This is a genomic window from Mycoplana sp. BE70 (assembly GCF_031455855.1).
In the GTDB taxonomy this organism is placed as follows: Bacteria; Pseudomonadota; Alphaproteobacteria; order Rhizobiales; family Rhizobiaceae; genus Mycoplana.
Window position 1 is genome coordinate 1 of sequence record NZ_JAVDTM010000009.1, and the last position, 57,014, is coordinate 57,014.

50 protein-coding genes, 1 tRNA gene and 2 pseudogenes (1 of these 53 running past the window's edge) are annotated in these 57,014 nt (G+C 62.1%); 23 read left to right on the top strand and 30 right to left on the bottom strand.

What is annotated here, in order from left to right:
• Positions 1-160 precede the first annotated feature (160 nt).
• Positions 161-463, top strand: coding sequence for a hypothetical protein (locus J2Y48_RS17045; RefSeq protein WP_310420368.1), 303 nt, complete (start codon positions 161-163; stop codon positions 461-463).
• Positions 464-523: 60 nt separating this feature from the next.
• Here J2Y48_RS17045 and minE read toward each other — a convergent pair whose 3' ends face one another.
• From minE to minC, 3 genes are read right to left on the bottom strand one after another with little or no spacing between them, the layout of a single operon-like run.
• Positions 524-787 carry a cell division topological specificity factor MinE gene (minE, locus tag J2Y48_RS17050; protein ID WP_310420370.1) on the bottom strand — a complete coding sequence of 88 codons (264 nt, stop codon included), beginning with the start codon at positions 785-787 and terminating at the stop codon, positions 524-526.
• A complete protein-coding gene (minD, locus tag J2Y48_RS17055; RefSeq protein ID WP_310420372.1) occupies positions 784-1,599 on the bottom strand; it encodes a septum site-determining protein MinD in 816 nt (271 codons plus the stop codon). The genes minE and minD overlap by 4 nt, the downstream gene beginning before the upstream one ends.
• 31 nt (positions 1,600-1,630) lie before the next feature.
• Positions 1,631-2,404, bottom strand: a complete 774-nt coding sequence (gene minC, locus J2Y48_RS17060) for a septum site-determining protein MinC (RefSeq protein WP_405030245.1) — start codon at positions 2,402-2,404, stop codon at positions 1,631-1,633.
• A 363-nt stretch (positions 2,405-2,767) separates the two neighbouring features.
• On the opposite strand from minC, the gene J2Y48_RS17065 reads away from it, so the two are divergent.
• Positions 2,768-4,720 (top strand): elongation factor G, encoded by a 1,953-nt coding sequence (locus J2Y48_RS17065; RefSeq protein WP_310420374.1) that lies wholly within the window; start codon positions 2,768-2,770, stop codon positions 4,718-4,720.
• A 257-nt stretch (positions 4,721-4,977) separates the two neighbouring features.
• Positions 4,978-5,400, top strand: coding sequence for a DUF4864 domain-containing protein (locus tag J2Y48_RS17070; RefSeq protein ID WP_310420376.1), 423 nt, complete (start codon positions 4,978-4,980; stop codon positions 5,398-5,400).
• 28 nt (positions 5,401-5,428) lie between these two features.
• Here J2Y48_RS17070 and tgt read toward each other — a convergent pair whose 3' ends face one another.
• The 5 genes from tgt to coaD all read right to left on the bottom strand — a co-directional run bounded on the left by tgt (position 5,429) and on the right by coaD (position 9,481).
• Entirely contained in the window at positions 5,429-6,568 is a 1,140-nt protein-coding gene (gene tgt, locus J2Y48_RS17075; protein ID WP_310420378.1) for a tRNA guanosine(34) transglycosylase Tgt, read from the bottom strand.
• On the bottom strand, positions 6,565-7,650 hold the full coding sequence (gene queA, locus J2Y48_RS17080) for a tRNA preQ1(34) S-adenosylmethionine ribosyltransferase-isomerase QueA (RefSeq protein WP_310420380.1): 1,086 nt from the start codon (positions 7,648-7,650) through the stop codon (positions 6,565-6,567). Before queA ends, tgt begins: the two co-directional genes overlap by 4 nt.
• A gap of 110 nt (positions 7,651-7,760) precedes the next feature.
• Complete coding sequence (locus J2Y48_RS17085) at positions 7,761-8,270, bottom strand: peptidylprolyl isomerase (RefSeq protein WP_310420382.1); 510 nt, start codon at positions 8,268-8,270, stop codon at positions 7,761-7,763.
• 122 nt (positions 8,271-8,392) lie between these two features.
• Entirely contained in the window at positions 8,393-8,962 is a 570-nt protein-coding gene (locus tag J2Y48_RS17090) for a peptidylprolyl isomerase (RefSeq protein ID WP_310420384.1), read from the bottom strand.
• Between the two features lie 24 nt (positions 8,963-8,986).
• Positions 8,987-9,481 (bottom strand): pantetheine-phosphate adenylyltransferase, encoded by a 495-nt coding sequence (gene coaD, locus J2Y48_RS17095; RefSeq protein ID WP_310420386.1) that lies wholly within the window; start codon positions 9,479-9,481, stop codon positions 8,987-8,989.
• A gap of 201 nt (positions 9,482-9,682) precedes the next feature.
• On the opposite strand from coaD, the gene J2Y48_RS17100 reads away from it, so the two are divergent.
• The gene (locus J2Y48_RS17100; RefSeq protein ID WP_310420388.1) at positions 9,683-9,838 is read left to right on the top strand and encodes a hypothetical protein; all 156 of its coding nucleotides are present in this window, start codon (positions 9,683-9,685) and stop codon (positions 9,836-9,838) included.
• Between the two features lie 121 nt (positions 9,839-9,959).
• Here J2Y48_RS17100 and gyrA read toward each other — a convergent pair whose 3' ends face one another.
• Positions 9,960-12,731, bottom strand: coding sequence for a DNA gyrase subunit A (gene gyrA, locus J2Y48_RS17105; protein WP_310420390.1), 2,772 nt, complete (start codon positions 12,729-12,731; stop codon positions 9,960-9,962).
• Between the two features lie 238 nt (positions 12,732-12,969).
• On the opposite strand from gyrA, the gene J2Y48_RS17110 reads away from it, so the two are divergent.
• Complete coding sequence (locus J2Y48_RS17110) at positions 12,970-13,599, top strand: MarC family protein (RefSeq protein ID WP_310420392.1); 630 nt, start codon at positions 12,970-12,972, stop codon at positions 13,597-13,599.
• 147 nt (positions 13,600-13,746) lie between these two features.
• On the opposite strand, the gene J2Y48_RS17115 is transcribed toward J2Y48_RS17110, so the two are convergent.
• The 3 genes from J2Y48_RS17115 to J2Y48_RS17125 all read right to left on the bottom strand — a co-directional run bounded on the left by J2Y48_RS17115 (position 13,747) and on the right by J2Y48_RS17125 (position 17,013).
• Entirely contained in the window at positions 13,747-14,283 is a 537-nt protein-coding gene (locus J2Y48_RS17115) for an OmpA family protein (RefSeq protein ID WP_310420394.1), read from the bottom strand.
• A 13-nt stretch (positions 14,284-14,296) separates the two neighbouring features.
• Entirely contained in the window at positions 14,297-14,971 is a 675-nt protein-coding gene (locus J2Y48_RS17120; protein ID WP_310420396.1) for a L,D-transpeptidase, read from the bottom strand.
• A gap of 140 nt (positions 14,972-15,111) precedes the next feature.
• The gene (locus J2Y48_RS17125; RefSeq protein ID WP_310420862.1) at positions 15,112-17,013 is read right to left on the bottom strand and encodes a TPR end-of-group domain-containing protein; all 1,902 of its coding nucleotides are present in this window, start codon (positions 17,011-17,013) and stop codon (positions 15,112-15,114) included.
• Between the two features lie 395 nt (positions 17,014-17,408).
• On the opposite strand from J2Y48_RS17125, the pseudogene J2Y48_RS17135 reads away from it, so the two are divergent.
• The 8 genes and pseudogenes from J2Y48_RS17135 to J2Y48_RS17170 all read left to right on the top strand — a co-directional run bounded on the left by J2Y48_RS17135 (position 17,409) and on the right by J2Y48_RS17170 (position 26,792).
• A pseudogene (locus J2Y48_RS17135) lies at positions 17,409-18,802 on the top strand (ABC transporter substrate-binding protein).
• Between the two features lie 63 nt (positions 18,803-18,865).
• Complete coding sequence (locus tag J2Y48_RS17140; RefSeq protein ID WP_310420402.1) at positions 18,866-19,804, top strand: ABC transporter permease; 939 nt, start codon at positions 18,866-18,868, stop codon at positions 19,802-19,804.
• Positions 19,805-19,856: 52 nt separating this feature from the next.
• A complete protein-coding gene (locus J2Y48_RS17145) occupies positions 19,857-20,666 on the top strand; it encodes an ABC transporter permease (RefSeq protein WP_405030255.1) in 810 nt (269 codons plus the stop codon).
• Entirely contained in the window at positions 20,663-22,315 is a 1,653-nt protein-coding gene (locus tag J2Y48_RS17150; protein ID WP_310420406.1) for an ABC transporter ATP-binding protein, read from the top strand. The genes J2Y48_RS17145 and J2Y48_RS17150 overlap by 4 nt, the downstream gene beginning before the upstream one ends.
• Entirely contained in the window at positions 22,302-23,765 is a 1,464-nt protein-coding gene (locus tag J2Y48_RS17155) for an amidase (protein ID WP_310420408.1), read from the top strand. Before J2Y48_RS17150 ends, J2Y48_RS17155 begins: the two co-directional genes overlap by 14 nt.
• A 2-nt stretch (positions 23,766-23,767) precedes the next feature.
• The gene (locus tag J2Y48_RS17160) at positions 23,768-24,691 is read left to right on the top strand and encodes a MurR/RpiR family transcriptional regulator (RefSeq protein WP_310420410.1); all 924 of its coding nucleotides are present in this window, start codon (positions 23,768-23,770) and stop codon (positions 24,689-24,691) included.
• Positions 24,692-24,722: 31 nt separating this feature from the next.
• Complete coding sequence (locus J2Y48_RS17165) at positions 24,723-25,913, top strand: serine hydrolase (RefSeq protein WP_310420412.1); 1,191 nt, start codon at positions 24,723-24,725, stop codon at positions 25,911-25,913.
• 174 nt (positions 25,914-26,087) lie between these two features.
• On the top strand, positions 26,088-26,792 hold the full coding sequence (locus J2Y48_RS17170) for a DUF2161 domain-containing phosphodiesterase (protein WP_310420414.1): 705 nt from the start codon (positions 26,088-26,090) through the stop codon (positions 26,790-26,792).
• Positions 26,793-26,967: 175 nt separating this feature from the next.
• On the opposite strand, the pseudogene J2Y48_RS17175 reads toward J2Y48_RS17170, so the two are convergent.
• Together J2Y48_RS17175 and J2Y48_RS17180 are read right to left on the bottom strand one after the other, a co-directional pair.
• A pseudogene (locus tag J2Y48_RS17175) lies at positions 26,968-27,237 on the bottom strand (aldo/keto reductase); the annotation flags it as partial.
• Between the two features lie 207 nt (positions 27,238-27,444).
• Positions 27,445-27,975 (bottom strand): single-stranded DNA-binding protein, encoded by a 531-nt coding sequence (locus J2Y48_RS17180; RefSeq protein WP_310420416.1) that lies wholly within the window; start codon positions 27,973-27,975, stop codon positions 27,445-27,447.
• A gap of 305 nt (positions 27,976-28,280) precedes the next feature.
• On the opposite strand from J2Y48_RS17180, the gene uvrA reads away from it, so the two are divergent.
• From uvrA to J2Y48_RS17195, 3 genes are read left to right on the top strand one after another with little or no spacing between them, the layout of a single operon-like run.
• Positions 28,281-31,199 carry an excinuclease ABC subunit UvrA gene (uvrA, locus tag J2Y48_RS17185; RefSeq protein ID WP_310420418.1) on the top strand — a complete coding sequence of 973 codons (2,919 nt, stop codon included), beginning with the start codon at positions 28,281-28,283 and terminating at the stop codon, positions 31,197-31,199.
• A 5-nt stretch (positions 31,200-31,204) separates the two neighbouring features.
• On the top strand, positions 31,205-31,828 hold the full coding sequence (locus J2Y48_RS17190) for a glutathione S-transferase family protein (protein WP_310420420.1): 624 nt from the start codon (positions 31,205-31,207) through the stop codon (positions 31,826-31,828).
• A 37-nt stretch (positions 31,829-31,865) separates the two neighbouring features.
• Complete coding sequence (locus tag J2Y48_RS17195; protein ID WP_310420422.1) at positions 31,866-32,678, top strand: DUF72 domain-containing protein; 813 nt, start codon at positions 31,866-31,868, stop codon at positions 32,676-32,678.
• A gap of 15 nt (positions 32,679-32,693) precedes the next feature.
• Here J2Y48_RS17195 and J2Y48_RS17200 read toward each other — a convergent pair whose 3' ends face one another.
• Positions 32,694-33,587, bottom strand: coding sequence for an EamA family transporter (locus J2Y48_RS17200; RefSeq protein WP_310420424.1), 894 nt, complete (start codon positions 33,585-33,587; stop codon positions 32,694-32,696).
• Between the two features lie 62 nt (positions 33,588-33,649).
• Positions 33,650-35,131, bottom strand: coding sequence for an NAD(P)H-hydrate dehydratase (locus tag J2Y48_RS17205; RefSeq protein WP_310420426.1), 1,482 nt, complete (start codon positions 35,129-35,131; stop codon positions 33,650-33,652).
• A gap of 364 nt (positions 35,132-35,495) precedes the next feature.
• Here J2Y48_RS17205 and J2Y48_RS17210 point away from each other — a divergent pair, with 364 nt between their 5' ends.
• Both J2Y48_RS17210 and glnA read left to right on the top strand, forming a co-directional pair.
• Positions 35,496-35,834 (top strand): P-II family nitrogen regulator, encoded by a 339-nt coding sequence (locus tag J2Y48_RS17210; RefSeq protein ID WP_310420428.1) that lies wholly within the window; start codon positions 35,496-35,498, stop codon positions 35,832-35,834.
• Between the two features lie 68 nt (positions 35,835-35,902).
• A complete protein-coding gene (glnA, locus tag J2Y48_RS17215; protein ID WP_310420429.1) occupies positions 35,903-37,312 on the top strand; it encodes a type I glutamate--ammonia ligase in 1,410 nt (469 codons plus the stop codon).
• Between the two features lie 226 nt (positions 37,313-37,538).
• On the opposite strand, the gene J2Y48_RS17220 is transcribed toward glnA, so the two are convergent.
• From J2Y48_RS17220 to metG, 3 genes are read right to left on the bottom strand one after another with little or no spacing between them, the layout of a single operon-like run.
• Entirely contained in the window at positions 37,539-38,387 is an 849-nt protein-coding gene (locus tag J2Y48_RS17220; RefSeq protein ID WP_310420431.1) for an MBL fold metallo-hydrolase, read from the bottom strand.
• Between the two features lie 4 nt (positions 38,388-38,391).
• On the bottom strand, positions 38,392-39,171 hold the full coding sequence (locus J2Y48_RS17225) for a TatD family hydrolase (protein ID WP_310420433.1): 780 nt from the start codon (positions 39,169-39,171) through the stop codon (positions 38,392-38,394).
• 24 nt (positions 39,172-39,195) lie between these two features.
• Positions 39,196-40,746 carry a methionine--tRNA ligase gene (metG, locus tag J2Y48_RS17230; RefSeq protein WP_310420435.1) on the bottom strand — a complete coding sequence of 517 codons (1,551 nt, stop codon included), beginning with the start codon at positions 40,744-40,746 and terminating at the stop codon, positions 39,196-39,198.
• Between the two features lie 222 nt (positions 40,747-40,968).
• On the opposite strand from metG, the gene J2Y48_RS17235 reads away from it, so the two are divergent.
• Positions 40,969-41,769, top strand: a complete 801-nt coding sequence (locus J2Y48_RS17235) for a sulfite exporter TauE/SafE family protein (RefSeq protein ID WP_310420437.1) — start codon at positions 40,969-40,971, stop codon at positions 41,767-41,769.
• 11 nt (positions 41,770-41,780) lie between these two features.
• On the opposite strand, the gene J2Y48_RS17240 is transcribed toward J2Y48_RS17235, so the two are convergent.
• From J2Y48_RS17240 to J2Y48_RS17255, 4 genes are all read right to left on the bottom strand, one after another.
• Positions 41,781-42,815, bottom strand: a complete 1,035-nt coding sequence (locus J2Y48_RS17240; protein WP_310420439.1) for a DNA polymerase III subunit delta' — start codon at positions 42,813-42,815, stop codon at positions 41,781-41,783.
• A complete protein-coding gene (tmk, locus tag J2Y48_RS17245; RefSeq protein ID WP_310420440.1) occupies positions 42,812-43,504 on the bottom strand; it encodes a dTMP kinase in 693 nt (230 codons plus the stop codon). The genes J2Y48_RS17240 and tmk overlap by 4 nt, the downstream gene beginning before the upstream one ends.
• Positions 43,505-43,668: 164 nt before the next feature.
• Positions 43,669-44,832, bottom strand: coding sequence for a D-alanyl-D-alanine carboxypeptidase family protein (locus J2Y48_RS17250; RefSeq protein ID WP_310420442.1), 1,164 nt, complete (start codon positions 44,830-44,832; stop codon positions 43,669-43,671).
• A 63-nt stretch (positions 44,833-44,895) separates the two neighbouring features.
• Positions 44,896-45,912 (bottom strand): septal ring lytic transglycosylase RlpA family protein, encoded by a 1,017-nt coding sequence (locus tag J2Y48_RS17255; RefSeq protein WP_405030246.1) that lies wholly within the window; start codon positions 45,910-45,912, stop codon positions 44,896-44,898.
• 503 nt (positions 45,913-46,415) lie between these two features.
• On the opposite strand from J2Y48_RS17255, the gene J2Y48_RS17260 reads away from it, so the two are divergent.
• Positions 46,416-46,505: transfer RNA gene (locus J2Y48_RS17260), tRNA-Ser, on the top strand.
• A gap of 98 nt (positions 46,506-46,603) precedes the next feature.
• Here J2Y48_RS17260 and J2Y48_RS17265 read toward each other — a convergent pair.
• A complete protein-coding gene (locus J2Y48_RS17265; protein WP_405030247.1) occupies positions 46,604-46,873 on the bottom strand; it encodes a DUF2934 domain-containing protein in 270 nt (89 codons plus the stop codon).
• Positions 46,874-46,953: 80 nt separating this feature from the next.
• Positions 46,954-47,256, bottom strand: a complete 303-nt coding sequence (locus J2Y48_RS17270) for a PRC-barrel domain-containing protein (protein WP_310420443.1) — start codon at positions 47,254-47,256, stop codon at positions 46,954-46,956.
• 303 nt (positions 47,257-47,559) lie between these two features.
• On the opposite strand from J2Y48_RS17270, the gene J2Y48_RS17275 reads away from it, so the two are divergent.
• Both J2Y48_RS17275 and J2Y48_RS17280 read left to right on the top strand, forming a co-directional pair.
• Positions 47,560-47,895, top strand: a complete 336-nt coding sequence (locus J2Y48_RS17275; RefSeq protein WP_310420445.1) for a hypothetical protein — start codon at positions 47,560-47,562, stop codon at positions 47,893-47,895.
• A 69-nt stretch (positions 47,896-47,964) separates the two neighbouring features.
• On the top strand, positions 47,965-48,150 hold the full coding sequence (locus tag J2Y48_RS17280; protein ID WP_310420447.1) for a hypothetical protein: 186 nt from the start codon (positions 47,965-47,967) through the stop codon (positions 48,148-48,150).
• A 66-nt stretch (positions 48,151-48,216) separates the two neighbouring features.
• Here J2Y48_RS17280 and mfd read toward each other — a convergent pair whose 3' ends face one another.
• Entirely contained in the window at positions 48,217-51,726 is a 3,510-nt protein-coding gene (mfd, locus tag J2Y48_RS17285) for a transcription-repair coupling factor (protein ID WP_310420449.1), read from the bottom strand.
• The gene (locus J2Y48_RS17290) at positions 51,723-52,040 is read right to left on the bottom strand and encodes a succinate dehydrogenase assembly factor 2 (protein ID WP_310420452.1); all 318 of its coding nucleotides are present in this window, start codon (positions 52,038-52,040) and stop codon (positions 51,723-51,725) included. The genes mfd and J2Y48_RS17290 overlap by 4 nt, the downstream gene beginning before the upstream one ends.
• Positions 52,041-52,205: 165 nt before the next feature.
• Here J2Y48_RS17290 and recG point away from each other — a divergent pair, with 165 nt between their 5' ends.
• Positions 52,206-54,311 (top strand): ATP-dependent DNA helicase RecG, encoded by a 2,106-nt coding sequence (gene recG / locus J2Y48_RS17295; RefSeq protein ID WP_310420454.1) that lies wholly within the window; start codon positions 52,206-52,208, stop codon positions 54,309-54,311.
• Positions 54,312-54,321: 10 nt separating this feature from the next.
• Here the strand turns inward: recG and J2Y48_RS17300 are convergent, their stop codons facing one another.
• The 3 genes in view from J2Y48_RS17300 to glmS are tightly spaced (at most 22 nt apart) and all read right to left on the bottom strand, a layout consistent with a single transcriptional unit that may run on beyond the window.
• Complete coding sequence (locus J2Y48_RS17300; protein ID WP_310420456.1) at positions 54,322-55,020, bottom strand: DUF502 domain-containing protein; 699 nt, start codon at positions 55,018-55,020, stop codon at positions 54,322-54,324.
• A 22-nt stretch (positions 55,021-55,042) separates the two neighbouring features.
• Positions 55,043-55,537, bottom strand: a complete 495-nt coding sequence (locus J2Y48_RS17305) for an N-acetyltransferase (protein ID WP_310420458.1) — start codon at positions 55,535-55,537, stop codon at positions 55,043-55,045.
• Positions 55,534-57,014, bottom strand: partial view of a glutamine--fructose-6-phosphate transaminase (isomerizing) gene (gene glmS / locus J2Y48_RS17310; protein ID WP_310420460.1) — the 3' portion only. It continues 346 nt past the right edge of the window; only the last 1,481 of its 1,827 coding nucleotides appear in the window; its start codon lies off the right edge, out of view; its stop codon occupies positions 55,534-55,536. Before glmS ends, J2Y48_RS17305 begins: the two co-directional genes overlap by 4 nt.

Below are 57,014 nucleotides of genomic sequence, written 5' to 3' on the forward strand. Positions count from 1 at the left end.
GCCGCTCAGATCGGGGCTGATCGTCGTGCCGCGCGGCCGCTTGAAGTGACATTTCTACTTTGCGCGCCGGCGGACAATTCAACCTGGCTGCCACAAGGTCTGTAGCCCGGTGGGTTCAAGTTTGAACTGCGATCTTCCGGAGATAACAACGGCTTGTCTCATGCGAGCAACAACGCATGAAACGCACCTACCCCAGATCGATATGGGCGAGCACCGTAAGATCGCCCGCTGGCGGATGGCCGGCATCGGTATCGACCGTACTGCCACGACGGCTGGTCGCTGCAAGATCGACCGCCGGATTCGGTTGGAGCTGCATCCGCTCTCGGTCCGCCGCGAAATGATCTACAGGTCCGTCTATTCACCGGATGGCCGTGCGATCAAGCTGTGGCGGCATCTGCCGGAACGCTGCGCCCGGCGCCAGCCGTCGGGCGCACTCAACATCAAGGCGCCCTCGTGCCTATAACGAGGGCGCTTGTCTGACGATGCGGTTTCCCACCAACCCGAATCTGCCGGGTGGCGGCCTTCACGCCGCGCGGACAGTCACGGTGATCGGAATTTCGATGTCGACTTCGAGCGTGGTGACGTGCTCGCCGCGATCCATCTTGACGCTCACCCGTTCGTCGTCGATCTCGACATGCTTGGCGATGACCGCGAGGATCTCTTCCCTGAGAACGGCGATCAGATCCGTTTGACCGACCGATGCCCGCTCATGCGCCAGAAGCACCTGCAGACGATCGCGTGCCGTCGGTGCAGAGCTTTGCTTGCTGAAGAAACGGAAAATGCTCATGCCGCCCTCCGCCCGAATATTTTGCCCAAAAGACTGCGCTTCTCGCCCGGAAGGCTCATCGGCACGGTCTCGCCGGCAAGCCGGCGGGCCGCATCGAGATAAGCGATCGCCGGGGCGCTGCGGCTGTCAGCCAGCGTGACCGGTGCGCCGATGTTGGACGCTTTCAAGACGTCCATGCTTTCCGGAATGATGCCGAGCAGCGGGATCGACAGGATTTCAAGGACATCGTCGACCTTCAACATGTCGCCGCGATCGGCGCGGGCGGCGTCGTAGCGGGTTAGCAGCAGATGCTTCTCCATCCGCTCCCCGCGTTCGGCCTTCTCGGTCTTGGCGTCGAGCAGGCCGATGATGCGGTCGGAATCGCGGACCGACGAAACTTCCGGGTTGGTCACCACGACGGCCACATCCGCATGGCGCATGGCGAGTGTCGCGCCCCGCTCGATGCCGGCCGGGCTATCGCAGATGATCCAGTCGAAGTGCCGCTTCAGGTCGTTGATGACCCGCTCGACGCCCTCCGCGGTCAGGCTGTCCTTGTCGCGGGTCTGCGACGCCGCCAACATGAACAGCGTGTCGAGACGCTTGTCACGGATCAGGGCCTGCGGCAGCTTTGCCTCGCCCTGGATCACATTCACCAGGTCATAGACCACGCGGCGCTCGGCCCCCATCACGAGGTCCAGATTGCGCAGGCCGACGTCGAAATCCACAACGACGGTCTTCTCGTTGCGCTGGGCCAGCGCTGCTCCGAGAGCGGCACTTGAAGTCGTCTTGCCGACTCCCCCCTTACCGGACGTAACCACGATTACTTTCGCCATCTTCCGCTCCTGTTGCTGGCCGGCAGCCGGCTCAGTTTAGTCTCTCTGCCATAATCGAATCGCCCTCGAGCCAGAGCTGCACCGCCTGTCCCCGAAGGTTTGGCGCCATGTCGTCCGCGGTCTTGTAGACGCCGTCGATCGCCAGCAGTTCCGCCTCAAGCTTGCGGCAGAAAATGCGCGCTCCCGCGTTGCCCACCGAGCCCGCCAGCGCCCTACCCCTGAGGGTGCCGTAGATGTGGACGGATCCGCCCGCAATGACTTCCGCACCGGATGCGACCGATCCAACGATCGTGACGTCGCCCTCCGGAAAGATCACCGATTGTCCGGAACGCACCGGCTCCCGGATGATCATCGACGCGGGCGCCTTGACGATCTGTGCAGCCTCCTGGGGTGCAATCGGCACCTTGGCCGTGTCCGCGACCGGCTCGACGACGGGAACCTCGATTTCGGGCGCTGGACGCCCTCCCCGCATGGCTGGTGGCATCCCCGGCTCGAACAGCGACGGCCGTCCGCCCTCAATTCCCATGACCCGGACATTGCGGTCTGCAAGCGCGGCAAGCAGTTCCTTCAACTGCGACCGGTCGATATCGAGCTCGGCGACGTCGAGCACGATCGGCCTTTCCAGGAAGAAGCCTGCCGAGCGTGCGGCAAGATCGTCAAGCCGGGTAAGCCAATCACCGAGCGGCAGTTCCGGTGAAAGCATAAGCGCCAGGAAGGATCGGCCCTTGATGCGGATCGAGCGAGGTTCTGTTAACACTTTGGGGATCTTTGTTAATTTTTGGTTCCCAATAACTAGGCGATTCATGGTTAACAAAAGGTTAATTTTGCATCCATCGAGTGGAAAATGCGCCTCGCCGGCAGCGCCTTACCGTTCTCATTACGGCGTGGTTCGCACCGCGGTGGCGAGGCCCGCAACCGTTTCGCGCATTGCACGGATTGCGCAGCCGCGACCATGAAATCGACCTTCGCGCAGATAGATTTTTGACCTTCGCCTGGAAGCTTGGCGGTGCCGTCGTCATCGGCGCAGACGCCGAGGCGATCGCATCGTGTGTCTGGTCCTCGCCCGCCGGCGATCAAGAAATATCAATATCTCTCTGGCGCTTCGCGCGGCTTCGCGTCATCCTGCAAAAAGGAGAGTGTTGGGATCCTGGCAATGGGAGGAATGCCGATGCGCTGCTTTGCCGTAATGGGACCTTCGCAGACGGGGAAATCAACGCTCGTCGACAAGTTGGCGGCGTTGGAAGGAACAGCGCGAAAAGCCACCTCCCCTTACGGCCTGAACCTCTGCCAGTTCGAGTTCGCCGGTGAATTCTGGTGCGCACTCGACGCGCCGGGCTCGATCGAATCGCTGGCGCACGCCCAGCAGACGCTTCTGGCAAGCGACGCCTGCATCCTGTGCGTCTCGCCGACCCCGGAGGAGGCCGTGCTTGCCGCACCTTATCTCCGGTTCATCGAAGCCTCCGGCACGCCCTGCATCATCTTCATCAATCGCATAGACGAGCCGCGCGGGCGAATTCGCGACGTGATCGCCGCGCTGCAGGACTATGCAAGCCACACCCTGGTTCTGCGGCAGATTCCCATTCGCGAGGGCGAAACGATCGTTGGCGCCGTCGACCTGATCTCGGAGCGAGCCTGGCGGTACCGCGAGGGCCAGACATCGTCTCTGGTTGCGATCCCGCAGGACTTGGCGGAACAGGAGCACGACGCGCGTACGGGACTGCTCGAGCAACTGTCTGAGTTCGACGACTGGTTGCTGGAAGAGTTGATTGAAGACCGGCAGCCGGACAGCGCCGCGATCTACTCCATTGCCTCGCGCATCTTGAGGCAGAACCAGATCACCCCGGTCTTTATCGGCGCGGCCAGCCACAGCAACGGAATCATGCGCCTCATGAAGGCGTTGCGTCATGAAGCGCCGCCCGTCGAGGCGCTTCGCGGCCGATTGGCGAGCGCGGCGGACATCTCGGACGGAGCTCTTGCCGCGGTGACCTTTCATGCCTTCCACCGACAGAACATCGGCAAGACGGTGCTGGCGCGCGCCTTGAACGAAATGAAGCAAACGTCCCAGGGAGAGTTCGCCCTGGGCAGCCTGCAGGACCCGATCACCGGCCGGCCGCTCGCCAACGGCATGCCAGCCCCGAGCGAGGTATTCGCGACGGTTAAATCGGACCGTCTGCCGGTTCCTGCCCTCATCACTGCCAATTCGGCGCTTGCAGCCCCCGACTGGACCGCGCCGCCGTCGCCGATGCTCGACCGCATCCTGGTGCCCGAAAGCGAACGCGACGAAACCAAGCTGTCCGGCACGCTGGCGAAGCTCGCGGAAGCCGATCGCGGTCTTCTGGTGACCCAGGAAGAGGGATCTGGCGCCTATCTCGTCAGCGTGCAGGGACCATTGCACCTGCGCGAAGTCAGCAAGGCATTGAACGACGTTTTCCACATCGCGGTCACCGAGCAGCCACCGCACCCGGTCTACCGGGAGACAGTATCCAAGGCGTCCGACGTGCACTATCGCCACCGCAAGCAGACGGGCGGCGCTGGGCAGTTTGCCGATGTCAAGCTGAGCATCCACCCGAACGAGCGCGGCTACGGCTTTTCCTTTGCGGAGGTCGTCAAGGGCGGCGCCGTGCCACGGAATTTCATTCCGGCGGTCGAATCCGGCGCCCGCGAAGCGATGGAGAAAGGCCCGCTGGGCTTCGGCGTCATCGATGTCGGGGTGACCCTCACCGACGGACAACATCACACGGTCGACAGCTCGGAATACGCCTTCCGGACCGCCGGCAAGATGGGCGTGCGCCAGGCATTGTCGCAGGCGTCACCGGTCCTGATGCAGCCGATCCTCCGTGTCGAGATCCACATACCCTCCATCTACACAGGCGGCCTGGTTCAGATCGTCTCGGCGCTAAAGGGGCAGGTCCTCGGATTTGACCGCGACGAGGCCGCCAAGGGTTGGGATACGTTTCGCGCGCTGGTTCCGGGCAACGTGCTCGACGAGTTGGCACGGTCGCTGCGATCGGCGACGCAGGGTATCGGTTATTTCGCCAAGTCCTTCGATCACTACGAGGAAATGTACGGCAAGGAGGCCGATGCAATCGTGACCGCCCTCGGGACACACGCGTCGTCTTGAGGACCGACGCCTCGCCCCACGACACAGTGAGCCAGGTTGCAGAGATCCGACTAATCCCGCCTCGTCCACTATGCAAACGAACGTCAGATCGGGATTTCACGAACAATTGAAAGGCTGTCAACTAGTTTAGAATGACAAAATAAACGCTTGTTCTCATTCACTTTTATCGATTCCTCTGCGCGAACTTCCAAGCGGCCACCCACTTTTAAGTGCAGGCAATTGGTCTACTCTGAAGAAAGAGCAACGGAGCGTTTGCCATGAGGTTCGTTCCAGCAGCCGTCGCGATCTCTTTGTTGGCCATGCCCGCGTCGCCTGTTGTTTTGGCGGGCGAACCCGTCGATTCGGCGCAGATCGTCATCGAGCGCCAGATCGACGCCTTCCTGCACGACGACGCCACGGCGGCCTACTCGTTCGCCTCCCCGACCATCCGTGAGAAGTTTCCCGACGAAACTTTATTCTTCGACATGGTCAAGCGCGGCTACGGGCCGGTGTACCGCCCCGGAAACTTCGCCTTTGGCCGCAGCAAGGTGTCGGACGGCACGGTGTTGCAGGAAGTGCTGATCACCGGCAGCGACGGCAAGGACTGGACGGTGATCTACCAGGTGATCCGGCAGCCGGATGGCAGCTACAAGATCAACGGGGTCTACATGCAGCCGTCGGGTCCGGGCTCCGACATCTGACAGCTTGGAACAGCGACGTGCACGCGTCTCAGGCCGCTTTCTTGGCCTCGGCTTCGCCGCGCGCCCAGGTGTCCTGCGTTTCCGCCATGAAGTCGGCGTAGCGCCCCTGCTCGATCGCCGCACGAATGCCAGCCATCAGGTCCTGGTAGTAAGCTAGGTTGCTCCAGGTGAGCAGCATTCCGCCGAGCGATTCGTTCGCCCGCACGAGATGATGCAGGTACGCACGCGAGTAGTCCCGCGACGCCGGGCAGTTCGATTGCTCGTCGAGCGGTCGCAAGTCTTCCGCATGGCGGGCATTGCGAATGTTGATGCGGCCGTTGCGGGTAAAGGCAAGGCCGTGGCGGCCCGAGCGGGTCGGCATCACGCAGTCGAACATATCGATGCCGTGCGCGACCGATTTGAGGATGTCGTCTGGCGTCCCCACCCCCATCAGATAGCGCGGCTTTTCGGTTGGCAGATGCGGGCAGGTCGTGTCGATCATGTCGAGCATGACCGCCTGCGGCTCGCCGACGGCCAGGCCGCCGATCGCATAGCCCTTGAGGTCGAGGCCGGCGAGCCCCTGCGCCGAGCGGACACGCAGTTCGGGAATGTCACCGCCCTGGACGATGCCGAACATCGCCTTGCCCGGCTGGTCGCCGAAGGCCACCTTGCAGCGCTCCGCCCAGCGATAGGACATCTCCATTGCCCGCTCGATTTCCTTCGGTTCTGCCGGAAGGCGGACGCACTCGTCGAGCTGCATCTGGATGTCGCTGTCGAGCAGCCCCTGGATTTCGATCGATCGCTCCGGCGACATGTGGTGCAGCGAGCCGTCCACATGGCTCTTGAAGGTGACACCCTTCTCGTCGAGCTTGCGCAGACCCGACAGCGACATGACCTGGAACCCGCCGGAATCCGTCAGGATCGGCCACGGCCAGCGGATCAGGTTGTGCAGGCCGCCCAGTCGCGCGACGCGCTCGGGACCGGGGCGCAGCATCAGATGGTAGGTATTGCCGAGGATAATGTCGGCGCCGAGTTCGCGCACCTGGTCGAGGTACATCGCCTTGACGGTGCCGACGGTACCAACCGGCATGAAGGCGGGCGTGCGGATCGTGCCGCGCGGCATGCTGACTTCGCCGCGCCGTGCCTTGCCATCGGTCGCAAGCAGCTTGAATTCAAAACGTTCGGTCATGGATCTTTCCGGAAGAGCAGGCTGGCGTCGCCGTACGAATAGAAGCGGTAGCCGGTGTCGATGGCATGCCCATAGGCGGCGCGCATCGTGTCGAGGCCGGAGAAAGCCGAGACGAGCATGAACAGCGTCGACTTCGGCAGGTGGAAGTTGGTGATCAGCATGTCGGCCGTGCGGAAGCGGTAGCCGGGGGTGATGAAGATCCCCGTCGCGCCGGACCAGGGCTCGATCGTGCCGTCCTCGGAGGCTGCGCTTTCGAGCAGCCGCAACGATGTCGTGCCGACGCAGACGATGCGCCCGCCCCTCGCCTTGACCGCATTCAGCGCATCGGCGGTGCGTTTCGACACGTAGCCGAGTTCCTGGTGCATGACGTGGTCGTCGGTATCGTCCGCCTTGACCGGCAGGAACGTTCCCGCCCCGACATGCAGCGTGACGAAATGGCGCTCAACACCCTTGCGGTCCAGCTTTTCGAACAGCGCCTCGGTGAAGTGCAGGCCGGCGGTGGGGGCTGCAACGGCACCCTCCTCGCGGGCATAGATGGTCTGATAGTCGCTCCGGTCGGCCTCGTCGTCCTCGCGCTTGGAGGCGATATAGGGCGGCAGCGGAATGTGGCCGACGGTCGCGATCGCCTCATCCAGAACGGGGCCGTGGAAGTCGAAGCGCAGCGTCACCTCGCCGCCCTCACCCTTTTCCTCGACGGTCGCGTCGAGCGAGCCGAGCAGGCACACCCTGCCCTCGTGGCCGAACGAGATGCGGTCGCCGACCTTGATGCGCTTGCCGGGCTTGGCGAAGGCCTTCCAGCGGTCAGTGGCGATGCGCATGTGCAGGGTCGCCGATACCTGCTGGGAACCGGCACCGTCCCGGTGCCGAATGCCCTCGAGCTGCGCGGGAATGACCCGTGTGTCGTTGAAGACAAGCGCATCGCCCGCCTCGAGAAGATCCGGCAGGTCGCCGACATGACGATCGGCGAAGGCCGACGGATGCTCCGGTTGCACGACGAGCAGGCGCGCGTCTTCGCGCGGCGTTATCGGGCGCAGCGCGATGCGCTCCTCGGGGAGCTCGAAATCGAACAGGTCTATGCGCATTGTCGTTCTTGTACCGGGTTTGGTCCTGCCGATAACCTATTTTCGCAAAAAAGGGAAACCCGCCCCGGCGCCGGATGGGCCAAGGCGGGTTCGTTTGTTCGACGACGACATCAGGCGTCGGCTGCGACCTTCATCGAAATGATGGTGTCCGGATCGCGCACGGGCTCGCCGCGCTTGATCTTGTCGATGTTCTCCATGCCTTCGATCACCTGACCCCAGACCGAATACTGCTTGTTCAGCCAGGGCGAGTCGGTGAAGCAGATAAAGAACTGCGAGTTGGCCGAGTTCGGCATCTGGCTGCGGGCCATCGAGCACGTGCCGCGCACGTGGCTCATGTTGGAGAATTCGGCCTTCAGGTCCGGCTTGTCGGAGCCGCCCATGCCGGCGCGGGCCGGATTGAAGTCCTTGCCGCCGGTCTTGCCGTACTGCACGTCGCCCGTTTGCGCCATGAAGTCCTCGATGACGCGGTGGAATACCACGCCGTCATAGGCGCCCTCGCGCGTCAGTTCCTTGATTCGGGCAACGTGACCGGGTGCGAGGTCCGGCAGAAGCTGGATCACGACCTTGCCCTTCGAGGTTTCCATGATGATGGTATTTTCCGGATCCTTGATCTCGGCCATGGTCTTTCTCCTTGCTCTAGAGCAATTCCGGCAAGCGACGCAGCGGTCTTGCTCCGGAATTGCGTGAATACGAAAGGTTAGAGGCGTTCCGCGATCCGAAGAGGGCGGAATGCCTCTGGAGCTTATTTTCCAACCGTGACCTTGATCATCCGGTCGGGATCGGTGACGGAACCATTGTTGGCCTGGTCCCCGCGCTTGATCTTGTCGACGTTCTCCATGCCTTCCACCACCTTGCCAACAACGGTGTACTGGCCGTTGAGGAAGTCGCCCGGCGCAAACATGATGAAGAACTGCGAGTTGGCGGAGTTGGGATCCTGCGCGCGCGCCATGCCGACGGTGCCGCGCTCGAACGGCACGTCGGAGAACTCGGCCGGAAGATCCGGCTGCGAGGAGCCGCCGGTACCGGCTGCGGCCGGGTTGAAGCCGCTCTCCATGTCGCCGTACTGCACGTCGCCGGTCTGGGCCATGAAGCCGTCGATCACGCGGTGGAACGCGACGTTGTCATATTCGCCGGCCGCCGCAAGCGCCTTCATGCGCTCCACGTGCTTCGGCGCAATATCGGGGCGCAGTTCGATGACGACCGGACCGTCCTTCAGCTGGATCGTCAGGTATTCCTTCGCCTGCGCCCAGACGCTGCCGGTGGCGGTCGCAAGAAGCAAGGCACCCGCAAACGCGATCTTCAAGAGTTTCATGATCACTCCATTTCGTTGTGACTATCAGGGTCGCTTGCGCGCTATCAGTGCCGCATTGACAACCTTGGGAACAAAGGCGCTGACATCTCCGCCCATACCGGCGATCTGGCGAACCAATGTGGCGGTTATGGGCCGCGATGCCGTGCCGGCGGGCAGGAATACGGTCTGAACGTCCGGGGCCATCTGTTGGTTCATGCCGGCCATCTGCATTTCGTAGTCGAGGTCGGTGCCGTCGCGCAGGCCGCGGATCAGCAAATGCGCCTTGTGCTCGCGTGCAGCGTCAACGACGAGCTTGTCGAAGGCCACGACGGAAACGTCACCCGAGCGCGCAGGCAGCGTCTCGGCGATCGCCCGCCGGATCATGTCGGCGCGCTCATCGAAAGAAAACAGCGGTACCTTGCCCGGATGGATGCCGATCGCGACGATGACCTTCGGCGCAATGTTGAGCGCCTGGACCAGCACGTCGAGATGTCCGTTGGTGATCGGGTCGAAGGAACCCGGATAGAAGGCAACAGCCATGGCGTTTTCCCGTTTGCCGCGTTGTGTCACGCGGCGGCGCCAGAAGCAATAGATTGTTGGGCCTCTGTCCCCGGCGTTGCGTTCGCAGGGAGGCGGCTGGAGCTAGGCGGATCTCGGACCGTAACGATACGGAACAAAAGGTGGTGCGACGCCATTGCCGTGTCATCACAGGTCGTTTCAGCAACTGGAAGGAACACGACGATGGCACTCGCTCTGCTCAGCATGACGATGTTCGTTCTTCTGATCGCCGCCACCATGTCCGCCTTGCGCGATGAGCTGTACCAGGCGCCCACCGCCCCGCGCCGTCTGCGTCGAGTGGGTCGAGCGAGAAGCAATGACACAGATACCGAAAGCTAGCTCGGGCGAGCCGCTTCCTTGGTCGCCCCTGAGCGCCACGATTCTAGGAACCGAAATAACAAAAGGCCGGGTTTCCCCCGGCCTTTTGTTATTTGTCCGTGCATCCGCAGGTGCGGAGCAGTCATTCCACGGCGCTGGTCGCGCCGTTGTCGCCATCCAAAGCGGCCTCGCCGTTCGCCTCGTCGTCGCCATCGGGCTCGTTGATGCGCTCCACGGAAACGACCTTCTCATCCTTGGCGGTGGAGAAGATCGTCACGCCCTTCGTCGCGCGGCTGGCAACACGGATTCCGTCGACCGGCACCCGGATCAACTGGCCGCCGTCCGAGACGAGCATCAGCTGGTCCGCCTCGCCGACCGGGAAGGCCGCGACCAGTTCGCCGATCTCGTTGGTCTTCGACGTGTCGGTGGCGCGGATACCCTTGCCGCCGCGGCCCGAGGTGCGGAAGTCGTAGGACGACGACCGCTTGCCGAAGCCCCGCTCTGATACGGTCAGAACGAACTGTTCGCGTGCCTTCAGTTCCTCGTAGCGTTCATCGGAGAGTTGGCCTTCTTCCGTGACCTCCTCGCCAACCAATGCGATGTCTTCCACTTCGGCACCGGCGGCCCGCCGGTCAGCGGCCGAGCGCTTGAGATAGGCGGCACGTTCCCACGGCTCTGCATCGACGTGACCGACGATCGTCATGGATATGATCCGATCCCCTGCCCCCATCGAAATGCCACGCACGCCGACCGAGTTGCGGCCGGCGAAGACGCGCACGTCGTCGACCGGGAAGCGGATGCACTGGCCGAGCGCGGTCGTCAGAAGCACGTCGTCCTGATCGGTGCAGGTTTCAACGGAGAGGATCTCGTCGCCCTCCTCCTCGAGCTTCATTGCGATCTTGCCGTTGCGGTTGACCTGCACGAAGTCCGACAGCTTGTTGCGCCGCACGGTGCCGCGCGTCGTCGAAAACATGACGTCCAGGTTTTCCCAGGTGCTTTCGTCCTCGGGCAACGGCATGATCGTGGTGATGCGCTCACCCGGTTCGATCGGCAGCATGTTGATCAGCGCCTTGCCCTTCGACTGCGGCGTTCCGATCGGCAACCGCCAGACTTTCTCCTTGTAGACGATGCCACGCGAGGAGAAGAACAGCACCGGCGTATGCGTATTGGCGACGAAGAGACGCGTGACGAAATCCTCGTCGCGCGTTGCCATGCCGGAGCGACCCTTGCCGCCGCGGCGCTGCGCCCGATAGGTCGTCAACGGCACACGCTTGACGTAGCCGAGGTGCGACACCGTCACCACCATGTCTTCCTGGGCGATCAGGTCTTCATCGTCCATGTCGGGACCGAAATCGGCGATCTCCGTCCGGCGCGGCGTACCGAACTCGTCACGGATCGCGATCATCTCGTCCTTGACGATCGCCTGGATGCGCAGGCGCGAAGCCAGGATGTCCAGATAGTCGCGAATTTCCTCGCCGATCTTGTTCAGTTCATCGGCGATTTCATCGCGACCGAGTGCGGTCAAGCGCGCCAGTCGCAATTCAAGGATGGCGCGGGCCTGCTCCTCGGAAAGATTGTAGGTCAGGTCGTCGTTGATGCGGTGGCGGGGATCGTCGATCAGGCGGATCAGCGGTTCGACATCCATCGCCGGCCAGCGGCGTACCATCAACTGCTCGCGGGCCGTCTGCGGATCGGGCGCGTGGCGGATCAGGTTGATGATCTCATCGATGTTGGCAACGGCAATGGCGAGGCCGACCAACACGTGGGCCCGGTCCCGCGCCTTGCGCAGCAAATACTTCGTCCGGCGGCTGACGACCTCCTCGCGGAAGGACACGAAGGCGCGCAGCATGTCGAGCAGCGTCATCTGCTCCGGCTTGCCGCCGTTCAGCGCCACCATGTTGCAGCCGAAGGAGGTCTGCAGCGGGGTATAGCGATAAAGCTGGTTGAGGATGACCTCGGCGTTCGCATCGCGCTTCAGCTCGATGACGACGCGGTATCCTTCGCGGTCGGATTCGTCGCGCAGGTCCGAGATGCCTTCGATGCGCTTTTCACGCACCAGTTCGGCCATCTTCTCGATCATCGTCGCCTTGTTCACCTGATAGGGAACCTCGGTGATGATGATCTGCTCGCGGTCGCCGCGCATCGGCTCGATGTGGGCGCGTCCACGCATGATGACCGAGCCACGGCCGGTCTCGTAGGCCTGGCGGATGCCGGCACGGCCAAGGATCAACGCGCCGGTCGGGAAATCCGGGCCAGGGATGATCTGCATCAGATCGAGCAAGTCGATCGCCGGATTGTCGATCAGCGCGACGCAGCCGCTGATGACTTCCGAAAGGTTGTGTGGCGGGATGTTCGTCGCCATGCCGACGGCGATACCGCCGGCGCCGTTGACGAGCAGGTTCGGAAATCTCGCCGGCAGCACCGACGGTTCCTGCAGGGTGCCGTCGTAGTTTTCGCGAAAATTGACCGTTTCCTTGTCGAGATCGTCGAGGAGGCTGTGCGCGGCCTTCTCGAGGCGGCACTCGGTGTAACGCTGTGCGGCCGGTGGATCGCCATCCACGGAACCGAAATTGCCCTGGCCGTCGATCAGCGGCAGCCGAAGCGACCAGTCCTGTGCCAGACGAGCCAGTGCATCGTAGATCGCCGCATCCCCGTGCGGATGGTATTTACCCATCACGTCACCGGTGACGCGCGCGCACTTCACATATTTCTTGTTCCAGTCGATCCCCATCTCGCTCATGCTGAAGAGGATGCGCCGGTGCACCGGCTTCAAGCCGTCCCGGACATCGGGCAGCGCGCGGCTCACGATGACGCTCATGGCGTAGTCGAGATAGGAGCGCTGCATTTCCGCGGTGATGGAAATGGGCTCAATGCCGGAAGGGGACTTGCCGCCGGGGGTCGTTTGCTCTGTCAATTTCGATCACGATCTTTGTTCAGAATCAGTCGGGATTTTATAGCCTAACGGCTTGAACCACGCCAATTTTGCAGAAGGTTTTGAACAGTCTTTTGCCAGAAATCCGCCAAATGCCGCAATTTGATGGCACCGCCCGACAGCGACAACGCCGCCCCCTTCACTTGGGTGCGTCTCTCCCCTAACAATGACGTCAAAAGCGCATCGAAGAATGCGTCGGATCGGCAAGGGGGATGGCCGGATGTACGATTATGAATTGGTCGTCAATGCGCTCACGACCATGCTCGTGACGCTCGACCCGCCAGGGCTCGCGCCGATCTTTCTCGGCCTGACGGTCGGGATGAACCGTGCCGAACGCAAGCAGGTCGCGCTGCGCGGATCGATCATCGCCTTCGCCATCCTCGCCACGTTTGCGGTTTTCGGCGCCGGGATCCTCGGCCTGCTCGGCATATCCATCGCGGCCTTTCGCATCGCCGGCGGCCTTCTGCTCTTCACCATCGCCTTCGAGATGGTCTTCGAGCGCCGCCAGGAACGGAAAGAGAAGACCTCGGAGGTGGCGATCACCAAGGATCACATCCGCAACATCGCGGTGTTTCCGCTCGCCCTACCGCTGATCGCCGGGCCCGGCGCCATTTCCGCGACGATCCTCCTGTCCGGATCGCTGTCTTCACCGGTGGGCCGCGGCGCGCTGATCGGCGTTATCGCGCTGTGCGTGGCCGTCGTCTACCTCACGCTGGTGATCGCCGAGCGCGTCGACCGCTATCTTGGCGTGACTGGCCGGGCGATCCTGACGCGGCTCCTGGGCGTCATCCTCGCAGCGCTTGCGGTGCAGTTCGTCGTAGACGGCACCCGGGCAGCGTTCGTGATCTAGGCAGAACCTACGTCGCCTAGTCTGCGCAGCGCCTGTACGACGCGGAGAGCACATCGGCAGATGGAGGATCCACGCTGTCCGCTTTCGGCCAAGCGGTCATATCCTCAGTTCATCTCACTTGTCCGAAGGGCACTGGCGACCTGCCGATCAGAGTGTGTCCCGTTCTGTGCGCAGATTGGAGACCACGCGCCGGTTCTGCACCTTGCAAGAGCGATCCGTGCAATCCCGGACCTCGCGATCGTTGCCGTAACCCTTGGCCCACATACGGTTGGGGTCTACGCCCTTCGACACAAGATAGGCCATCACCGCATCGGCGCGCTTCTGAGATAGCGTCACCATCTTTGACGCAGCGCCGGAATCATCGGCAAATCCTTGGACCTTGACCAGCCAACGCGGGTTGCTGTTGAGCCAGATCGCCTGCTTGTCCAGAGTTGCCATGGCGACGGCGTCGAGCGCCGCTGAATCCTGAGTAAAGTACGTTCGACGGCCGACATTCAGGATAAAATCCTCTTTGCTGCCGGCCGAGACATTCTCGAACCCCGGCGCTGGATCGTTGGTTTGTCCGGTCATCGGCGCAACAGCAGGCTCCTCCACAGCGGCGATTTCGGTGGTGTTGCAGGCGGCGAGGAATAGAAGCATGGCCGCAGAGGAAAGGAGCCTCGTGTATCCGGTCAACATAGACATCAAGGGGTGTTCCTCATTCGACCGAGGTTGCTTGGCTGACCTGAGCGGCGCTTTCGGCCTGGTCGGCAATGTGTGGCAAAACCTGTACCGCAGTGCCGATGGGGCAGCGCTGATAGAGATCGATGGCATCTTCGTTGAACATGCGGATGCAGCCACTGGAAGCGTCCTTGCCGATACTGCCCGGCTCCAGCGTGCCGTGGAAGCGATAGCCAGTGTCGACACCATCGCGGAGCAGATACATGGCACGCGGGCCAAGCGGATTCTTCGGTGACCCTCCTGCCACGAATTCAGGCAGCTCAGGGTGGCGCTCACGCATCTCCGGCGGCGGCGTCCAGCGCGGCCAAAGCGCTTTCTGGTCAATCGTGGCGCGGCCATACCATTTGAAGCCGTCGCGGCCGACACCAACGCCATAGCGGATGGCGGTCTTGTTCTCCATGATCAGATAGAGAAAATGGTGTTTGGTATCGACGACGACAGTACCGATAGGCTCGCTGCTGAAATACTTGACAACCTGGCGGTGCCACTTCCTGTCGATCTTTGCATAGTTGGTGCTTCGGAACGCTACGCCATTGTCGATGGTGGTGCCGGAAAAATAGGAAGCTGCCGCAGCGGACGCTGGATTTTGGACGGCCCCGGTGCCGAGCAACGCTAAACCACCAAGCAAAGTATCCCTGCGGGTAAACACCATCGGCAATATCCCCCGAAAGCCAAGTAGCACCGCGTCAGTAAATCAGATTTTTCATTTGCCACAACATAAATTTACTCGGATTTCCGAGGTAACGTTCCGATTAGACCGCCCCCGCTCTTGGCGGCGCGGTCGCTCATCCCTCACGCCGGCATCTTCGCCTGAGCGGCAAGCTCAAGCAGTGTCTGATATCGAGGATGCCCCCGAATCGGGTCGAGATCGGAATCGTTCTTGAACCATCGTTTCAGGTCGGGCCCTACCTGTCTCAGATAGACCTCCAGTAGGTCTATCGCCCTGTCGATCTCACCGAGCAGGGAATAGACGCAGGCGGCATTGTAGCGAGCGCTGTTGTCATCGGGATCAATCGCCAAGGCCCGGTTGAGCCATTCCAACGCCCGCTCCCGCTCGCCCAGTGTTGCCAGTGCTGCCGCTCCCAATTGGGCCGGTTTTGAATCTTCTGGATGCAGCCTCAGAGCCTCCTCGGCTCGCCTTATACCGAGACGCGCGTATTCGTCCGCCTCATGCTCTCGCCCAAGCGTACGCAGCACGTTCAGCAGCAGAGCGGGTGAAATGTAGTCATCCGGCTTGAGCTCCAGGCACCGGATGTAGTGTCGCGCTGCTCCCGCGAAATCGCTCCCTGTGACGCAGTAGTCGGCATAGTGATAGTGCGCCTCATGGCAGGTGTCATCGAGCGAGAGCGCAGTCTCGAAACTCGCCAGGGCCTCGGCGCGCCGATCGGCGACCATCAAGGCAAAGCCGCGCGCGGCATGGGCTTCCGCCAAGTTCGGATTGATTGACAATGCCTTGTCCAGGGTGGCGAGAATCTGCTCGACCGGTACCGTACCACCGTGCTTTGACCTGAGGCGTGAATCACAATCCGCCAGACCGGCATAGGCCCGCGCGTAGAGAGGATCGAGCTCGGTCGCTCTGGCAAACATTGTTCGCGCCAAGGTCAGCGATGTCTTCGTTCCGACATGGAACAATTGCCGGCCCCGCAGATAGTCGGTGTAAGCCTCGACATTGCGGGTAGGCGCTTCGTCGATCGCCTCCTTCTCCACCGGCAGAAGCTTGACTTTGAGCTGGTCTACGATCGCGTGCGTGATTTCGTCCTGCACGGCGAAAATGTTAGAGAGGTCGCGGTCGTAACGGTCGGCCCACAGATGGCCGCCGTCGCGACCGTCGATGAGTTGCGCCGTGACCCTCACCCGCTGGCCCGCCTTGCGCACACTGCCTTCAAGCAGGAATCTCACACCGAGCTCTCGTGCAGCTTCCCGCAGATCCACCGCTTTTCCCTTGTAGGTGAACACCGAATTGCGGCCGACCACGAAGAGCGCGGAAATCTTCGACAGGTCGGTAATGACATCCTCGGTGATGCCGTCGGCGAAAAACTCCTGCTCGGGATCGTTGCTCATGTTGAGAAAGGGCAGGACCGCGATCGATGGCTTCCCGGATGCCACACCTGCAGATGCTGGTTCTTGTCCGGCCGCGCGCGCCGTTGCGTCCGGCGAGGACGGAACACTGAAATAGACGTTGAACACGCGCACCGGACGATCGATGTTCTTCAGCTTCTGCTCGCCGGTATCCTCGAACTGCAGGTCGGGTTGTCCATGCACGCTGTCGCGCACGATGGCGGACACCGACACCCCTCCGGGCCTGGCAATGCTTTCGATGCGCGCGGCGACATTGACGCCGTCGCCGTATATGTCGTCCTGGTCAAGGATGACGTCCCCGAGGTTGATGCCTATGCGAAACTCGATACGTCGGTCTTCCGGCACCTGGGAATTGCGCACGAGCATATCGCGCTGGATGTTCGCCGCGCATTCGACTGCCTTCACCACACTGGGGAACTCGACGAGGATACCATCGCCGATCAACTTGACGATGCGCCCGCCATGCTCCGCGACCTGGACGTCGATCAGTTCCTTGCGGTGCGTCTTCAACGCCAGCAGTGTTCCCACCTCGTTTGTGCTCATGAGGCGGCTGTAGCCGACGACATCGGCCGCCAAGATGGCTGCCAATCGTCGTTCGATGCGTTCCTCTTCCATGTCCATGTCCATGTCCATGCTCGTTGCCTCGGCGCTTGCGCGAACTGTAAACGCTCTACGGATGAAGACAATTCCTGTCGAGCAAGGTCTCTTGTTTGCATGCGAGGTTTCGGATCACGAATTTAGTAGCGCACCTATGAGCCGCTGAGCGAGTTCAAGTGGATGATATATTTCCACCCTAAATGTTGACACGTGTTTTTTTTATAACATAATCTCCATCTCAGACCACGGACAACAAAATTGCGTTGGGAGGCGCGACCATGGGCACATCGACAAAACTCTCGCTGATTGCGGCAACCCTTTCTCTGAGCGTTGCAGTTCTCGCTAACCAGCCTGTTTTGGCTTCAGAGCTGATCCGCATCGTTTCCCCCTACCAGACGACGGCTCTCGACCCGATGCGCTCTGCCGCGGCGGGCAACATCGAGACCTATGGTCAGCTCTATGCGCGCCTGCTGCAGCGCAATCCAACCACCGGTGAGCTGGAACCGGGGCTGGCGGAAAGCTGGGATGTTTCGGAGAATGGCGAGACTTACACGTTCCATCTGCGTGACGCCCAGTTCTCGAACGGGACTCCGATCACGGCAGACGACGTTGTCTTCAGCCTCTCACGCAACAGAGCGACAAGCAGTCAGCCTACCCGGCCCCGCTGGGTGCAATGGAAACCATCACGGCCAAAGATCCGAAGACCGTGGAGATCAAACTGAAGTCGGCGTTCGCCCCATTCCTGGGCAACCTTGAAATCTGGAATATGGGAATCGTCTCCAAAGTCGATGTTGAGGCGCGGGGTGCAGAAAAAGCCTTCACCAGCGCACAAGTCACGTCAGGCCCATATGCCGTCAAGGAATGGAAGCCAAACGAGAAACTCGTACTGCAACCGAACGAGCACTACTGGCGCAGCGGCTATCCAAAGTCGGACGCGACTGTCGAGCTGAGAGAAGTCGCCTCTCCTGAGACGCGAGCAGCCATGCTGAAGGCCGGAGAAGCTGAAGTGATGCGCGCGGTGCCGTGGTCCCAGATCGACGATCTGAAGGCGACAGACAACATCGATATGCGGCTCGAGCCTTCGACCACCATCTACATGACCTTGCTCAACCATAAGCGAGAACCGTTTTCGAACATGAAGGCAAGGCAGGCTGCGGCCTACGCGATCGACAACAAAGCCATGGCAACGGCGATCACTCGTGGTTACGCAGAACCGGCCAACACCACCCTGCCCGGCAGCATCGATTTCCATGACAAGGATCACCCCGGCATCCCCTTTGATCCCGCCAAGGCAAAGGAGTTGCTAGCGGAGTCCGGGATGGCTGGGCACGAGGTGAAGATCCTCGCAACATCAGGCGCGACAGAGCAGCAGATGGCATTGTTGTTGCAGGCGCAGTGGCAAGCGATCGGCCTGAAGCCAGTCATCGTGAACGTAGACTCAGGCGCTTGGTGGGACGCCACCGGCAAGGGCGAATACGATGCGGCCGCGAACTGGTGGTACAACGAGACGCCCGATCCCGATCTGGCCGTACGGTGGGCAGTCTGCGGCACCTGCGGTTCCAACTCCTACAACACCTTCTATTCCAATCCTAAGGTTGACGAGCTCGTCGAAAAGGGAACCAAGGAAGCAGACCCGCAGAAACGAAGAGAGATCTACAAGGAGATCCAGCGGATCACGACCGAAGAAGTGTCTCAGATCCCCCTCTTCTATGCTCCGAACGCGGTTGCCTATTCGAGGGATCTCGATGGGATCAAGCTTACTCCTTCCCTCCAGTGGACCCTCGAAGACACGACGGTCGCCAAGTAACTGAGGCCGGATGGCGGCGTGTTTACACCATGCGCCGCCATCCTCTCTCGCCGGAGAACCAGCTTGAGCATTCTATCCCTCGTTTCGCGGCGCATGCTGCAGCTCCTTGCCGTGATGTTGGGTATCAGCGTCGTCACGTTTGTGTTGCTGCACCTGGCACCTGGCGATCCTGCCCGCCTCTTGGCAGGCGATCGCGCCAGTCCCGAGACCATTGCGGCAATTCGTTCACACTACGGCTTGGACCAGCCGCTCTGGCACCAGTACCTTACCTACATCACCAATCTGCTCGGTGGTGATATCGGACAATCGCTGCGGTTTCAGCGCCCGGTGAGCGAGCTGATTTTGCAGTTCATGTGGCCGACTTTATTCCTCACAGGATACGTCATCGTCCTTGCTGTTCCGCCGACGATCGCATTGGCTATCACGAGCGCCCGCAAGCCTGGTGGCGCGGCCGACCAGACGATCCGGATCATCGGTATTGTTGGCTTGACGATTCCAGTGTTCTGGCTGGGAATAATGATGTCGCGCTTCTTCGGCGTTTCGTTGGGGTGGTTCCCGGTCTCTGGCTACGGTGAGACCTTCACCGAGCATCTGCACCATATGTTTCTGCCTGCGATGTCGACGGCGATCTGGCTCGTTCCGGTGTTGACCCAGAGCCTGCGCGCTGCGTTGATCGAAAAGACCACGGCCGATTTCGTAACGGCGGTGCGTGCTCAAGGCGCAAGCGAGCGCGAGATCTTCTGGAAGACCATCCTGCCCAACGCCGTTCTCCCGACACTCAACCTGCTTGGCGTCATGGTCGCCTTCATGATCGGCGGAGCCATCATCGTGGAAACGGTCTACGCCATTCCTGGCCTTGGATCGCTTATGGTGGGAGCGCTTCTTGGTCGAGATTACTACGTTGTGCAGGGACTGACGCTCGTCTTTGCCTTTTCCACCGTGGTCGTAACGCTCGCGGTCGACCTTGTGTCGGTTTCGATCGATCCACGCATCCAGCTTTGAGGGAGCCAGAATGTCGAATACTCCCGCTTCAATTGGGGGCGACGCATTTGCAATGCGATTGCCGCCGATGATGATCGTGGCAATAGCCATTCTGGGCGGCTGGCTGCTCGTCGCTCTGGCCGCTCCCGTGATCGCGCCATATGACCCGGACACGATCGACATCACCAGCATGTTGGCTGCCCCCAGCGCAGATCATTGGTTCGGCACCGACCAGGTCGGTCGTGACGTTTTTTCTCGCGTCATTCATGCCGCCCGCGTCGACCTGTTTCTTTGCGTTGTTGGCGTCCTGCCTCCGCTTGTGATCGGGACCATCATCGGCCTCCTCAGCGGCTATTTCGGAGGGAAGGTCGATAGCGTCTTTATGAGGATCTATGACCTCACCGTTGCCTTTCCATTCTTCGTTCTTGTTCTGGCAATTGTCGGCGTGCTTGGGCCCGGCCTGCTCAACTTCATCATCGCGCTGACGATCGTCGGCTGGGTAAGCTACGCGCGGCTGGTCCGAGCGGAAGTGCTCACGGTTCGCGAAAGCGAATACGTCCGCGCTGCCGAGTGCCTCGGCTATCCGAAGCGGTCGATTCTTTTTCAGCACGTTCTGCCGAATGCGATCGGGCCAGTCATTGCCTACGCCGTGAGTGACGCCGTGCTTGTGATGCTGGCCGGTGCGAGCTTTGGCTATCTGGGGATGGGTGCGCAGCCGCCGCTCGCAGAGTGGGGTGTCATCATCGCCGATGGACAGGCATTCATCCAGCAAGCGTGGTGGATCTGCCTCTTCCCAGGTCTCGCTGCCATATCGCTTGGCCTTGGTTTCGCCTTCCTCGGCGACGGTCTCGGTCAATTGCAGCGTCGAAAGGTGGCGGCATGAACATGGCAAGCAAATCTCCGCCCTTGCTGGAGGTCGAAGGTCTTTCCATCGCCTTTGGATCCCTGGAGGCTGTAAAAGGCGTGTCGTTCAGTGTCCATGCCGGCGACATCCTCGGTATCGTTGGGGAAAGCGGATCCGGTAAATCCCTCACGTGCCGTGCTTTGATGGGGATCCTTCCGAGTGCTGCGGCAGCAATGGGCTCAGTACGGCTGGAGGGACGAAGCCTCCTCGACCTCAATGGCGTTGACTGGTGTTCAATTCGCGGTCGCGAACTCGGAATGATCTTCCAGAACCCGGCCTCACACCTCGACCCGCTTCGCCGCATTGGCCAGCAGGTCGCGGCCCCGATGGTGCGCCATCTGGGCCTCACAAAGCGCGAGGCCGAGCAACGGGCCATCCAACTGCTCGAGGACGTGGGCATTCACGACGCACCAGCAAAGTCCCGTTCTTATCCGCACGAGTTTTCCGGCGGCATGAAACAGCGAGCCATGATAGCTGCGGCTATCGGTTGCGGACCGAAGCTGCTCATTGCCGACGAGCCGACAACGGCACTGGATGTTACCGTCCAAGCACGCATTCTCAAGCTGCTGCGCGATCTGAACGCCAACCTCGGCCTCTCGATCATCTTGATATCCCACGATCTGGCCGCTGTCGCCAACACATGCACGCGCGTGATCGTCATGCGCAATGGTGAAATCGTCGAGCAGGGATCGACCGCCGAAATTATCAACCGCCCCCAACATCCCTACACTCAGCTTCTAATCGCATCACAGCCAGACGGCTGGAGCAAGTCCGACCAAGTCGCCACAGGATTGGCGACTGCCCCATTGATCAGCGTCGACAAGCTCTCCGTCTCGTTTATTGCAAGAGGCACTTTTCTAGGTTCCACCGCATCACGAACACCCTTCCTTGCGCTCAACGAAGTCGATCTGCAAATTGCAGCCGGAGAGACCGTTGGCATTGTGGGCGAGAGCGGCTCGGGGAAAAGTACTCTTGCGCGGACAATTGTGAGGCAGAACAAGCCGAGCGTTGGCGCGATCCGCTTTGAAGGAAGCGATGTGCATCAATTGCGCGGCGCGGAGCTCCTGCGGTTCCAACAACGCGTTCAGATGGTCTTTCAAAATCCATACGACTCGCTAAATCCACGAATGCCCGTCCGGGATGCTGTCGCCGAGCCTATTTGGCGGCACGGACTTTCGGACCGACGCACAGCACTGGCACGCGCCGACGAACTGCTGGATATGGTCGAACTGCCGAAAGCTTTGCGAGAGCGTCGCCCCCGGCAACTTTCCGGCGGCCAATGCCAGCGTGTCGGCTTGGCGAGGGCCCTCTCCCTGGAACCGGAATTGTTGATCGCCGACGAAATCACATCCGCGCTTGACGTGACCACACAGGCGCAAATCCTCGAACTTCTGGACAGACTTCAACGTGAGCGACGGCTCGCCCTTCTTTATATTTCCCACGATCTCGGCGTCGTGAACAGCATTTGTCAGCGTGTCTACGTGTTCAAGGGCGGCAGGATCGTCGAGAGCGGTCCAACACGGCAAGTCCTGAACAAGCCTCAAGATAGCTACACCCGCGAACTCGTCGGCTCAGTCACGCGCCTCAAGCCTCTCGCAGAACAAGGAATGGGCCATGCGCCTCGATGAATACGTAACCCATGACGGGATCGGCCTCGCTCAACTGTTGGCAAATGGCGACGTGACTCCAAAAGAACTGGGGCAATGCGTTACGGACGCGGTTGCAGCAGTCAATCCGAAGATCAACGCCGTGGTCGAGCTGTACGCTGATGCCATGGAACGTCTTCCCGAAAAATCCGGCAGCGGCCCGCTCCACGGAATCCCGACATTGACGAAGGACTTTTCCGTCGAGGCCGGGCGTCCCGCAGAGTTCGGCAGCCAGCTTGCCAGGGGTAACAGGGCGATGCATGACGCCGTCTACTGGCAGCGCCTCAGGAATGCTGGTCTGATCAATGTCGGCCGCACCACCAGCTCGGAGTTCGGCGTACCCGCCACGACGGAAACACTGCTCTACGGGAGCACGACCAACCCCTGGGATCACATGCGGGGAGTTGCAGGCTCGAGCGGTGGTGCAGCGGCGGCCGTCGCCGCTGGTATTGTACCGTTTGCGCAGGGTAGTGACGGCGGCGGTTCTATCCGAAATCCCGCCTCTTTTTGCGGGCTGATCGGACTGAAGCCGTCACGTGGACGCATCACCGGATCTCCGCGCGCAAATGCTCCCCTTCTCGGCCTCGCGACTGCATTCATGTTGACCAAGACCGTTCGCGACACCGCGCTGATGTTGGATCTTTGCCATGGCCCGGACGCTGGAGACGGCTACGAGATTTGCTGTCCGACGAGCAGCTACAGCGAAGCAATCCAACAGCCACCGAGGGGGCTACGCATCGCGCTCTGCATCGAATCCTGGTCAGGAACTGCTTGTGATCCTGAAGTCATCGAGGCTGTTAAGAAGACGGCGCTGTTACTGTCCTCTCTTGGCCACCACGTGGAAGAAGCTGCTCCGCAGTTCGACTATGCCGCGTTTCTTGAGGCTCAGAAAAACATCTGGGCCGCTGACAGCGCATCAGGCCTTCCCGGCATTGCCGCACAAATGAACAGGAAAATCGAACCCGGATCCGTCGGCAATACAGTCCTTGCACTTTACAACTACGGAACATCCATCAGCGGTGCGGTACTGATCGATGCACTCGCGACCTATGACGAGGTGACCCGACGCGTTGGCCGCTTTTTCAACCAGTACGATCTGCTCCTAACTCCCACGAGCGCCATCTTGCCCGAGGTTGTGGGGACCTATGATCCAGCCCGGCAGGGGATGGATGCGGACGGTGTATTCGCCGACCTCGAACCCAAGGAAACATTCACCGCCCTGTTCAATGGTACCGGTCAGCCGGCGATCTCGCTACCGACTGGCAAATCCTTCAGCGGCTTGCCGATCGGCAGCCAGTTGGTCGCCCGGTTCGGTCGGGAAGACCTGTTGCTTGCGGTCGCCCGCCAGCTAGAGGAGTGTCTGGACTGCGACGAAGGCATATGGGGGCAAGGTATTCCCCCCACCTTTGCGGACGACATGCGGGAACGATGACAATGACAGATGCCGACAATGATAGCGCGACCGAAGGCCCTGGTGCGGAGAAGATCGACATCGAAACGATCCTTCGCACACGCATGACGGAATTTTCGCCTTCGGAACAGAGTCTGGCTGTCTACATGCTCGACAATATTCAGTTATTGCCCTTCGAGACGGGCAGCACCATCGCCCGTGCCGTCGGCGTGAGCGAGATGACGGTCACACGTTTCGTACGAGCGCTTGGCTTCGAAAATCTCCGCGACCTGAAAAATCGGATGCGCAGCTCCGTCGTCGAGAAAGAGGGCGATATCGACGACTACATGGCGCGCTTCCAGGTGCGAAACGTCCGCCAGCAGGAGCTTCAGGAGAGCCTTAAGCTCGAACTGGACGCGATCGTGAAGGCATATGGACTGACGGCGACGGAACAGTGGGACGAGGCTACAACGCTGCTTGCCAAGGCCCGCAACGTCTATGCCGTTGGATTTCAAGCCTCTAAAGGGCTGGCAATGGATTTTTCCAGCCGCCTGTTATGGGCACGCCCCAGCGTATTCTTCGTAGACAATACGACCGGCACCTTTGGCGAGGTGCTGTCCGCCGATCCAAAACAGAGCGTGGTCGTCCTGATCGATACTGCCGCCTATGCCGCCCGCGGCATAAAGCTGGCAGACCAGCTCAAGGCGCTTGAGATACCTCTAATCATTGTCACTGACCGCTACAGTCATTGGGGCTTCAACTACACGCCACTCGTCTTCGAGGGGCACACGCATGTGAAGACCTTCTGGGATTCCACAGCCAGCCTCGGCGTTATTCTCAACCTCATGATCGACTCGGTGGCGATAAAGCTGGGACCCAAGGCGAAGCGCAACTTCGCGACGATGAGCGAAATGGGCAATTTGTTCGGCGAGTTCGTTGGCGGCTCCTATTTGCGCCGCAAAGATTAGAACTCTCAAAGCATTGTGAAAGAAAGCCGAGATGAATTTTGAATCCGCGATGGCCTTCCGCACTCCGACCCAGCCAGGCGCTGCTCTTGTCCCACGAGCCGACTGGGATCGTGCACCGTGGAACCGCTGGACGTTTCAGAACGTCCGCTCGATGGTTCCCACAGCGCAGGTGTGGCGCGGCCAGGGCGAGCCGACAACGCTACCCAGCGCGCATCAGGATATTGATGAATTGGAGCTCAGGCTGGACGGCACAAGCCAAACGCTCGCGAGCTTTATGGAAGCGCAGTACACTGACGCACTTCTCGTTCTGCATCGCGGGAAAGTTGTAGCGGAGCGCTATCTCAACGGCATGACCGCCAGGACGCCGCACCTCTCGCAATCTGTAGCCAAATCCATCGTCGGAACAGTCGCTGGCATTCTGATTGAGCGCGGAGATCTGGATCCGGCTGCACCCCTCACGCAGTACCTTCCCGATCTCGAGATCACAGCATACCGGGGTACTGCCGTTCAACATGTTCTGGATATGACCAGTGGAGTGGTGTTCGACGAAACCTACACTGCGCTGGATTCACACATGGCGCAGTTGGACGTCGCCAGCGGCTGGAAGGGCGGACACCAGCCAAGCTGGCCGAAGACGGTTTGGGAGTTGATCCTGACCCTGAAGGACGCTGAATGCCCGCACGGGGCATCGTTTCGCTATCGCTCGATCGAAACGGACGTGCTTGCCTTCGCTCTCCAGGCGGTCAGCGGACTGACGCTGTCCGAACTCGTCAGCCGCGAACTGTGGTCGCCGATGGGCGCGGAGGAAGATGCCTACTTTACCGTCGATCCCGCTGGCTACGCCCTTGGCGACGGCGGATTTAACGCTACGTTGCGAGACTATGCGCGCTTCGCGTTGTTGCACCTCGGACAGGGTAGCATCGGCGGTCGCCAGGTTGTGCCTTCACGCTGGATCGAAGAAATTCGATACGGAAAGTCCAACCCGCTCGGAGACAATTACAGCGAGACGCTGCCCCGTGGAAGGTATCACAACCAATTCTGGATCGAGGACCAGGAGCGGCGCGCCTACATGGCGCGGGGGGTTTTCGGCCAACTGATCTACATCGATCCAGACAGCGAGTTCGCCACTGTTATCCTCTCAAGCTGGCCGGAGTTTCTCAGTGTGGAACGGACGCGGACAACGCTCGCCGCTGTCCACGCAATTCGCGACGCTCTGAGCTAGCCACCGACCCGCAAGATCATCCACGTTGACATGGCTGCCTTCTACGCATCCGGCAAACAGCGGGCAATGTCCGCTGTTGGCGCGTGCTGTATAGCTGCTCTGGTGACGCCCTGCGGTGACCCGCGTCGGCTAACAAGGTAGCTTGCGGAACGATTCTCTTTTCGGTCGGCAGCAATGGAAACGTCCCTTTATCTTCCCGTAAAAAGATTTCTCGAAGAGGCAGGTTACGTCGTCAAAGGCGAAGTTGGCGGCTGCGATGTTGTCGGCCTCAGCGAGAACGACCCGTCCGTCGTCGTGATCTGTGAACTGAAGCTGACCTTCAATCTGGAACTGATCCTGCAGGCCGTTGACCGGGCCGCCATTGCAGACGAGGTTTGGATCGCCGCCAGAGTTTCGGCCAAGGGCAGAGGACGGGAAGCCGACAGACGCTACCGCGATCTCTGCCGCCGGCTCGGCATTGGCATGCTCGGCGTTTCCGATGCCGGCGCCGTCAGCGTCATCGTTGGGTCGGTGACACCAATGCCGCGCACCAATCCGAAACGGCGTTCGAGGCTCGTGCGCGAGCACCAGAACCGACGCGGTGATCCCGCACTTGGCGGCAGCACGCGCGCACCAGTCATGACCGCCTATCGCCAGCAGGCACTTGGCTGTGCGGCAGCTCTGGTTGCCGGGCCGTTGCGTGTTCGCGATCTAAGAGCAGGCATACCGGAGGCAGGGAAGATCCTGCTTTCCAATGTATACGGCTGGTTTGAGCGGCTTGACAGGGGCGTCTACGGCGTTACGGACGCCGGTCGCGAAGCACTGGTCCGATGGCCGCAGTCGGACCCTATCAGCAAGCTCGACCGGAATGATGGACCGACACGATCCGCGGATGGTTAGACGTCCCTGCAGAACCAGCCGTTGCAACTCGGCAGCCGGTTCCGAACCAGCTAGCGGCCTGAGGAAGCCTCCCCATGTTCGATGAGAGCGCTGGAGTTCTGGTTAGATTCGTTCAGGAACGCTAACTTCCGCCAATGGTCGGAATAGCGGTGAAGGTGCAATTAGGCAGCTGCGATCACGGCACCGGCTTTCCGCTAGCTGTGGTGTAAAGTTCGAACCACGTCTGACGGTCTTTCCTCACCTTGGCCGCGTCGCCGATTTTTCTGATGCGGTCGAGATTGTTGGTGCCGAGCACCGGAAGGATGCGGGCCGGATGGGCCAGCAGCCAGGCAACCGCGACGCTCGTGATATCCACCTCTTGCTCGCGGGCGATGAAGAGCGAGCCGCCGCCGAGCGGTGACCAGGCCATCGGTAGCAGATTGCGCTCCTGTAGGAGCGCAAGGTCAGCCTCGCACTTCCCGCTGGATTGATCGCGAGCGCAGACGACGAAAGAGCCAGACGCCGTGACGCTCGAACAGTTTCGTCTTCCAGCGCCATGAACTCCGCTCCCACCGGAAAATCACTGACCGGCAGAAAACGGAGTTTCAACTAGAAAGATGTTTATTAACAAGGAGTTCAACGTCATAGTTTACGAAACGTCTCCCACTCCTCTCTAGAACGGGATATCGTCGTCCATGTCGCGCGAGAAGTTCGACGATGCGCCGCCGCGGCTTGCGCCACCCGACGACGACGGCTGCGAGCCGTAGTCGTCATAGCTTGGTGCGCCGCCGCCATAGTTGCCGGCGCCGCCGAAGTCGGAGCCACCGCCACGACGGTCACCGCCACCCTCGCCGCGTCCGTCGAGCATCGTCAGGGTCGAGTTGAAGCCCTGCAGCACCACTTCCGTCGAATAGCGGTCGTTGCCGTTCTGGTCCTGCCACTTGCGGGTCTGCAGCGCGCCTTCGATGTAGAGCTTGGCGCCCTTCTTCACATATTGCTCGACGACCTTACACAGCCCCTCGTTGAAGACGACGACGGTGTGCCATTCGGTCTTCTCGCGGCGCTCGCCGGAATTGCGGTCGCGCCAGCTCTCCGAGGTCGCGATGCGCAGGTTTGCGATCGGGCGCCCGTCCTGAGTGCGACGGATTTCCGGGTCCGCGCCGACGTTCCCGATCAGGATTACCTTGTTGACGCTGCCTGCCATCCGTTCAGTCCTTGTTGTCGCGCCGGGCATATGCCGGCTGTAAATTCGATCCGCTATCTTAACGGCGACGCGCCCGGCGCGCCGCCCCGTGCGCCAGATAATCCACAGATCAAATTCGCGTGCATTTCGTTCTTTTTTTGTTCTACAAAATCCCTACTATCTTGTCAACCGAATCGGAAAGAGGCAGGGTTTTGGTCGCAACGCGCATGGACAGGCCGGTTGCGGTTCCTACATAGGGTGCGCTACCGAAGAGCCACTTCATTCGAGATCGACAATCACCGACCTGACATCTGGCGCTGGACATCATGAGCGAACTCAAGACCATTTCCATTCGCGGCGCGCGCGAGCACAATCTCAAGGGCATCGACCTCGATCTGCCGCGCAACAAGCTGATCGTCATGACCGGGCTTTCGGGCTCTGGCAAGTCGTCGCTCGCCTTCGACACGATCTATGCGGAGGGTCAGCGCCGCTACGTCGAGAGTCTGTCGGCCTATGCGCGCCAGTTCCTGGAGATGATGCAGAAACCGGACGTCGACCAGATCGACGGGCTGTCGCCGGCAATTTCGATCGAGCAGAAGACAACCTCGAAGAACCCGCGCTCGACGGTGGGGACGGTCACCGAGATCTACGACTACATGCGGTTGCTGTTTGCGCGTGTCGGCGTGCCCTATTCGCCGGCGACGGGCCTGCCGATCGAGAGCCAGACGGTCAGCCAGATGGTCGACAGGGTGATCGATTTCGGCGAAGGAACGCGTCTCTATATCCTGGCGCCGATCGTGCGCGGCCGGAAGGGCGAGTACAAGAAGGAACTCGCCGAGCTGATGAAGAAGGGCTTTCAGCGCGTCAAGGTGGATGGCCAGTTCTACGAGATCGCCGACGTCCCGGCGCTCGACAAGAAGTACAAGCATGACATCGACGTCGTCGTCGACCGCGTCGTCGTGCGCCCGGATCTCGCCGCCCGCCTCGCCGACAGTCTCGAGACCTGCCTGACGCTCGCCGACGGGCTGGCGATCGCCGAGTTCGCCGACAAGCCGCTGCCGGTCGAGGACACGGCGGCCGGCGGTGCGGCCAACAAGTCGCTGAACGAGACGCATGAACGGGTGCTGTTCTCGGAGAAATTCGCCTGCCCGGTCTCCGGCTTCACCATTCCCGAGATCGAGCCGCGGCTGTTTTCGTTCAACAATCCGTTCGGCGCCTGCCCGACCTGCGACGGCCTCGGCAGCCAGCAGAAGATCGACCCGGACCTGATCGTACCCGAGCCGCAGCGGACGCTGCGCGATGGGGCAATCGCCCCGTGGGCCAAGTCGTCCTCGCCCTATTACAACCAGACGCTCGAGGCGCTGGGCGCGGCTTATGGCTTCAAGCTGTCCAACCGCTGGTCGGACCTTTCCGAAAAAGGCCAGAAGGCGATCCTCTACGGAACCGACGAGAAGATCGAGTTCCACTACCAGGACGGCGCGCGGTCCTACAAGACGACGAAGAGCTTCGAGGGCATCGTCCCGAACCTCGAGCGGCGCTGGAAGGAGACGGATTCGGCCTGGGCGCGCGAGGAGATCGAGCGTTACATGTCCGCCGCCCGCTGCCCGGCCTGCGACGGGTTTCGCCTGAAGCCGGAGGCGCTCGCCGTCAAGATCGACAAGCTGCACATCGGTCAGGTCACGGACATGTCGATCCGCGTCGCCCGCGACTGGTTCGACACGCTGCCCGCCCACATGAACGCCAAGCAGAACGAGATTGCCGTCCGCATCCTCAAGGAGATCCGCGAGCGCCTGCGCTTCCTGAACGACGTCGGCCTCGAGTATCTCAGCCTGTCGCGCAATTCCGGCACGCTTTCGGGCGGCGAGAGCCAGCGCATCCGCCTCGCCTCGCAGATCGGCTCGGGCCTGACCGGCGTGCTCTACGTGCTGGACGAGCCGTCGATCGGTCTGCACCAGCGCGACAATGCCCGCCTGCTCGACACGCTGCGGCACCTGCGCGACATCGGCAACACGGTGATCGTCGTCGAGCACGACGAGGACGCGATCCTGACGGCGGACTATGTCGTCGACATCGGCCCTGCCGCCGGCATCCATGGCGGCGAGGTGATCGCGCAGGGAACGCCGGCCGACATCATGGCAAACGCGAAATCGCTGACGGGCAAGTATCTATCGGGTGAGCTTGCGGTCGCGGTTCCCGCCGAGCGCCGCAAACCGAAAAAGAAGAAGGAAATCACCGTCGTCGGTGCCCGGGCGAACAATCTGAAGAACGTCACCGCTTCCATCCCGCTCGGCGTTTTCACCGCCGTCACCGGGGTCTCGGGCGGCGGCAAGTCGACCTTCCTGATCGAGACGCTCTACAAGTCGGCGGCGCGCCGGATCATGGGTGCGCGCGAGATCGCGGCCGAGCATGATCGGATCGACGGCTTCGAGTACATCGACAAGGTCATCGACATCGACCAATCGCCGATCGGCCGCACGCCGCGCTCGAATCCGGCGACCTATACCGGCGCCTTCACGCCGATCCGCGACTGGTTCGCGGGCCTGCCGGAGGCAAAGGCGCGCGGCTACCAGCCCGGCCGGTTCTCCTTCAACGTCAAGGGCGGGCGCTGCGAAGCCTGCCAGGGCGACGGCGTCATCAAGATCGAGATGCACTTCCTGCCGGACGTCTACGTCACCTGTGACGTTTGCCACGGCAAGCGCTACAACCGCGAAACGCTCGATGTGCACTTCAAGGGCAAGTCGATCGCCGACGTGCTCGACATGACGGTGGAGGAAGGCGTCGAGTTCTTCGCCGCCGTCCCTGCCGTGCGCGACAAGCTGGTGACGCTGAACCAAGTCGGCCTCGGCTATATCAAGGTCGGCCAGCAGGCAAATACCCTGTCGGGTGGCGAGGCGCAGCGCGTCAAGCTCGCTAAGGAGCTCTCCAAGCGCTCGACCGGCCGCACGCTCTATATCCTCGACGAGCCCACGACCGGCTTGCATTTCCACGACGTAGCGAAGCTTCTTGAAGTTCTGCATGAACTGGTGAACCAGGGCAACTCGGTGGTCGTGATCGAGCATAACCTGGAGGTCATCAAGACCGCCGACTGGATCATCGACTTCGGTCCGGAGGGCGGCGACGGCGGCGGCGAGGTGATCGCCCAGGGCACGCCGGAGGACGTGGTCAAGGTCGAGCGTTCGTACACGGGCCAGTTCCTCAAGGAACTGCTCGAGCGCCGGCCGATGCGCAAGGCGGCGGCGGAGTAGGCTCTATGATCCTGATCGGCCAGTACGACTCCTCCTATGTCCGCCGCGTCGCGATCGCCTTGCGACTCTACGAACTGCCGTTCGAACATCGCCCCTGGTCGGTGTTCAGCGACGGCGAGAAGGTGCAGGCGCTCAATCCGCTGATGCGGGTGCCGACGCTGGTGCTGGACGACGGCGACATCGCGGCCGACAGCAATTCCATCCTCGATTACCTGGACGGCCTTGTGCCGGTGGAAAGGCGCCTGCTGCCGCAGCCCGAGCCAGAGCGCCGGCAGGCGCTGAGGGTCATGACGTTCGCCACCGGCCTTGCCGACAAGGGCGTCAGCCTCTTCTACGAATTGCGCCTGCACGAAGCGCCGTCCGCCTATTTCGTCGAGCGCTGCCGCGCGCAGATCGCCGCTGTGCTTGCCAGCCTGGATGCGGAACGTGCCGAGCGGCTCGGGAAATACTGGTTCGACCGGATCACGCACGCCGACATCGCGGTCGCCTGTGCCTGGCGGCATGTCAGCGAGGCGCATCCGGGCCTCGTCGATCCGGTCACCTATCCGGCCCTCGCCGCACATTGCGCGAGCATGGAGGCCCTGCCGGTGTTCCAGGAAATTTCGCAGCCCTTCATCGCGCCCGCTTGAGAGGCGTCGCAACCCTGTCCGTCGAGGAGCACAGTCCATGAGCACATCCGGAACCATCCGCACCGGCATCGGCGGCTGGACCTTCGAGCCCTGGGAGGGCACGTTCTATCCGGACAAGCTCTCGAAGAAACGCCAGCTTGAATTCGCCAGCCGCGAATTGACCGCAATCGAGGTCAACGGGACCTACTACAGCTCGCAGAAGCCGGAGACCTTTGCCAAGTGGGCCGCGGAAGTGCCCGAGGGGTTCGTTTTCTCGCTCAAGGCAAGCCGTTTCACGACTAACCGCAAGGTGCTGGCCGAAGCGGGCGAGTCCATCGAGCGCTTCCTGACGCAGGGCCTGACCGAGCTCGGCCCGCATCTCGGTCCGATCCTCTGGCAGTTCGCGCCGACCAAGAAATACGATCCGGAGGATTTTGCGGCGTTCCTGAAACTCCTGCCGGAAAAGCGGGACGGCTTGCCGTTGCGGCACGCGCTGGAGGTGCGCAACGATTCGTTCCGGGTACCAGAGTTCGCCGAGCTGGCGCGCAAACACAAGGCCGCCATCGTCTACGCCCATCATGACGACTATCCCGAAATCGCCGACGTCACCGCCGACTTCGTCTACGCGCGGCTGCAGCGCGGCTCGGACGACGTGCCGACCTGCTATCCGCCAAAGGCGCTCGACGAATGGGCCGATCGCCTGAAGGAATGGGCCGAGGGCGGCCAGCCTGACGACCTGCCCGTGGTCGATCCGGCGCAACAGCCAGCCAAGGTAAAGCGCGACGTCTTCGCCTTCTTCATCACGTCGGGCAAGGTCAATGCGCCGAACGGCGCCCGCGAACTGCAGAAGCGGGTCCAGCCACGGACGTAGAGAGGCCGCGAAAGCCTATGAAGTCGCAGACGCGGGACGGCGGATACGGTCGACGAGGCGTGGACCGAGCGCGGTGAGAACAAGCCCGCAAACGACCAAGGCCGCGCCTGCCAGCCGGTCGGGGCCGAAGCTCTCACCCAGCACCAGCGCCGACGAACTCATGCCAAACACGGGCACGAGCAGGGAAAACGGCGCGACGGTCGAAACGCCGAGCTTGCGGATCATGTAGCCCCAGACGCCGAAGCCGAAGACCGTCGCGATGTAGGCGATATAGGCAACGGCGCCCAGACCCTCCCATGACAATGCCTGAAGTGCCGCGAGGTCGCGCTCCAGGCCCTCGGTCGCCAGCGAGATGACCGCAAGCGGGATCGGCGGCACCAGACTGACCCAGACCATCAGCGCCAGCATGTCGACGTTGCCGATCCTTTTCATGAGCATGTTGGAGAAGGCCCAGGCGAGGCCTGCGGCAAGCACCAGGACCAGGCCGGTATAGGTGAAACCCGCGTCCACCGTGGTCGAGATCACCACCATGCCGGCAAAGGCGACGCCAATGCCGGCGAGTTGGACCGGTCGCGATCGCTCACCGTAGATCGTGGCCGCCAGCATGATCGTGAAGAACGCCTGCGACTGCAGAAGAAGCGAGGCCAGGCCCGCCGACAATCCAACGTCCATGCCGATGAAGAGGAAACTGAACTTCACCACGCCGAGCACCAAGCCGATGCCGAGGATGAGCTGCCACGGCACCGCCGGTCGCGGCAGGAAGAAAACGAGCGGGAGGGCGGCAAAGAGGAACCGCAGCGCCGAAAAGAGGATCGGTGGGAAATTGGCGATCCCGATCTTGATGACGACGAAGTTGAAGCCCCAGGCGGCCGCGACGAGGACTAAGAGAGCTATATCAATCAGGCCCATGGATCCGGATTCCACACACGCTTCGTTTCGCACAGCTTATCGGCCGGCGGTCCGCAGCCAAGTCATTTGATTTGATCGAAGCCATTCAGGACGTTGATGAGATCCTCGGCGGTCAATCCGCCCCCTGCACGCCGGCCCGCTTCGCCGTGGCGCCAGACCGCGGCCGCCGCCGCCTCAAAGGCGGGCATGCCCTGGGCGAGGTGCGCACCGATGATGCCCGACAGCACGTCGCCTGACCCGGCGGTCGCCAGCCAGGGCGGCGCATTTGCATTGATGAGGGCACGACCGTCGGGGGCGGCAATCACGGTATCGGCTCCCTTCAAGACGATCACGGCATTGCTGCGCTTGGCCGCTTGTCTCGCCCTGTCCACCTTCGACAAGCCGGCATCGTCAGCAATGTCGGCAAAGACGCGCGCGAACTCGCCGTCGTGCGGCGTCAGGACGAGGTGGGTCGGCCCATCCGCGAACGCACCGAAAAGCTCCTGCGGCTTGTCGCGAAAGGCGGTGATGCCGTCGGCATCCAGCACCAGCGGCCGGTCACGAAGCGCCATGGCATAGTCCCGCGCCCGTGCGAAGTCGCCGAAACCCGGGCCGAGAACGAAGGCCGAAAACCGCGGGTCGGCGACGAGGGCTCTCAATGCGGCGACGTTGTCGATCTGCCGAAGCATGACCGCAGTCAGGTGGGTCGCATTCTCTTCCGCAGCTTCGGCCGGCGTCAGGAGCGTCACCAGCCCTGCCCCGGCCTTCAGCCCGGCGCCGGCGGACAGACGCGCAGCGCCGGTCGCAAGCCGCCCTCCGGAAAACACTGCCAGGTGTCCATGTCCGTATTTATGCGCCCCCGCCCCGGCGCGCGGCAGGCTCATGCGCCAGATGCCCGGTTCGTTGACGCGCAGGTGGTGGGACGCGGCTACGACAATCCGACCGGGGATGCCGATATCGAAGACTTCCGTTTCGCCGCACAGGCTCCGACCCGGCATGAGCAGATGGCCTGGCTTTCGGCACATGAAGGTGATCGTATGGCTCGCCTGCAGGGCCGCGCCCCGCACGCGACCGGTACGGCCATCGACGCCGCTGGGAAGATCGATCGCCACGACCGGGAGTGCCAGCCCGTTTACGCGCTCGATCACCGCACTGACTTCACCATCGAGGTCGCGCGAAAGTCCGGCGCCGAACAGGGCATCGATCACGACATCTCCGACCGTCGGACAATATCCCTGAAGCGGCCGAACGGAAGCGCAATAACGCTTTCGCGCCTTGCCAGCATCCCCTTGGGCAGGCGCCGGTCCGAAAGCGAAAATCTCGACGGGACAGCCGGACTTGGCGAGCGCGCGCGCGGCCACATAGCCGTCACCACCGTTGTTGCCCGGTCCGGCGAGAACCACGAAGCGCAACGCCCCGGGATAGTGCCGCAGGGCTGCGGCAGCCACCGCCTGCCCAGCACGCTCCATCAGCGCAAAACTGTCTATGCCGCTGTATGCCGCCTCCCGGTCGATGCCCGCCATTTCCGCAGGAGTGACGACGAGTGTTTCAAGGTCGATGTGCATGCGCCGACAATGCCCGCAAATCGTCAACGGCGCCACCGCAATATCGGCGGGCAAATGCGCAAATAATAGGCATCTGCATGATAGGGGTGCTCAAAATGGCAGCGACCGGGTGGAGCAAGTAATGGCCGGCTGTCCGATCAGCCTCATTCCGCATGCAAAGGGCACAATTTCAGGCAGGAGAACAGCACAATGGACACCGCGACAGGCGCCCCTAAATCCGGCGACATCGCGCGGCCATAAACTCCCACTAACGATTTATTTGTAGAAATTTGCGCAGCAAGTGCGGAACTGGCACACAACCTGCATTGAACTGGGCAGCGGGACCATGCCCCTGCCAACGGGAGAAGCGGAGAGACACTCTTTCATGAAAAAGATCGAAGCGATCATCAAACCTTTCAAGCTGGACGAAGTGAAGGAGGCCCTTCAGGAAGTCGGCCTGCAGGGCATCACCGTCACGGAAGCGAAGGGCTTCGGGCGCCAGAAGGGCCACACAGAGCTCTATCGTGGCGCCGAATACGTGGTCGATTTTCTGCCGAAGGTTAAGGTCGAAGTCGTTCTGGCGGACGAGAATGTCGAAGCTGTCATCGAAGCGATCCGCAATGCCGCCCAGACCGGCCGGATTGGCGACGGCAAGATCTTCGTTTCCAACATTGAAGAAGTTATCCGCATCCGTACCGGCGAAACCGGTATCGATGCCATCTGACCCTCCATCATCCGGCCGTTCGGCCCGGGTTTTCTTACCTCGTCATCTCACACAGGGACTTTCAAAAAATGACGACTGCCAATGATATCCTCAAGCAAATCAAGGAAAACGACGTAAAGTTCGTGGACCTGCGCTTTACCGACGTGAAGGGCAAGCTGCAGCACGTGACGATGGACGTTGGCTGTGTCGACGAGGACATGTTCGCCGATGGCGTGATGTTCGACGGTTCCTCGATCGGCGGCTGGAAGGCCATCAACGAGTCGGACATGGTGTTGATGCCGGACCCGGTAACAGCTCACATGGACCCGTTCTTCGCGCAGTCCACCATGGTGATCGTCTGCGACATCCTCGACCCGGTCTCCGGCGAAGCCTATAACCGCGATCCGCGCGGCATCGCCAAGAAGGCCGAGGCCTATCTCAAGGCATCGGGCATCGGCGATACCGTGTTCGTCGGTCCGGAGCCGGAGTTCTTCGTGTTCGACGACGTCAAGTACAAGGCCGATCCCTACAACACCGGCTTCAAGCTCGATAGCTCCGAACTCCCCTCCAACGACGACACCGACTACGAGACCGGCAACCTTGGCCACCGGCCGCGCGTGAAGGGCGGCTATTTCCCGGTCCCGCCGGTCGACAGCTGCCAGGACATGCGCTCGGAGATGCTGACGGTCATGGCCGAGATGGGCGTGGTCGTCGAGAAGCAGCACCATGAAGTGGCCGCTGCCCAGCACGAACTCGGCGTCAAGTTCGACACGCTCGTTCGCAGCGCCGACAAGGTGCAGATCTACAAATACGTCGTCCACCAGGTCGCCAACGCCTACGGCAAGACGGCCACCTTCATGCCGAAGCCGATCTTCGGCGACAACGGCTCGGGCATGCACGTGCACCTGTCGATCTGGCGGGACAGCAAGCCGACCTTCGCCGGCGACGAGTATGCCGGCCTCTCGGAATCCTGCCTCTACTTCATCGGCGGCATCATCAAGCATGCCAAGGCCATCAACGCCTTCACCAACCCGACGACGAATTCCTACAAGCGTCTCGTCCCGGGCTACGAAGCGCCGGTCCTGCTCGCCTACTCGGCTCGCAACCGCTCGGCTTCGTGCCGCATTCCGTTCGGCACCGGTCCGAAGTCCAAGCGGGTCGAGGTCCGCTTCCCCGACCCGCTCGGCAACCCCTATCTCAGCTTCGCCGCCATGCTGATGGCCGGCCTCGACGGCATCAAGAACAAGATCCATCCGGGCAAGGCCATGGACAAGGACCTCTACGACCTGCCGCCGAAGGAACTGAAGAAGATCCCGACGGTCTGCGGCAGCCTGCGCGAAGCACTGGAAAGCCTCGACAAGGACCGCAAGTTCCTGACGGCCGGCGGCGTCTTCGATGACGACCAGATCGACTCCTACATCGAACTGAAGATGGCGGAAGTCATGCGCTACGACATGACCCCGCACCCGGTCGAGTTCGACATGTACTACTCCGCTTGACGGATTGTTCCGCCCAAACCGGCGCGACCGTGCGATGAGAGCCCGGCAGCAATGCCGGGCTGGACGGCAACCCCCGGCGCAAATCCGGGGGTTTCTGTTTTCCTGGAGCTGAAAGAAGATTTTGGCGGGAACGGGCGCACCGCGCTCAAAGGCTGCAGTACACACTGAGATGCCCGCATCGTCGCTTTCCGGGTGAATTGACCCCCTGACCAGCTACGGGTCGGCGCTAAACCGCATAGGTCGCATCGAGCGAAATCACCTCGTCGGTGACGTCGAACTCCACGGCCATCTGGTCATAGGCGGGCTCGACGTGGTCCGGCGTCTCGGCCATCACCCGATCGTAGTCCAGCGGCGTATGCATGTGCGTCAGCACTGCGCGGTTCGGCGCCAGTCGATCGATCCATTCGAGAGCCTGCCCGAGCGAGAAATGGCTGGCATGCGTGCGGTATTGCAGCGCGTCGATGATCAAAAGGTCGAGACCCGTCAGCCGGCTGGCGGTGGCCGCCGGAAAGGCACTGACGTCGGTGCAGTAGGCGACATTGCCGGCGCGAAATGCAAGCGAGTGGATCGAACCATGGTCCTGCAGCAGGGGATCGAAACGCATGGCTCCCCCTGCTCCGCGGATCACCACGGGCATGTCGACCGACTCGATCAGGTGAGCCGTGACGATCGGCGGATAGAAGCTGCCCGGTGGGGTCTCCAGGCAATAGCCGAAACCCTCACGAATGCGAGCCATCGTCAGCGGATCGGCCCAGATCGGAATTTGCTTTCGGCTGTGCTGGACGAAGCCGCGGATGTCATCGATACCGTGGATGTGGTCGGCATGGGCATGGGTGTACAGCACCGCATCGATGCTCTTGACGCCCGCAGCGATCATCTGCTCGCGAAAGTCCGGCCCGGTGTCGATGACGACGGTCGTCCTGCCATCCGGCCCCATCTGCTCGACCAGCAAGGCTGTTCGCGTGCGACGGTTTTTTGGGTTGGCCGGATCACAATCGCCCCAATCGCCGGTGATCCGCGGCGTGCCGGGGGAAGAGCCACAGCCAAGAATGGTGAAGCGCCGGCGGTAGGACACGGTTTCAAACCCTCGGCATCTTGGAGAATATCCTGAAAGCGTTCTCCGTGGTGATCCTGGCGATTTCGGCATCGGTCATGCCAAGCGTCTCGGCGAGCGTCGACGCCGTGTGCGCGACATAAGCCGGCTCGTTGCGCTTGCCGCGGAAGGGCTTCGGCGCGAGATAGGGGGCGTCGGTCTCGACCAGCATCCGATCGACCGGGACCGTCTTTGCGATCTGACGCAGCTCTTCCGACTTCGGAAACGTCAGGATGCCGGAAAAGGAAACGTAGCCGCCGAGTTCGACGCCGACGCGTGCCAGCTCTGCTCCCGAGGAAAAGCAGTGCAGAAGGAACGGAAAGGCACCCTTTTGCGTCTCCTCGGTCAGGATCGCCGCCATGTCTTCGTCGGCCGAGCGGCTGTGGATGACCAGTGGCAGTCCGGTCAGGCGCGCCGCCGCGATGTGGTTGCGCAAGCCCTCCGCCTGAGCCTCCCGCGGCGCATTGTCATAGAAATAGTCGAGCCCGGCCTCGCCGATCGCAACCACCCGCGGATGCTCCGAAAGCCGGACAAGCTCATCGACGGTCACATCGAGTTCCTCGTCCGCATTGTGCGGATGCGTGCCGACGGAACAGAACACCGTCGGGTACCTTTCGGCGATCGCCAGGATGTCCGGAAATTTCTTCACCCGCGTCGAGATCGTGATCATCTGCCGGATGCCAGCGGCATGGGCGCGCCCGACGATCTCGTCGAGCTCGACCGCGAAGTCGGGGAAGTCGAGATGACAATGCGTGTCGATCAGCATCGATCCGTCCTCAGACCACTTTCCTCAAGCCTCTGGCGCGACATAGCGCGGGAACACCGGCGCCGGCGCTTCCAAAGGCGTGCCGCTGACCAGTCTGCCGGCTTCGCCGAGCGCTGCAAAATCGCGCTTGTCTGCTGGAGCAGCGACGAGATCCAAAAGCTTGGCCGCCGAAGCCGGCATAAAGGGCTGCAGCAGGATCGCAATCTGGCGGACAACTTCCGCCGTCACGTAGAGCACCGTACCCATCCGCTCCGGATCGGTCTTCTTCAGCGCCCACGGCGCCTCACCGGCGAAATAGCGGTCCGCCTCGGAGACGACGGCGATGATCGCGGTCAATGCCCGGTGGATCATCAGCTTGCCCATCTCGTCGCGCGTGATCGCGTGTAGCGCGTCCGCCGACGCCAGCATCGTCCGGTCGGCCTCGGTCAGCGGGCCGCAGGCCGGAATCTTGCCGTCGCAGTTCTTGACGATCATCGACAGCGAGCGGCTGGCAAGGTTGCCGATGCCGTTGGCAAGGTCGGAGTTGATGCGGGTGGCGATCCCCTCCTCGCTGTAGCTGCCGTCCTGGCCGAACGAGACCTCCCGCAGCAGGAAGTAGCGGACCTGGTCGAGGCCGAAATGCTCGACAAGGTTGGCCGGATCGACGACGTTGCCGATCGATTTCGACATCTTCTCGCCCTTGTTGAGCAGGAAGCCGTGGGCGAAGACGCGCTTGGGCAGCGGCAGGCCTGCCGACATCAGGAAGGCCGGCCAGTAGACGGCGTGGAAGCGGATGATGTCCTTGCCGATCATGTGAATGTCCGCCGGCCAGTATTTCGCGCGCGGACCGTTGGGGTCGGTCAGGTAGCCGGTGGCGGTGATGTAGTTGGTCAATGCGTCGACCCAGACATACATGACGTGGGCCGGATCGTTCGGGACCTTGATACCCCAATCGAAGGTCGTGCGCGAAACCGACAGGTCCTTGAGGCCGGATTTGACGAAGGAAACCACCTCGTTGCGCCGTTCGGCCGGGCCGACGAAATCAGGCTGCGTCTCATAGAGTTGCAGCAACTTGTCCTCGTAGTTCGACAGACGGAAGAAGTAGCTCTCTTCCTCGACCCATTCGACCGGCGTGCCCTGTGGGCCATAGCGTACGCCGTCATCGCGAAGTTCCGTCTCGCCTTCCTGGTAGTAGGCTTCGTCGCGCACCGAATACCAGCCGGAATAGCTATCCTTGTAGATGTCGCCGGCATCGGCCATGCGCTGCCAGATGATCCGGCTGGCCTCGTGATGCCGCTCCTCGGTTGTGCGGATGAAATCGTCGTTGGACGCATTCAGCAGCACGCCCATCTTCTGGAACTCCGCCGTGTTGCGGTCGGCGAGTTCCTGGGCACTCAGCCCTTCCTTGCGCGCGGTCTGCTGCATCTTCTGGCCATGCTCGTCGGTGCCGGTCAGAAAGAACACGTCCCGCCCGTCCAGCCGATAATAGCGCGCGACCGCATCCGTCGCGATCAGTTCATAGGCGTGACCAATGTGCGGCTTGCCGTTCGGATAGGCGATTGCGGTCGTGATGTAGAAGGGCGACGTGTCTCTCATGTCGAAGCTCGGCCTGTCTTTTCTCAATATGGTCGCAGCTATTAACCCATGCAGGCCGCAAGGGAAACAGCAAGTTTGCGCCCCTGCCGCCCCGCCACCTCCCATCTGTCGCTCGCTTGACACCGCACTTGGCCGACACTAACCATTCGCAACTTCAACCAGTTTCGCAGGGTGTGAGCCTTCGATCATGGTTCATCGCGCGAAACCGGAAGGAACCGCTGCTTGGATTTTTGGAGTTCGTTCAATCCGCTGTATTCCGTCTCCGGTTTCTTCGTCGGCATGCTCGTCGGCGTAACGGGCGTCGGCGGCGGCTCGCTGATGACGCCGCTCCTGGTCCTCCTGTTCGGGGTTCACCCGGTTACAGCCGTCGGCACCGACCTCCTCTATGCTGCCATCACGAAGACCGCCGGCACCGCGGTTCATGGTCGCAACAAAACGATTGATTGGCGGATCGTCGGAAGACTGGCCGCCGGTAGCCTGCCGGCGGCAGCGGTAACGCTGTGGTTCATCTCCGGCATGGACAGAGGCAGCATCTCCTCTGTCGCCGTCATCACGATCACGCTCGGCTACATGTTAATGCTGACCGCCTTGCTTTTGCTTTTCCGGCGGCGGATCACCGAAAAACTCCGCATTCTGGGCCGAAATCGGTCGCACGTCGCGCCGTCGACCATGGTGCTGCTGACGGTGCTGCTCGGACTGGTGATCGGCGTGCTCGTCACGCTGACGTCGGTCGGTGCCGGCGCGCTTGGCGTGACGGTCCTTCTGGCGCTTTATCCGAGCCTGCACGTACGCGAGATCGTCGGCTCGGACATTGTCCACGCGGTTCCGCTGACGCTTCTGGCGGGCATGGGTTATTGGATGATCGGCGAGGTCGACTGGCTGCTGTTGGGAACGCTGCTCATCGGCTCCATTCCCGGCATCATCATCGGCAGCCATTTTTCGCCGCGTCTGCCTGAACGTCTCATCAGCACGATGCTGGCGATCACGCTCGCCCTGGTGGGGTCAAAGCTCGTTTTTGCCTGAGCGAAATTCAGTCACGAGGCCCGTGCGGCGATGTCGTCCAGAACCTCGATGATCGTCTGCTTGCGATCGAGATTGTAGGCAGCGGCAACGCCGAACTTTTCCGTCAACGACGACGACAACCGCGCCACATGCTCGGCCTTGTCGATGTCGCCGTGCAATGCGGCCGCCCTCGCCTTTTCCATGACGTGATCGATCGCCTGGCCACAGAAAAAATCGTAAAGCGTGTCGCTGTCCTTGGCGGAAAGCACCTCGGCAAGCTTGTGCACATCCTTGCGCGGTGCCGCGCCCGCCGCCGCGACAATCGCATGGAATGCCTCGAGAATGTCGAAGCCTCCGTAGTTGATCAGCTTCAGAGCCGTCGCGACGCTGCCGCCGGCGGCGGCCAGCAACCGCTCGGACTGTGCGGCTGGCAGCGCCACCCCGAGATTGTCCAGCGAGAGTGCGATATCGCGGTCGCTGAGCGGTGCCAGGCCGAGCGGCAGGCAACGCGAGCGGATCGTCGGCAACAGCTTACCCGGCGCATGCGTCAGCACGAGGAACAGCGCGTTCCTCGGCGGTTCTTCCAGGATCTTGAGGATGGCGTTGGCCGCGTTGCGGTTCAGGTCATCGGCCGGGTCGATGATGACGATGCGCCAGTTGCCCGTTCCGGACGTCTGGGCAAAGAATTTACCCGCCCGGCGCACCTCATCCACGGTGATGGCTGTGCGGATCTTCCCGGTTTTCTCGTCGACCGGTCGCGACAGGTGCAGAAGATTGTGCGAGGCGCCGGAGGCGATCTGACGCCCGAGTCCTGAGTCTGGAGCCGGTGCGATCAAGGTGTCCGGTGCAGTCGTCGGATCGGGATAGGTGAGGACATGGTGGGCGAAACGGAAGGCAAGCGTCGCTTTTCCGATGCCCTCCGGCCCCTCGATCAGGATCGCGTGATGGCCCTTGCCGGAGCGATAGGTCTGCGCCAGAAAAGCCTGCGCGGCATCATGCCCGAACAGACACGTCTGTTCGGCTGGCGCAATCGCTCCGTCAAGCACTCCGGCCTGCTCCTGGCTCACGTCGAATCCTCCGGAAAAGCGAAGCGGTCGCGCTTTTGAAGCGGCAACAGCGGTTCGACGATCGATAGGATCTGGCTGGCAATTGCTTCCCGTGTCTGGGTTGCATCGACGACGCGGCAACGGAACGGCTCGCGCTCGGCAAGGTCGAGAAACGCCTCCCGGCGCTTTTCGTGCGTCTCGATTTCCTCTCTCTCGAAGCGGTCAGGTTCACCGCCCGCGGATGGGCCAGCGGCCCGACGACGGGCACGGTCGAGACCTTCGGTGGCGGGCAAGTCGAGGATCAGCGTGCAGTCCGGCATCACCCCGTTGATCGCGACGTTCTGAAGGCGCTCGATGAAGGCCGACTCCAGATTGCCGGTAATGCCCTGATAGACGCGCGACGAATCGAGAAAACGGTCGCACAGCACAACCATGCCGGACCGCAGGGCCGGCCGGATGACTTCCTCGACATGGTCGTTGCGGGCGGCAGCAAACAGCAGCGCTTCCATGCGCGTTCCATAACGCTCGGCAGCGCCAGAGAGTATGACGTGGCGAACAGCCTCCGCCCCCGGCGAACCGCCGGGCTCGCGTGTCAGGATCACGTTTTGGCCACGCGCCGTAAGTGCTTCCGCCAACAGTCGGATCTGGGTCGACTTTCCGGCACCCTCGCCGCCCTCAAACGTGACAAATAACCCAGTCAACCCAGCCAATCCAACTTCCGCTTCCCGGTGCGCCGGGATCTTCCCCGTCCGCCAACCGGGCGATTCGGCCCACTTCTAACGCATAACCTACCAAACAGAAAATCGATTTGCGGTGGAAATTGCCGGTAATCGCGGCGCCCACCTGCTTCGGACCGGCCAGCGCGAGCCGATCTTCAAAGCCAAAAGAAAAAGAGCTCCTGCAGCGCATCCATCGCCCGGCTCGAGAGCGTGCCGACTTCAACCGAGGCTGCAGTCTCCAGAGGCACCTCGAGCAGAAATCTATCCCCGCTCCAGATCCGCAGCACGCCGACCCTTTGCCCAGAGGCGACCGGTGCCCGCATGGGCCAGGCGTAGGTCACGCGCGCCGACAAGCGCTCGGTGCTGCCGATCGGCAGGAGCACATCGACGTCCTGCCTGGTCAGCAGAGGGACATGACCGGCGCTTCCGCCATAGACGCTCGCCTCGGCGACGGTCTCCCCGGCCTTGAACAGGGTCCTCGAAGCAAACGACGTCATCGCCCAGTCGATCAAGCGCCTGGCCTCGTCCAGACGCTCCTTGTCGCTCGAGAGCCCACTCATGGCCAGGAACAAGCGCCGACCGTTCCGCTCGACGGAAGCGACCAACCCGTAACCGGCATCTTCTGCAAACCCCATCACGAGGCCATCGACGCCGATGTTCATCGTCGCCAAGGAATTGCGATTGCGCTGCTTGATCTTGTTCCACTCGAATTCGGGTTCGGAATAGTAGCGATAGAAATCCGGGTAGCTCTGATGCAGGTGCTGGGCCAGAACGACGAGTTCGCGCATGCTGACCTTGTTTCCAGGGGACGGCAGGCCGGTCGCATTGTCAAAGTGTGACTGCGCCAGACCCAGTTCCCTCGCCTGCTCGTTCATCCGTGCGGCGAAAGCGCTTTCAGAGCCGGCGATGCCTTCGGCGAGTATTATGCATCCGTCGTTTGCAGCCTGCACAGCCACGCCGCGGATCAGGTCCTCGACTCGGATCTGCGACTTCAGAGCGGCAAACATGGTTGCGGTGCGCGACGGGGCGCCACCGGTCCGCCAGGCGTGTTCGGACACGGGGTAGGTCGTATCGAGGTTGATTTCCCCGTCTCGCACCGCCTTGAAGACAACCGTCAGGGTCATCACCTTGGCCAGTGAGGCCGCGGTGACTGCTTCATTCTCCCCGCGGGCAAAAAGGACCGTGCCGCTGGCAGCATCGATCAGATAGATTTGCTTTGCCTTGGTGTCGAACGCGGTCGTACCGCCGGCGCTCTGCGCCGCGACGGTCCAAGGCAATGCCAGGCAAAGGAAAAATACAGCGAGAAGGCGGGCGAACATGAAGACTCCGATGACCGGCCAAGAGTCCTACATCTTGATGCGCGCGGCAAGCCGCTAGTGATGTCAGCGTGCGCTGACCGGCACCGGAATCACACTCAATGATCCGTCGAGGTGAAGGACGGCTTCGAAGGCCTCGAGCGATTTTTGCGCCGGCGCCGTTACCGCGTAGGCGGCCGCATAGCTCGAACTGTCGCCCGGCAATGGCACGTAGCCGGGACGCACCGTCGGTACGGGGCCGATCTCGGGAAGCGCTGCGAACTGCCCCATCGCGGCGATGGCGGCGCTTGTCGGCCGTTCGGCGGCGAGTGCCGTCAGGTTTGTGCCTGCGGCCGGACCGTCGTCGCGTTGCGCAAAGGTGGGGATAACGGCCGGCAGCGCATCGGCAAGCGGTGCTGCGGAGGCGACCATCACGCCGGTTGCGATCTGGCCGCCCGGATCGACGGCCGGACCGCGCGAACCCTTCGGTACATAGGAGGCCATCAGATAGGGCATGTCATGGCCGTCCAGCGGCGCCTTGCCGACGTACTGCACCCTCACCTTCGCGGTGCCCTTCCCCTTGACGTCGAGCATCTCGGCCGTTTTCGAGGAAAGGTCGACGATCCGCCCTTCAGAATAGGGACCGCGGTCGTTGACGCGAACGATGACGGACGATCCGTTCTCGAGGTTCGTGACACGTGCATAGCTCGGCAGCGGGAATGTCGGATGGGCCGCGGAAAGGTGGTGTTTGTCGTACACTTCGCCGTTTGCGGTGTAGCGGCCATGGAAGGCCGAACCATACCAGGACGCCAGGCCTACTTTGCTGTAGCCCGGTTCTTCCTTCGGCTGGTACCACTTCCCGCGAACCTGATAGGCCTGGCCGACCTGATAGCGGCCACCACCCTTCGGAACCGGCTGCCCTTCCTGAACGACCCGCGGGCTCGCCTTCACGCCGTATTCGGACTCGGCAAAGTACTCCTTGCTTCGGGTCGGTTTCTTGGCGATCTCCGTTGTGCCGCATGCGGCAAGACCCGCACACATCATCGGAATGGCGGCGACGCGCAATGCCTTGCGCGCTCCAGCCGACAAGCACCCACTTTTCATATATCCCACGCCGCTACAGTCCCCAACGGTTTGTCCCGGATCGTCACGTCCCCGCGATCCGTCGCCTCGTATCGGTACGCTCACAAGAATATGTTAATCACGATGCCATGATGGCGAAATTGCGTAACGATTTGCTCGCAAACAGCTCAGCTCGGGAACTAATTTCCGTTATGGTTTACAAGGTGTTAACACCCGACCGCAGCATTCTCCCTGTCCAAGGACACCGCCGGCCAGCGCCACAGAGCAAGTTGACGCGGCAATCAAAGCTGATAGAAAACCAGCCGTCGAGTGATTTGGCGGCAAACCGGTAACACTGGCCCGCGCCTAAGCAGCGGATAGCCAGGGGCAAGCCAAATCGATGAGATGGAAGAGTGTCCGAGCAGTTTAAAGAACCGGTCTTGAAATAAGGAACCGTTTCGGGTTAGGGCATTGAGAATAAAGCGGGTTTCCCACCAAGGGGCGCCCGTGGGGGCACCCGCTCAAAATTGGGAGCCCAAATGGATGGATGGGTGGCCGAGTGGTTTAAGGCACTAGTCTTGAAAACTGGCGTGCGGGGAACCGTACCGTGGGTTCGAATCCCACCCCATCCGCCAACGACTTTCACCATCGCAGGACATAGACTTTCCCGGCCGGCTCACTGAGCTTGCGTGCTCGGGCCGCGACGTCACCATCTTTTGCCGGTCCTCGCTCCCTACGGCTGCTCGCGCGTACCCGGAGCCGCTTCGCGCTGATCTGCGTCCTCCAGGTCCGTCTTCACTATGTACGCATCGGAGCGCTGTCTCACGGCTTCGCGCATAGCCTCCAGGTTGGGGACGTCATCCCCTTCGATCTCGCCCGCGCCCTGGTCAATTTCGCGGGTAGCTTGCAACCAATGTTCGTCTTGCTTGCCTTCCGGGCGACCGGCCGCTTCCCATAGTTCATGGGCACGTTTGCGGATTCTTTCTTCGCGATCATCGCTCATAGTACTCCGCCTCCTTCTGAGTGCGTTCAGCCGGCGCCCAACCGGACGCCGGCCACTTAACCCGGCGAGCCGGGCGGGCCTCATTCAGCATCGTGATGTTCGGGCATCGCCTCCAACTGATCTTTCGTCCACGTTGTGACGGCATGGACGTCACCGTCTTCGTCTCGCATGAAATCAAGATCACCGAGTGGAACCGCAACCGGCTTGGTGCCGATGCCTAGAAAGCCTCCGACATCGATGACCGCCGTTCCGCCGGCTCCCATGCCATGGACGTGATCCAGCGTGCCAACCTCGTTGTCGGCTGCATCATAGATCGTCGCACCTTCCAGGACGGCCGGCGTAAGCTCGGCTGCGTCAAGGCGAACGTGGTTGGTATGGTCCATTTCCAGTCCTCCATTCTACTAGACTGAAATAATCCGATCGAAGGGAAATTTGTTCCCACTCTCTACGTCAAAGAACAGCGATCTTACGTGAGCACGGATCGAAATCGATCGCGGTTCAGGGAGCGGCGATCCCGCCTGCAATGGATCGCGGTAAATTGAAGGTCTACCGTCCTACCAACTCCAGGGAAGTGTTGAAAGCCAGTGCGATCGCGTTAGAATCTGGGCGTTCGGATATCTCTTCGCGGACCTCACCCAAGAATGGCGGATGGGAAGGGCGCGCGGTACGGGCCGATGGAGCTGGCTATGAATTTCAGCAAGCTCAGATCTTCACTGGCCTCATTGGCACTCGGCTTGGCGGTGATCGCATCACCGTTGGCAATTGCCCACCAGGCGGACGCTCAAACCAACATCAACATCAATATCGGGGTCGGCAGCAGCCTTAACAGAGGCCACGGGATAAGTTGTCGTGAGGGGGAACGGTTGCTTCGTAATCGCGGCTTCCGCGACGTCCGTCGGATCGACTGCCGTGGCAGGTTCTTCGTCTATCGCGCCTGGCGCGGCAACACGCGCTTCGAGATCGCAGTTGCCCGAATCGACGGCCGCATCGTCGACATGCGTCGAATCGGCCGGCGCAGATAGACCGCCGTTGCGCCATCAAATCGCCCCTAAACTCCGGCATTTTCCCTGCGCACAAGGGAGAAAAACACAATGCATCAGATCATTGAAGTCGCCGCAGCGCGAGCTGGCGGACGCATCCCGCTTGGCATCATGACACTTCGACAGGCACTGACGATGCCGCACATGGAGGAGCTCCGCTATCGTCACATCACTGACGATCGCCACCCGGAGAGGGTGATATCTCGCCAAGAGCTCGAGAACCTTGCTGGACAATAGAATCGCGTGGGCGCTTGAAGGCGAGCCAGCTTTGAGAGCGCCCACCCGCCTTGCAATCGACAGGCTTTAGCTCGCCTGTTTCGCCAGCCCCGCCAGTTGCGTCATCAGTTGGGCCGCGCCCGTCAACCGTTTCGCCGGTGTCGGAAGATCGCGTGACAGGAACAGGCTCTGGTCCGGGCGGATTTTCGCCAGCGATCCCTGCTTGGCGATGTAGCCGACCAACGCTGCCGGATTCGGGAACTCCTTGTGGCGGAACTGGATGACGACGCCCTTCGGGCCAGCATCCAGCTTTTCCACGTTTGCCGTGCGGCACAGCGATTTGATGTAGACGATCTTCAGAAGGTGCTGCACCTCGAGCGGCAGCGGACCGAAGCGGTCGATCAATTCGGCGCCGAAGGCGTCGATATCGGCGAGCTCAGTGATCTCGCCGAGCCGGCGGTAGAGGCCAAGCCGCAGGTGCAGGTCCGGCACGTAGTCGTCCGGGATCATCACCGGCGTACCGACGGAAATCTGCGGCGACCAGCCGGTGTCGACGATCTCCTCGTCGCCCTTGATCTCGGCAACCGCCTCCTCCAGCATCTGCTGGTAGAGCTCGAAACCGACCTCCTTGATATGACCGGACTGCTCCTCGCCGAGCAGGTTGCCCGCGCCGCGGATGTCGAGATCGTGGCTTGCGAGCTGGAAGCCGGCGCCGAGCGTGTCGAGCGATTGCAGCACCTTCAGCCGCCGCTCGGCCGTGGCCGTCAGCTTCTTGTTCACCGGCAGGGTCAGGAGCGCAAAGGCGCGCACCTTGGACCGCCCGACTCGACCGCGCAGCTGGTAAAGCTGAGCGAGGCCGAACATGTCGGCACGATGTACGATGAGCGTATTCGCCGTCGGAACGTCGAGGCCCGATTCGACGATGGTCGTCGACAGCAGCACGTCGTAGCGCCCGTCGTAGAAGGCGTTCATGATGTCTTCGAGCTCGGTCGCCGGCATCTGGCCATGCGCCACAGCAACTTTCAGCTCCGGCACGTCCTGTTGGAGAAAATCCTGGATCTCGGCAAGATCGCTGAGACGTGGGCAGACATAGAAGCTCTGGCCGCCGCGATAGTGCTCGCGCATCAGCGTCTCGCGGATCACCAGTGGATCGAAGGGAGAGATGAAGGTGCGCACCGCCATGCGGTCGACAGGCGGCGTCGTGATCAGCGACAGCTCGCGCACGCCGGTCATGGCGAGCTGCAGCGTGCGCGGAATCGGCGTCGCCGACAGCGTCAGCACGTGCACGTCGCTTTTCAGCTCCTTGAGCCGCTCCTTGTGCTTGACGCCGAAATGCTGCTCCTCGTCGATGACCAGAAGGCCTAGATTGGCGAACTTGATCGAGCTGCCGAGCAGCGCGTGGGTGCCGACGACGATGTCGGTCTTTCCGTCGGCCACTTCCTTCTTGGTCAACGCCAGCTCCTTGGAGCCAACGAGGCGCGAGGCCTGCTGGATGCGGATCGGCAGGCCGCGGAAGCGATCCGTAAAGGTCTTGAAGTGCTGGCGGGCGAGCAGTGTCGTCGGCACCACCACCGCCACCTGCACGCCGTTCATCGCCGCGATGAACGCGGCCCGTAGCGCCACTTCGGTCTTGCCGAAGCCGACGTCACCGCAGACAAGCCGGTCCATCGGCCGCCCGGCGCCGAGATCCTCGCGCACCGCGTCGATCGCGTTTGCCTGGTCGTCTGTCTCGTCATAGGGGAAGCGCGCGGCGAATTCGTCATAGACGCCGTCCTGTGCCGACAACGCCGGCGCATGGCGCACAAGGCGGGCGGCGGCGATCTGGATGAGGCCATTCGCCATTTCCAGCAGGCGCTTTTTCAGCTTGGCCTTGCGCGCCTGCCAGGCGACGCCGCCGAGCTTGTCGAGAATCGAATCGGAGCCCTCGCCGCCATAGCGCGAGAGCAGGTCGATGTTTTCGACCGGCAGGAACAGCTTGGCGTCGTCGGCGTAGACGAGCTCGAGGCAGGCATGCGGCGCGCCGGCCGCCTCGATCGTGCGCAGGCCGACGAAGCGGCCGATGCCGTGCTCGGCATGAACGACGATGCTGCCCTCATCGAGGCCGGTGACCTCGGCGATGAAGTCGGCGCCGCGCTTGCGTCGGCGCGAGCGACGGACCATGCGGTCGCCGAGGATGTCCTGTTCGCCGACGAAGACGAGATCGCCGACTTCGAAGCCGTTCTCCAGGCTGAGGACGGCAGACCCTGCCTCCCCCGGCTTCAGCTTCCGCAACGCGGAAAGGTCGGAAACGCCAATGACATTGCCGAGGCCATGCTCGGCGAGAACCTGCATCAGGCGGTCGAGGGAACCCTCACTCCAGCCTGTGACGAGCACCTTCCTGCCGGAGGCGCGCAGGTCGGCGATGTATTTCACCACCTGCTCGAAGACATTGACGCGGTCGTCGGTGGCCTCGCCCTCCTTGACCGCCTTCGCCCAGCGTGCGCCGGCACGGGCGCCGATCGTAAACACCCGGCGCGCCTCGCCTTCATGCTCGTTGAACGGCGAAATCCGGATTGCGTCGTGCTCGTTCAGGAGCGCCGCAAAGCGTTCGTCATCGAGATAGAGCTGTCCGGGCGGAACGGGCTTGTAGGGCGTGGCCTGCGCCAGCTGGCCCTGGGCCGAGGCGGAGTTCTGGCGCGCCTCGTAATAGTCGCGAACGAGCTTGGAGCGCTCGGCTGCTGCTTCCCGCGCGGCATGGTCGGTGACGATGCGGAAGCCGGCGAGATAGTCGAAAGCGGTCTCCAACTGGTCGTAGAACAGCGGCAGCCAGTGCTCCATGCCGGCATAGCGCCGCCCCTCGGACACCGCCTGGTAGAGGGCGTCGTCGCGTGTCGCAGCACCGAACAGGGAGAGATACTGCGTGCGGAAGTGGCTGATCGTCTCCGGCGTCAGCGTCACCTCGCTCATCGGATTGAGATCGAGGCTTCTCGCCTGCCCCGTCGAACGCTGGCTGGCGGGATCGAAGGCGCGGATGCTCTCCAGCGTGTCGCCGAAGAAATCGAGGCGCAACGGTTCCTCGGTGCCAGGGACGAAGACGTCGAGAATGCCTCCACGCACGGCATATTCGCCCACCTCGCGCACCGTCGCGACGCGTTCGAAGCCGTTCTGCTCGAGCCGGGCGGCCAGATCGTCCATCCGCACCTGGTTGCCGGGACGGGCGGAAAAGGCAAGGCTCCCGATGACATTGCGCGGCGCCATCTTCTGCAGCATGGCATTGACGGTGACGAGCACGATCGCCGGATGCGGCTTTCTGCTGTGGGCGATCAACGCGGAAAGAGCGGAGAGCCGGCGGGCGGAGGTGTCGGCGCTCGGCGATACGCGGTCATAGGGCAGGCAGTCCCAGCCGGGCAGCGTGAGCACGGGAATGTCGGGGGCGGCAAAACCGAGTATCTGTTCCATGTCGCCGACACGCTGCCCGTCGGACATCACGTAAGCGACTGGACCGAGCTTGCGGGCAAGCTCCGCCAAAACAAGCGGTTCGGCGCCGCTCGGCACCGCGCCGATCGTCGCGGGCTGGCCGATCGCGGCAAGGGCGGCGGTGTCCAGACCCGGGATCATCGCGCCTTCCCGAGGGATTCAGCCGTCACCGGAGAGAAATCCGGCGTAAAGGCGCAGATGCGCGGAAAGAGCCCGGTGCGAAACCGTTCCGGCACCGGCCGTTCGCCTGTCACCCATTTGACCAGATCCGCGTCGTCCTCGGCCATGATCGCTTCCAGTTCGTCGAGCTCGGCATCGGTCAGCGTGGAGATCTCGGCGTCGGCGAACGCGCCAAGCACCAGGTCCATCTCGCGGATGCCGCGATGCCAGCAGCGGAAGAGAATGCGCTTACGGCGCGGTTCGATGTCTGCGCTGGAGCGTGTGCTGCCGGTCATGTCCGTTGTTCCCGCATTCGGATCGCGGCACCTGCCCAAAGGGACCGGCGCCATGGTGGCGACTGGCGCGGCCGGCTGGCGGCGGCGACCATCGCGGTCTCTATAGACGCTCGAAACCGGATTGTCAGCTTGCCAAGCGGCGATTCTCCGGGGCATCTTGTTGCCATGCGCCCCGCCCTGCTCGATCCCCTTTTCGCCTCCCTTTCCTCCCTGCCCGGCATCGGGCCGAAGACCGGCGAATTGTTCGCAAAACTGCTCGGCCAGGAAAGCATCGACGATTGCCGGGTCATCGATCTCGTCTTTCATATGCCGCACAGCCTGATCGACCGGCGCCATCAGCCGGGCATCGCCCACGCACCGCAAGGCGCGATCGTGACGATTTCCGGGCGCGTCGACCGCCATCAGCCGCCGCCCCGCGGTAAGCCGAACGTGCCCTACCGCGTCTTCCTGCACGACGATACCGGCGAACTCGCCCTGACCTTCTTCCGCGCCAAAGGCGACTGGCTGACGAAGTCGTTGCCGGTGGACGAGCAGGTGATCGTCAGCGGCAAGGTGGACTGGTTCAATGGCCGGGCCTCGATGGTCCACCCGGACTTCATGGTCAAAGCCAGCGAGGCCGAGGCGATGCCGATGGTCGAGCCGGTCTACGGACTGACGGCCGGCCTGTCGCCCCGGACCCTACGCAAGGTGGTCGAGGCGGCCGTGTCGCGCATTCCCGCTTTGCCGGAATGGATCGACGACGCCCTGCTCGCACGACAAGGCTTTGCCGGCGCGACGGATGCGTTCACGGCCCTGCACCACCCCCGCGACGCGCTGGACATCGACCTGCAGGCGCGCGCGCGCCGACGCCTGGCCTATGACGAATTCCTCGCCGGCCAGCTCTCGCTGGCACTCGTCCGGCAGAACCTGCGCCGTGTCGCCGGTCGCCCGGTGATCGCCACCGGCAAACTGAGCCAGGTGGTACAGGCGGCCCTTCCCTTCGCCCTGACAAACAGCCAGTCCGCTGCGATCGCCGACATCCTGAAGGACATGGCGACCGACCAGCGCATGCTGCGGCTGCTGCAGGGCGACGTCGGTTCGGGAAAGACTGCGGTCGCCCTGATGGCGATGCTCGCCGCCGTCGAGGCGGGCGGACAGGCCGTGCTGATGGCGCCGACCGAGATTCTTGCCCGCCAGCATCATGCGACGCTGTCCCGCATGGCCGCGCCGGCAGGCGTCACTATCGACGTGTTGACCGGTCGGACGAAGGGCCGCGAACGGGATCAGATCCTGGAACGGATCGCTTCGGGCGAAACCAGTCTCGTCATCGGCACACATGCGCTCTTTCAGGACGATGTGAACTACCGCGACCTTGCCCTTGCCGTGGTCGACGAACAGCACCGCTTCGGCGTGCACCAGCGTCTGCGGCTGACGGCAAAGGGGATTTCGCCGCACATGCTGGTGATGACGGCAACACCGATCCCGCGCACCCTCGTGCTGGCCGCCTTCGGTGACATGGACGTTTCGAAGCTCACGGAGAAGCCCGCCGGCCGCAAACCGATCCAGACCGTGATCGTGCCGCAGGAACGCGCCGGCGAGATCGTGGAGCGTCTGCGCACAGCCATTGCCGAGGGTAAAAAGGCCTACTGGATCTGCCCATTGGTCGAGGAGACCGAGGAGTCGGACCTGATGTCGGTCGAGGAGCGCCACGCGGCTCTCGCGCGTGTCTTCGGCGACAAGATCGGTCTCGTCCACGGCCGCATGACCGGGCCGCAAAAGGACAAAGCGATGCTCGCCTTCAAGAATGGCGAGACCCGTCTGCTCGTTGCAACGACGGTCGTCGAGGTCGGCGTCGACGTGCCGGACGCCTCGATCATGGTAATCGAACAGGCCGAGCGCTTCGGGCTGGCGCAATTGCACCAGTTGCGTGGGCGCGTCGGCCGCGGCGACGCGGCCTCGACCTGCATCCTGCTTTACAAAGGTCCGCTCAGCGAAAACGGGCGAGCACGGCTGGCGATCCTGCGCGAGACCGAGGATGGCTTCCGGATCGCGGAAGAAGACCTGAAATTGCGTGGCGAAGGTGAATTGCTCGGCACGCGCCAGTCGGGCACGCCGGGATTTCTTGTCGCCAGTCTCGAGGCCCATGGCGATCTGCTGGAGATTGCCCGCAAGGATGCGGCCTACGCGCTGGAGAAGGATCCGGAACTGGTTTCCGAACGCGGCAATGCGCTGCGCACGCTGCTCTATCTCTACCGGCGCGACGAGGCGATCCGCTTCCTGCGTGCCGGTTGAGCGCGCCCTGTCACTTCTTGAACTTCTGCTTCAGCTTGACTGCAAGCGGTGTCGGCGGTGCCAGAAGCTGGTCCGGCGGCGTGACAAGTCCGACTGAAATGATCAGCTTCGCCGCATCCTCGGCACTCATGTCGAGCAGAACGATCTTCTCGCGCGGCACGAAAACGAGGTAGCCGGCGGTCGGAAACGGCGTCGGCGGCAGGAAGCAGGCGACCATGTCGCGCCCCATCGCATCGAACTTCGACTTCATCTCGCCCTTGGCGTCGGTGGCGATGAAGACGACCGACCACAATCCGGCGCTCGGATACTCGATCAAGCCGGCCTTGTTGAAGGACGTTCCCTTCTCCTTCAGCACCGACTCGAAGATCTGCTTCAGGCTCTTGTAGACCGTCCGCACCAATGGCGTGCCGTTGAGAATCGATTCGCCGAAGTTGAAGATCGACCGGCCGATAAGGTTCTTGCCGAGAAAGCCGACCAGCGTGATCACGACCAGCGCGATCAGGAGGCCGAAACCGGGGATGGCGAACTGGAGGTAGCTCTCCGGGTTGTAGCGGTTGGGGATGTATGGCTTTACCCAGCTGTCTGCCCAGTGGATGAAGGTCCAAGTCAACCAGATCGTGATCGCGATCGGTGCGCAGATGACCAGCCCGGTCAGGAAATTGTTGCGGAGCCGCATGGCAACGGAAAGTCGGGGAATGATCTCGGTCATCGCGCTCCAGCCGCAGCCTGCCTCACCCGTAGAAAGCCGGATGATAGGCAACCGTCCCGCCCACGTAAACCGGCGAAAACGCCAGGCGCATGAAATACTCAGGCGGTATCCCCGGGCATGCAAAGGCGGGGTCGACCGAGAAGCCGAAGCGGGTGTAGTAGGCAGGATTGCCGGCGAGGACACACCCCTTGGCATCGAGCTTCCGCAGCCGTCCGAGGCCTTCATTGACGAGCGCACTGCCGATCCCTTGGCGCTGGCGCGCAGGCAGCACCGAGATCGGGCCGAGGCCGTACCAGCCCGCCTCCTCGCCGGAGATCGTCACGGCAGAGAATGCGACGTGGCCGATCACGTTTCCTTCGTCTTCAGCCACCAGCGAAAGCGTCAGGGCGCCCGCTGCCCGCAACCGGTCTACGATCGCGGGCTCGGTGCCTTCGCTATAGGGCATGTTCGCAAACGCATCCGTCGTCAGCGTCCGGATGGCGTCGACATCGCTCGCCGTTTCGTCGCGGATGATCACTCCACCGTCACCGATTTCGCGAGGTTGCGGGGTTGGTCGACGTCCGTGCCCATGAAGACGGCGGTATGATAGGCGATCAGCTGGATCGGCAGCGAAAAGATCATCGGCGCGATGATCTCGTCCACCGAAGGCAGCACGATCGTCGCCATGGTCTCGAGCTTCGTCGCCGCCGCGCCGCGCTCGTCCGTGATGAAGATGATCCGCCCGCCGCGCGCCGCCACTTCCTGCATGTTGGAGACGGTCTTCTCGAAGAAGCGGTCAAACGGTGCGATGACGATAACCGGCATGTTCTCGTCGATCAGGGCGATCGGACCATGCTTTAGCTCGCCGGCCGCATAGCCCTCGGCATGGATGTAGGAGATTTCCTTCAGCTTCAGCGCACCTTCCAGCGCCAACGGGTAGCTCGTGCCGCGCCCGAGGTACAACACATCCCGGCATTTCGACAGTTCGCGCGCCAGAAGCTCGATCGTCGGCTGGATCGTGTTGAGCACATTCGCCATGAGGCGCGGCGTCTCGGACAAGTTGCGAACCAGCGCGGTCTCTTCCGCTTCGCTCAGCGTGCCGCGCGCGCGACCCGCCTGGATCGCCAGCGACGCGAGGACGGCAAGCTGGCACGTGAAGGCCTTGGTCGACGCGACGCCGATTTCCGGACCGGCCAGCGTCGGGAAAACGACATCCGCTTCGCGGGCGATGGTCGATTCCGGCGCGTTCACGATGGCGCCGATCTTCAGCCCCGCCTCGCGGCAATAACGCAACGACGCCAGCGTGTCGGCCGTCTCGCCCGACTGCGAAATGAACAGCGCCGCAGATTGGGGATTGAGCGGGATTTCGCGGTAGCGGAACTCGGACGCCACATCGATCTCGACCGGCAGGCGCGCCAGACGCTCGAACCAGTACTTTCCGACCAGACCGGCGAGATAGGCGGTGCCGCACGCCGATAAAGCCAGTCCAGATAGCGATGCAAAATCAATCGCCTCAACCGGCTTCTTCACCTTTCCTGCGATGAAATCGATATAGTGACTGAGCGTGTGCGACACCACTTCCGACTGTTCATGGATCTCCTTTTCCATGAAATGGCGATGATTGCCCTTGTCGATCATATAGGCGGAGGCGTTTGAGACCTGGCGCCGGCGTTCGACCGGATTGCCGTCGAGGTCGAAGATGTGCACGCCGTTCCGGCCGACCACCGCCCAATCGCCGTCGATGAGATACGTGATCTCGGAGGTAAAGGGAGCGAGCGCGATCGCGTCCGACCCGAGGAACATTTCGCCCTGCCCATGACCGATCGCGAGCGGCGGGCCATTGCGGGCGACCATGATCGTCGACGGATCGTCCTCGAACATGACCGCCAGCGCATAGGCGCCCGTCACGCGGCGAAGCATCGCCAGCATGGCGTCGCGCCGGCCATGGCCCTCCCGCCGCAGCCGCGCCAGCAACTGCGCGACCACCTCGGTGTCGGTCTGCGTCACGAACTGCG

Bases quoted from the DNA above. Each gene is read 5' to 3' on its own strand.
- J2Y48_RS17150 (WP_310420406.1), top strand. From the start codon at position 20,663: ATGAACATGGCAAGCAAATCTCCGCCCTTGCTGGAGGTCGAAGGTCTT.
- J2Y48_RS17275 (WP_310420445.1), top strand. From the start codon at position 47,560: ATGAATTTCAGCAAGCTCAGATCTTCACTGGCCTCATTGGCACTCGGC.
- uvrA (WP_310420418.1), top strand. From the start codon at position 28,281: ATGAGCGAACTCAAGACCATTTCCATTCGCGGCGCGCGCGAGCACAAT.
- J2Y48_RS17110 (WP_310420392.1), top strand. From the start codon at position 12,970: ATGTACGATTATGAATTGGTCGTCAATGCGCTCACGACCATGCTCGTG.
- J2Y48_RS17210 (WP_310420428.1), top strand. From the start codon at position 35,496: ATGAAAAAGATCGAAGCGATCATCAAACCTTTCAAGCTGGACGAAGTG.
- J2Y48_RS17125 (WP_310420862.1), bottom strand. From the start codon at position 17,013: ATGGAAGAGGAACGCATCGAACGACGATTGGCAGCCATCTTGGCGGCC.
- J2Y48_RS17120 (WP_310420396.1), bottom strand. From the start codon at position 14,971: ATGGTGTTTACCCGCAGGGATACTTTGCTTGGTGGTTTAGCGTTGCTC.
- J2Y48_RS17180 (WP_310420416.1), bottom strand. From the start codon at position 27,975: ATGGCAGGCAGCGTCAACAAGGTAATCCTGATCGGGAACGTCGGCGCG.
- J2Y48_RS17205 (WP_310420426.1), bottom strand. From the start codon at position 35,131: ATGCACATCGACCTTGAAACACTCGTCGTCACTCCTGCGGAAATGGCG.
- J2Y48_RS17160 (WP_310420410.1), top strand. From the start codon at position 23,768: ATGACAGATGCCGACAATGATAGCGCGACCGAAGGCCCTGGTGCGGAG.
- J2Y48_RS17070 (WP_310420376.1), top strand. From the start codon at position 4,978: ATGAGGTTCGTTCCAGCAGCCGTCGCGATCTCTTTGTTGGCCATGCCC.
- minD (WP_310420372.1), bottom strand. From the start codon at position 1,599: ATGGCGAAAGTAATCGTGGTTACGTCCGGTAAGGGGGGAGTCGGCAAG.
- J2Y48_RS17170 (WP_310420414.1), top strand. From the start codon at position 26,088: ATGGAAACGTCCCTTTATCTTCCCGTAAAAAGATTTCTCGAAGAGGCA.
- J2Y48_RS17115 (WP_310420394.1), bottom strand. From the start codon at position 14,283: ATGTCTATGTTGACCGGATACACGAGGCTCCTTTCCTCTGCGGCCATG.
- glnA (WP_310420429.1), top strand. From the start codon at position 35,903: ATGACGACTGCCAATGATATCCTCAAGCAAATCAAGGAAAACGACGTA.
- J2Y48_RS17270 (WP_310420443.1), bottom strand. From the start codon at position 47,256: ATGGACCATACCAACCACGTTCGCCTTGACGCAGCCGAGCTTACGCCG.
- J2Y48_RS17045 (WP_310420368.1), top strand. From the start codon at position 161: ATGCGAGCAACAACGCATGAAACGCACCTACCCCAGATCGATATGGGC.
- J2Y48_RS17155 (WP_310420408.1), top strand. From the start codon at position 22,302: ATGCGCCTCGATGAATACGTAACCCATGACGGGATCGGCCTCGCTCAA.
- J2Y48_RS17300 (WP_310420456.1), bottom strand. From the start codon at position 55,020: ATGACCGAGATCATTCCCCGACTTTCCGTTGCCATGCGGCTCCGCAAC.
- J2Y48_RS17225 (WP_310420433.1), bottom strand. From the start codon at position 39,171: ATGCTGATCGACACGCATTGTCATCTCGACTTCCCCGACTTCGCGGTC.
- J2Y48_RS17250 (WP_310420442.1), bottom strand. From the start codon at position 44,832: ATGTTCGCCCGCCTTCTCGCTGTATTTTTCCTTTGCCTGGCATTGCCT.
- J2Y48_RS17100 (WP_310420388.1), top strand. From the start codon at position 9,683: ATGGCACTCGCTCTGCTCAGCATGACGATGTTCGTTCTTCTGATCGCC.
- recG (WP_310420454.1), top strand. From the start codon at position 52,206: ATGCGCCCCGCCCTGCTCGATCCCCTTTTCGCCTCCCTTTCCTCCCTG.
- queA (WP_310420380.1), bottom strand. From the start codon at position 7,650: ATGCGCATAGACCTGTTCGATTTCGAGCTCCCCGAGGAGCGCATCGCG.
- tgt (WP_310420378.1), bottom strand. From the start codon at position 6,568: ATGACCGAACGTTTTGAATTCAAGCTGCTTGCGACCGATGGCAAGGCA.
- J2Y48_RS17195 (WP_310420422.1), top strand. From the start codon at position 31,866: ATGAGCACATCCGGAACCATCCGCACCGGCATCGGCGGCTGGACCTTC.
- J2Y48_RS17190 (WP_310420420.1), top strand. From the start codon at position 31,205: ATGATCCTGATCGGCCAGTACGACTCCTCCTATGTCCGCCGCGTCGCG.
- J2Y48_RS17200 (WP_310420424.1), bottom strand. From the start codon at position 33,587: ATGGGCCTGATTGATATAGCTCTCTTAGTCCTCGTCGCGGCCGCCTGG.
- J2Y48_RS17280 (WP_310420447.1), top strand. From the start codon at position 47,965: ATGCATCAGATCATTGAAGTCGCCGCAGCGCGAGCTGGCGGACGCATC.
- J2Y48_RS17255 (WP_405030246.1), bottom strand. From the start codon at position 45,912: ATGAAAAGTGGGTGCTTGTCGGCTGGAGCGCGCAAGGCATTGCGCGTC.
- J2Y48_RS17065 (WP_310420374.1), top strand. From the start codon at position 2,768: ATGCGCTGCTTTGCCGTAATGGGACCTTCGCAGACGGGGAAATCAACG.
- J2Y48_RS17085 (WP_310420382.1), bottom strand. From the start codon at position 8,270: ATGGCCGAGATCAAGGATCCGGAAAATACCATCATCATGGAAACCTCG.
- J2Y48_RS17265 (WP_405030247.1), bottom strand. From the start codon at position 46,873: ATGAGCGATGATCGCGAAGAAAGAATCCGCAAACGTGCCCATGAACTA.
- minC (WP_405030245.1), bottom strand. From the start codon at position 2,404: ATGAATCGCCTAGTTATTGGGAACCAAAAATTAACAAAGATCCCCAAA.
- coaD (WP_310420386.1), bottom strand. From the start codon at position 9,481: ATGGCTGTTGCCTTCTATCCGGGTTCCTTCGACCCGATCACCAACGGA.
- J2Y48_RS17165 (WP_310420412.1), top strand. From the start codon at position 24,723: ATGAATTTTGAATCCGCGATGGCCTTCCGCACTCCGACCCAGCCAGGC.
- metG (WP_310420435.1), bottom strand. From the start codon at position 40,746: ATGAGAGACACGTCGCCCTTCTACATCACGACCGCAATCGCCTATCCG.
- J2Y48_RS17145 (WP_405030255.1), top strand. From the start codon at position 19,857: ATGCGATTGCCGCCGATGATGATCGTGGCAATAGCCATTCTGGGCGGC.
- minE (WP_310420370.1), bottom strand. From the start codon at position 787: ATGAGCATTTTCCGTTTCTTCAGCAAGCAAAGCTCTGCACCGACGGCA.
- mfd (WP_310420449.1), bottom strand. From the start codon at position 51,726: ATGATCCCGGGTCTGGACACCGCCGCCCTTGCCGCGATCGGCCAGCCC.
- J2Y48_RS17090 (WP_310420384.1), bottom strand. From the start codon at position 8,962: ATGAAACTCTTGAAGATCGCGTTTGCGGGTGCCTTGCTTCTTGCGACC.
- J2Y48_RS17290 (WP_310420452.1), bottom strand. From the start codon at position 52,040: ATGACCGGCAGCACACGCTCCAGCGCAGACATCGAACCGCGCCGTAAG.